The sequence below is a fragment of the Bradyrhizobium sp. Kon37 genome (assembly GCF_055807535.1).
In genome coordinates this window covers 54,427-108,134 of the sequence record NZ_JBVVOY010000010.1, presented here as the reverse complement: position 1 = coordinate 108,134, position 53,708 = coordinate 54,427, and the positions used below count along the sequence as shown (strand labels likewise).

65 protein-coding genes, 2 tRNA genes and 1 pseudogene (2 of these 68 only partly in view) are annotated in these 53,708 nt (G+C 62.2%); 43 read left to right on the top strand and 25 right to left on the bottom strand.

Features of this window, described 5'->3' with window-relative positions; genetic code table 11:
- The 28 genes and pseudogenes from AC0L3J_RS20170 to AC0L3J_RS20035 form a co-directional block, all read left to right on the top strand.
- Positions 1–82, top strand: the final stretch of a protein-coding gene (locus AC0L3J_RS20170) for a transketolase (protein ID WP_473348166.1). The gene continues 767 nt to the left of window position 1, outside the view; the window shows 82 of its 849 coding nt (coding positions 768–849); its start codon lies beyond the left edge, outside the window; its stop codon occupies positions 80–82.
- A 10-nt stretch (positions 83–92) separates the two neighbouring features.
- Positions 93–1,052 carry a transketolase family protein gene (locus AC0L3J_RS20165; protein WP_473348165.1) on the top strand — a complete coding sequence of 320 codons (960 nt, stop codon included), beginning with the start codon at positions 93–95 and terminating at the stop codon, positions 1,050–1,052.
- A gap of 8 nt (positions 1,053–1,060) precedes the next feature.
- A complete protein-coding gene (locus AC0L3J_RS20160; RefSeq protein ID WP_473348164.1) occupies positions 1,061–2,167 on the top strand; it encodes a DegT/DnrJ/EryC1/StrS family aminotransferase in 1,107 nt (368 codons plus the stop codon).
- Positions 2,157–3,275: a DegT/DnrJ/EryC1/StrS family aminotransferase gene (locus AC0L3J_RS20155; RefSeq protein ID WP_473348163.1), complete on the top strand. Its 1,119-nt coding sequence runs from the start codon at positions 2,157–2,159 to the stop codon at positions 3,273–3,275. The genes AC0L3J_RS20160 and AC0L3J_RS20155 overlap by 11 nt, the downstream gene beginning before the upstream one ends.
- Positions 3,272–4,078 carry a sporadic carbohydrate cluster 2OG-Fe(II) oxygenase gene (locus AC0L3J_RS20150; protein WP_473348162.1) on the top strand — a complete coding sequence of 269 codons (807 nt, stop codon included), beginning with the start codon at positions 3,272–3,274 and terminating at the stop codon, positions 4,076–4,078. Before AC0L3J_RS20155 ends, AC0L3J_RS20150 begins: the two co-directional genes overlap by 4 nt.
- Entirely contained in the window at positions 4,071–4,463 is a 393-nt protein-coding gene (locus tag AC0L3J_RS20145; protein ID WP_247396583.1) for an LIC12192 family sporadic carbohydrate cluster protein, read from the top strand. The genes AC0L3J_RS20150 and AC0L3J_RS20145 overlap by 8 nt, the downstream gene beginning before the upstream one ends.
- 25 nt (positions 4,464–4,488) lie before the next feature.
- The gene (locus AC0L3J_RS20140; RefSeq protein ID WP_473348161.1) at positions 4,489–5,154 is read left to right on the top strand and encodes a class I SAM-dependent methyltransferase; all 666 of its coding nucleotides are present in this window, start codon (positions 4,489–4,491) and stop codon (positions 5,152–5,154) included.
- Complete coding sequence (locus AC0L3J_RS20135; RefSeq protein WP_473348160.1) at positions 5,132–5,749, top strand: WbuC family cupin fold metalloprotein; 618 nt, start codon at positions 5,132–5,134, stop codon at positions 5,747–5,749. The genes AC0L3J_RS20140 and AC0L3J_RS20135 overlap by 23 nt, the downstream gene beginning before the upstream one ends.
- Positions 5,746–6,963 (top strand): class I SAM-dependent methyltransferase, encoded by a 1,218-nt coding sequence (locus AC0L3J_RS20130; protein ID WP_473348159.1) that lies wholly within the window; start codon positions 5,746–5,748, stop codon positions 6,961–6,963. The genes AC0L3J_RS20135 and AC0L3J_RS20130 overlap by 4 nt, the downstream gene beginning before the upstream one ends.
- On the top strand, positions 6,956–8,161 hold the full coding sequence (locus AC0L3J_RS20125; protein ID WP_473348158.1) for a class I SAM-dependent methyltransferase: 1,206 nt from the start codon (positions 6,956–6,958) through the stop codon (positions 8,159–8,161). The genes AC0L3J_RS20130 and AC0L3J_RS20125 overlap by 8 nt, the downstream gene beginning before the upstream one ends.
- Positions 8,162–8,164: 3 nt before the next feature.
- Positions 8,165–9,199 carry a Gfo/Idh/MocA family protein gene (locus tag AC0L3J_RS20120; RefSeq protein ID WP_473348157.1) on the top strand — a complete coding sequence of 345 codons (1,035 nt, stop codon included), beginning with the start codon at positions 8,165–8,167 and terminating at the stop codon, positions 9,197–9,199.
- Between the two features lie 268 nt (positions 9,200–9,467).
- Complete coding sequence (locus AC0L3J_RS20115) at positions 9,468–10,691, top strand: tyrosine-type recombinase/integrase (RefSeq protein WP_473348156.1); 1,224 nt, start codon at positions 9,468–9,470, stop codon at positions 10,689–10,691.
- A 2-nt stretch (positions 10,692–10,693) separates the two neighbouring features.
- A complete protein-coding gene (locus AC0L3J_RS20110) occupies positions 10,694–11,050 on the top strand; it encodes a PIN domain-containing protein (protein ID WP_473348155.1) in 357 nt (118 codons plus the stop codon).
- A gap of 113 nt (positions 11,051–11,163) precedes the next feature.
- Entirely contained in the window at positions 11,164–11,394 is a 231-nt protein-coding gene (locus AC0L3J_RS20105) for a helix-turn-helix domain-containing protein (RefSeq protein WP_473348154.1), read from the top strand.
- Positions 11,395–11,526: 132 nt separating this feature from the next.
- Entirely contained in the window at positions 11,527–13,005 is a 1,479-nt protein-coding gene (locus tag AC0L3J_RS20100) for a DEAD/DEAH box helicase (RefSeq protein WP_473348153.1), read from the top strand.
- Complete coding sequence (locus AC0L3J_RS20095) at positions 12,996–13,415, top strand: primase-helicase zinc-binding domain-containing protein (RefSeq protein ID WP_473348152.1); 420 nt, start codon at positions 12,996–12,998, stop codon at positions 13,413–13,415. Before AC0L3J_RS20100 ends, AC0L3J_RS20095 begins: the two co-directional genes overlap by 10 nt.
- Before the next feature lie 18 nt (positions 13,416–13,433).
- Positions 13,434–13,619 (top strand): annotated as a pseudogene (locus AC0L3J_RS20090) (DUF7146 domain-containing protein); the annotation flags it as partial.
- Between the two features lie 30 nt (positions 13,620–13,649).
- The gene (locus AC0L3J_RS20085; RefSeq protein WP_473348225.1) at positions 13,650–13,919 is read left to right on the top strand and encodes a toprim domain-containing protein; all 270 of its coding nucleotides are present in this window, start codon (positions 13,650–13,652) and stop codon (positions 13,917–13,919) included.
- Complete coding sequence (locus AC0L3J_RS20080; protein ID WP_473348151.1) at positions 13,916–14,521, top strand: hypothetical protein; 606 nt, start codon at positions 13,916–13,918, stop codon at positions 14,519–14,521. Before AC0L3J_RS20085 ends, AC0L3J_RS20080 begins: the two co-directional genes overlap by 4 nt.
- A gap of 1,090 nt (positions 14,522–15,611) precedes the next feature.
- The gene (locus AC0L3J_RS20075; protein ID WP_473348150.1) at positions 15,612–15,779 is read left to right on the top strand and encodes a hypothetical protein; all 168 of its coding nucleotides are present in this window, start codon (positions 15,612–15,614) and stop codon (positions 15,777–15,779) included.
- A gap of 166 nt (positions 15,780–15,945) precedes the next feature.
- Positions 15,946–16,359 carry a hypothetical protein gene (locus AC0L3J_RS20070; RefSeq protein ID WP_473348149.1) on the top strand — a complete coding sequence of 138 codons (414 nt, stop codon included), beginning with the start codon at positions 15,946–15,948 and terminating at the stop codon, positions 16,357–16,359.
- Entirely contained in the window at positions 16,356–16,838 is a 483-nt protein-coding gene (locus tag AC0L3J_RS20065; RefSeq protein ID WP_473348148.1) for a hypothetical protein, read from the top strand. Before AC0L3J_RS20070 ends, AC0L3J_RS20065 begins: the two co-directional genes overlap by 4 nt.
- On the top strand, positions 16,835–17,038 hold the full coding sequence (locus AC0L3J_RS20060; RefSeq protein ID WP_473348147.1) for a hypothetical protein: 204 nt from the start codon (positions 16,835–16,837) through the stop codon (positions 17,036–17,038). Before AC0L3J_RS20065 ends, AC0L3J_RS20060 begins: the two co-directional genes overlap by 4 nt.
- A gap of 34 nt (positions 17,039–17,072) precedes the next feature.
- The gene (locus AC0L3J_RS20055) at positions 17,073–17,321 is read left to right on the top strand and encodes a hypothetical protein (protein ID WP_473348146.1); all 249 of its coding nucleotides are present in this window, start codon (positions 17,073–17,075) and stop codon (positions 17,319–17,321) included.
- Complete coding sequence (locus AC0L3J_RS20050) at positions 17,318–17,560, top strand: hypothetical protein (RefSeq protein WP_473348145.1); 243 nt, start codon at positions 17,318–17,320, stop codon at positions 17,558–17,560. Before AC0L3J_RS20055 ends, AC0L3J_RS20050 begins: the two co-directional genes overlap by 4 nt.
- 167 nt (positions 17,561–17,727) lie before the next feature.
- A complete protein-coding gene (locus AC0L3J_RS20045; RefSeq protein ID WP_473348144.1) occupies positions 17,728–19,305 on the top strand; it encodes a right-handed parallel beta-helix repeat-containing protein in 1,578 nt (525 codons plus the stop codon).
- A gap of 152 nt (positions 19,306–19,457) precedes the next feature.
- Positions 19,458–19,889, top strand: coding sequence for a hypothetical protein (locus AC0L3J_RS20040; protein ID WP_473348143.1), 432 nt, complete (start codon positions 19,458–19,460; stop codon positions 19,887–19,889).
- A 2-nt stretch (positions 19,890–19,891) separates the two neighbouring features.
- Complete coding sequence (locus AC0L3J_RS20035; protein WP_473348142.1) at positions 19,892–20,647, top strand: Ntn hydrolase family protein; 756 nt, start codon at positions 19,892–19,894, stop codon at positions 20,645–20,647.
- Positions 20,648–20,687: 40 nt separating this feature from the next.
- Here AC0L3J_RS20035 and AC0L3J_RS20030 read toward each other — a convergent pair whose 3' ends face one another.
- Positions 20,688–21,080, bottom strand: coding sequence for a hypothetical protein (locus tag AC0L3J_RS20030; protein ID WP_473348141.1), 393 nt, complete (start codon positions 21,078–21,080; stop codon positions 20,688–20,690).
- A gap of 166 nt (positions 21,081–21,246) precedes the next feature.
- Here AC0L3J_RS20030 and AC0L3J_RS20025 point away from each other — a divergent pair, with 166 nt between their 5' ends.
- The 3 genes from AC0L3J_RS20025 to AC0L3J_RS20015 all read left to right on the top strand — a co-directional run bounded on the left by AC0L3J_RS20025 (position 21,247) and on the right by AC0L3J_RS20015 (position 23,537).
- Entirely contained in the window at positions 21,247–22,254 is a 1,008-nt protein-coding gene (locus AC0L3J_RS20025) for a hypothetical protein (protein WP_473348140.1), read from the top strand.
- 362 nt (positions 22,255–22,616) lie between these two features.
- A complete protein-coding gene (locus AC0L3J_RS20020; protein WP_473348139.1) occupies positions 22,617–23,114 on the top strand; it encodes a hypothetical protein in 498 nt (165 codons plus the stop codon).
- Between the two features lie 3 nt (positions 23,115–23,117).
- Positions 23,118–23,537: a hypothetical protein gene (locus AC0L3J_RS20015; RefSeq protein WP_473348138.1), complete on the top strand. Its 420-nt coding sequence runs from the start codon at positions 23,118–23,120 to the stop codon at positions 23,535–23,537.
- A 186-nt stretch (positions 23,538–23,723) separates the two neighbouring features.
- On the opposite strand, the gene AC0L3J_RS20010 is transcribed toward AC0L3J_RS20015, so the two are convergent.
- A complete protein-coding gene (locus tag AC0L3J_RS20010) occupies positions 23,724–23,921 on the bottom strand; it encodes a hypothetical protein (protein ID WP_473348137.1) in 198 nt (65 codons plus the stop codon).
- Positions 23,922–24,185: 264 nt separating this feature from the next.
- On the opposite strand from AC0L3J_RS20010, the gene AC0L3J_RS20005 reads away from it, so the two are divergent.
- On the top strand, positions 24,186–24,449 hold the full coding sequence (locus AC0L3J_RS20005; protein ID WP_473348136.1) for a hypothetical protein: 264 nt from the start codon (positions 24,186–24,188) through the stop codon (positions 24,447–24,449).
- 15 nt (positions 24,450–24,464) lie between these two features.
- Here the strand turns inward: AC0L3J_RS20005 and AC0L3J_RS20000 are convergent, their stop codons facing one another.
- From AC0L3J_RS20000 to AC0L3J_RS19990, 3 genes are all read right to left on the bottom strand, one after another.
- On the bottom strand, positions 24,465–24,713 hold the full coding sequence (locus AC0L3J_RS20000) for a hypothetical protein (protein WP_473348135.1): 249 nt from the start codon (positions 24,711–24,713) through the stop codon (positions 24,465–24,467).
- A 418-nt stretch (positions 24,714–25,131) separates the two neighbouring features.
- On the bottom strand, positions 25,132–26,001 hold the full coding sequence (locus tag AC0L3J_RS19995; protein ID WP_473348134.1) for a hypothetical protein: 870 nt from the start codon (positions 25,999–26,001) through the stop codon (positions 25,132–25,134).
- A gap of 93 nt (positions 26,002–26,094) precedes the next feature.
- A tRNA-Trp gene (locus AC0L3J_RS19990) sits at positions 26,095–26,170 on the bottom strand.
- 162 nt (positions 26,171–26,332) lie between these two features.
- Here AC0L3J_RS19990 and AC0L3J_RS19985 point away from each other — a divergent pair.
- On the top strand, positions 26,333–27,565 hold the full coding sequence (locus tag AC0L3J_RS19985) for a serine hydrolase domain-containing protein (RefSeq protein ID WP_473348133.1): 1,233 nt from the start codon (positions 26,333–26,335) through the stop codon (positions 27,563–27,565).
- A gap of 164 nt (positions 27,566–27,729) precedes the next feature.
- Here AC0L3J_RS19985 and AC0L3J_RS19980 read toward each other — a convergent pair whose 3' ends face one another.
- The gene (locus AC0L3J_RS19980) at positions 27,730–28,497 is read right to left on the bottom strand and encodes an SDR family NAD(P)-dependent oxidoreductase (protein ID WP_219683752.1); all 768 of its coding nucleotides are present in this window, start codon (positions 28,495–28,497) and stop codon (positions 27,730–27,732) included.
- A 67-nt stretch (positions 28,498–28,564) separates the two neighbouring features.
- A complete protein-coding gene (locus AC0L3J_RS19975) occupies positions 28,565–29,263 on the bottom strand; it encodes a histidine phosphatase family protein (protein WP_473348132.1) in 699 nt (232 codons plus the stop codon).
- A gap of 134 nt (positions 29,264–29,397) precedes the next feature.
- Here AC0L3J_RS19975 and AC0L3J_RS19970 point away from each other — a divergent pair, with 134 nt between their 5' ends.
- Together AC0L3J_RS19970 and argE are read left to right on the top strand one after the other, a co-directional pair.
- A complete protein-coding gene (locus AC0L3J_RS19970) occupies positions 29,398–30,183 on the top strand; it encodes an SDR family NAD(P)-dependent oxidoreductase (protein WP_456769410.1) in 786 nt (261 codons plus the stop codon).
- 642 nt (positions 30,184–30,825) lie between these two features.
- Complete coding sequence (gene argE, locus AC0L3J_RS19965; RefSeq protein ID WP_473348131.1) at positions 30,826–31,998, top strand: acetylornithine deacetylase; 1,173 nt, start codon at positions 30,826–30,828, stop codon at positions 31,996–31,998.
- A gap of 178 nt (positions 31,999–32,176) precedes the next feature.
- Here the strand turns inward: argE and AC0L3J_RS19960 are convergent, their stop codons facing one another.
- The 3 genes from AC0L3J_RS19960 to AC0L3J_RS19950 form a co-directional block, all read right to left on the bottom strand.
- Positions 32,177–32,464, bottom strand: coding sequence for a tetratricopeptide repeat protein (locus AC0L3J_RS19960; RefSeq protein ID WP_473348130.1), 288 nt, complete (start codon positions 32,462–32,464; stop codon positions 32,177–32,179).
- Between the two features lie 66 nt (positions 32,465–32,530).
- Positions 32,531–33,589 carry a phosphotransferase family protein gene (locus tag AC0L3J_RS19955; protein ID WP_473348129.1) on the bottom strand — a complete coding sequence of 353 codons (1,059 nt, stop codon included), beginning with the start codon at positions 33,587–33,589 and terminating at the stop codon, positions 32,531–32,533.
- Positions 33,590–33,721: 132 nt separating this feature from the next.
- On the bottom strand, positions 33,722–34,957 hold the full coding sequence (locus AC0L3J_RS19950) for an acyl-CoA dehydrogenase family protein (RefSeq protein ID WP_018460217.1): 1,236 nt from the start codon (positions 34,955–34,957) through the stop codon (positions 33,722–33,724).
- Between the two features lie 215 nt (positions 34,958–35,172).
- Between AC0L3J_RS19950 and AC0L3J_RS19945 the strand changes: the two genes are divergently transcribed.
- Entirely contained in the window at positions 35,173–35,835 is a 663-nt protein-coding gene (locus AC0L3J_RS19945) for a TetR/AcrR family transcriptional regulator (protein ID WP_473348128.1), read from the top strand.
- Between the two features lie 197 nt (positions 35,836–36,032).
- Here AC0L3J_RS19945 and AC0L3J_RS19940 read toward each other — a convergent pair whose 3' ends face one another.
- From AC0L3J_RS19940 to AC0L3J_RS19910, 7 genes are all read right to left on the bottom strand, one after another.
- The gene (locus AC0L3J_RS19940; protein ID WP_473348127.1) at positions 36,033–36,425 is read right to left on the bottom strand and encodes a RidA family protein; all 393 of its coding nucleotides are present in this window, start codon (positions 36,423–36,425) and stop codon (positions 36,033–36,035) included.
- A 109-nt stretch (positions 36,426–36,534) separates the two neighbouring features.
- Positions 36,535–36,750: a hypothetical protein gene (locus AC0L3J_RS19935; RefSeq protein WP_007602925.1), complete on the bottom strand. Its 216-nt coding sequence runs from the start codon at positions 36,748–36,750 to the stop codon at positions 36,535–36,537.
- A 103-nt stretch (positions 36,751–36,853) separates the two neighbouring features.
- Positions 36,854–37,732 (bottom strand): beta-keto acid cleavage family enzyme, encoded by an 879-nt coding sequence (locus tag AC0L3J_RS19930; RefSeq protein ID WP_473348126.1) that lies wholly within the window; start codon positions 37,730–37,732, stop codon positions 36,854–36,856.
- Between the two features lie 202 nt (positions 37,733–37,934).
- Positions 37,935–39,164: a CaiB/BaiF CoA transferase family protein gene (locus tag AC0L3J_RS19925; protein WP_027518626.1), complete on the bottom strand. Its 1,230-nt coding sequence runs from the start codon at positions 39,162–39,164 to the stop codon at positions 37,935–37,937.
- Between the two features lie 170 nt (positions 39,165–39,334).
- Positions 39,335–40,540: an MFS transporter gene (locus tag AC0L3J_RS19920; protein ID WP_473348125.1), complete on the bottom strand. Its 1,206-nt coding sequence runs from the start codon at positions 40,538–40,540 to the stop codon at positions 39,335–39,337.
- A 114-nt stretch (positions 40,541–40,654) separates the two neighbouring features.
- Positions 40,655–41,503: a 3-oxoadipate:acetyl-CoA acetyltransferase gene (locus tag AC0L3J_RS19915; RefSeq protein WP_473348124.1), complete on the bottom strand. Its 849-nt coding sequence runs from the start codon at positions 41,501–41,503 to the stop codon at positions 40,655–40,657.
- Positions 41,504–41,628: 125 nt separating this feature from the next.
- A complete protein-coding gene (locus AC0L3J_RS19910; protein ID WP_473348123.1) occupies positions 41,629–43,020 on the bottom strand; it encodes an MFS transporter in 1,392 nt (463 codons plus the stop codon).
- 348 nt (positions 43,021–43,368) lie between these two features.
- On the opposite strand from AC0L3J_RS19910, the gene AC0L3J_RS19905 reads away from it, so the two are divergent.
- Both AC0L3J_RS19905 and AC0L3J_RS19900 read left to right on the top strand, forming a co-directional pair.
- A complete protein-coding gene (locus AC0L3J_RS19905) occupies positions 43,369–43,626 on the top strand; it encodes a type II toxin-antitoxin system Phd/YefM family antitoxin (protein WP_007611675.1) in 258 nt (85 codons plus the stop codon).
- Positions 43,623–44,006, top strand: a complete 384-nt coding sequence (locus AC0L3J_RS19900) for a type II toxin-antitoxin system VapC family toxin (RefSeq protein ID WP_456769397.1) — start codon at positions 43,623–43,625, stop codon at positions 44,004–44,006. Before AC0L3J_RS19905 ends, AC0L3J_RS19900 begins: the two co-directional genes overlap by 4 nt.
- Before the next feature lie 55 nt (positions 44,007–44,061).
- On the opposite strand, the gene AC0L3J_RS19895 is transcribed toward AC0L3J_RS19900, so the two are convergent.
- From AC0L3J_RS19895 to AC0L3J_RS19880, 4 genes are read right to left on the bottom strand one after another with little or no spacing between them, the layout of a single operon-like run.
- Positions 44,062–44,232, bottom strand: coding sequence for a hypothetical protein (locus AC0L3J_RS19895; RefSeq protein WP_473348122.1), 171 nt, complete (start codon positions 44,230–44,232; stop codon positions 44,062–44,064).
- A gap of 36 nt (positions 44,233–44,268) precedes the next feature.
- On the bottom strand, positions 44,269–44,472 hold the full coding sequence (locus AC0L3J_RS19890; protein WP_007611681.1) for a hypothetical protein: 204 nt from the start codon (positions 44,470–44,472) through the stop codon (positions 44,269–44,271).
- An 18-nt stretch (positions 44,473–44,490) separates the two neighbouring features.
- On the bottom strand, positions 44,491–45,825 hold the full coding sequence (locus tag AC0L3J_RS19885; RefSeq protein ID WP_473348121.1) for a PQQ-dependent sugar dehydrogenase: 1,335 nt from the start codon (positions 45,823–45,825) through the stop codon (positions 44,491–44,493).
- Complete coding sequence (locus AC0L3J_RS19880) at positions 45,822–46,274, bottom strand: DUF2231 domain-containing protein (RefSeq protein ID WP_473348120.1); 453 nt, start codon at positions 46,272–46,274, stop codon at positions 45,822–45,824. Before AC0L3J_RS19880 ends, AC0L3J_RS19885 begins: the two co-directional genes overlap by 4 nt.
- Before the next feature lie 209 nt (positions 46,275–46,483).
- Between AC0L3J_RS19880 and AC0L3J_RS19875 the strand changes: the two genes are divergently transcribed.
- The 5 genes from AC0L3J_RS19875 to AC0L3J_RS19855 all read left to right on the top strand — a co-directional run bounded on the left by AC0L3J_RS19875 (position 46,484) and on the right by AC0L3J_RS19855 (position 49,019).
- Entirely contained in the window at positions 46,484–47,347 is an 864-nt protein-coding gene (locus tag AC0L3J_RS19875) for a formate/nitrite transporter family protein (RefSeq protein ID WP_473348119.1), read from the top strand.
- Positions 47,348–47,442: 95 nt separating this feature from the next.
- The gene (locus AC0L3J_RS19870; RefSeq protein WP_473348118.1) at positions 47,443–47,649 is read left to right on the top strand and encodes a hypothetical protein; all 207 of its coding nucleotides are present in this window, start codon (positions 47,443–47,445) and stop codon (positions 47,647–47,649) included.
- Positions 47,650–47,877: 228 nt separating this feature from the next.
- Positions 47,878–48,333 carry a YidB family protein gene (locus tag AC0L3J_RS19865; protein WP_473348117.1) on the top strand — a complete coding sequence of 152 codons (456 nt, stop codon included), beginning with the start codon at positions 47,878–47,880 and terminating at the stop codon, positions 48,331–48,333.
- A 25-nt stretch (positions 48,334–48,358) separates the two neighbouring features.
- Complete coding sequence (locus AC0L3J_RS19860; RefSeq protein WP_018459399.1) at positions 48,359–48,622, top strand: GlsB/YeaQ/YmgE family stress response membrane protein; 264 nt, start codon at positions 48,359–48,361, stop codon at positions 48,620–48,622.
- Between the two features lie 64 nt (positions 48,623–48,686).
- Positions 48,687–49,019, top strand: a complete 333-nt coding sequence (locus AC0L3J_RS19855; RefSeq protein WP_473348116.1) for a hypothetical protein — start codon at positions 48,687–48,689, stop codon at positions 49,017–49,019.
- Positions 49,020–49,610: 591 nt separating this feature from the next.
- Here AC0L3J_RS19855 and AC0L3J_RS19850 read toward each other — a convergent pair.
- The 4 genes from AC0L3J_RS19850 to AC0L3J_RS19835 all read right to left on the bottom strand — a co-directional run.
- Complete coding sequence (locus AC0L3J_RS19850) at positions 49,611–49,826, bottom strand: DUF2934 domain-containing protein (RefSeq protein WP_473348115.1); 216 nt, start codon at positions 49,824–49,826, stop codon at positions 49,611–49,613.
- 123 nt (positions 49,827–49,949) lie between these two features.
- Positions 49,950–50,585 (bottom strand): hypothetical protein, encoded by a 636-nt coding sequence (locus tag AC0L3J_RS19845; protein ID WP_473348114.1) that lies wholly within the window; start codon positions 50,583–50,585, stop codon positions 49,950–49,952.
- A 617-nt stretch (positions 50,586–51,202) separates the two neighbouring features.
- Positions 51,203–51,276: transfer RNA gene (locus AC0L3J_RS19840), tRNA-Gly, on the bottom strand.
- Positions 51,277–51,608: 332 nt separating this feature from the next.
- Positions 51,609–53,708, bottom strand: partial view of an ATP-binding protein gene (locus tag AC0L3J_RS19835; protein ID WP_473348113.1) — the 3' portion only. The gene runs 327 nt beyond the window's last position; only the last 2,100 of its 2,427 coding nucleotides appear in the window; its start codon lies beyond the right edge, outside the window; it ends in the stop codon at positions 51,609–51,611.

The following is a 53,708-nucleotide window of genomic DNA, read 5'->3' as shown; positions in this document are numbered from 1 at the left end:
ATCCAACGCCGATTGGCATCACAAGAACAAGCTCACCGACAGCGAGCTCGACGCCATCCGCGTCGCCGTCGGGGATTTTTGATCGGGTCCTCATGCGCAACACCGCGATGAACATGGTCCACAAGCTCGCCGCGCGCGACGAGCGTGTGCTCTACATCGGCTCCGACCCGGGCGCGGGCACCTTGCGCGCGATGAGCAAGGAGTTTCCCAAGCGCCACCTGATCGAAGGCATTTCGGAAGCGCACATCATCGGCATGTCGGCCGGTCTCGCGATGGAAGGCTTCGTGCCCTATGTCAACACCATCGCCACATTCCTCACCCGCCGCTGCTACGAGCAGGTCGCGGTCGATCTGTGCCTGCACAATCTGCCGGTGCGGCTGATCGCCAATGGCGGCGGGCTGGTTTACGCGCCGCTCGGCCCCACCCACCAGGCGATCGAGGACATCGCCATCATGCGGGCGCTGCCGAACATGACGGTGGTCTGCCCGTGCGATGCCGACGAGGCGGCGCGGCTGATGGAGCAAACCCTCGACTGGACCGGGCCGATCTACATCCGGCTCGGCAAAGGTGGCGACGCCGTGGTCTCGAAGGCCGAGCACGGCTTTGAGATCGGCAAGGCCATCCTGATGCGGCCGCCCGGCGACGTCGTCATGGTCACGACAGGCATCATGCTCCAGCGCGCACTCGCTGCGGCCGACCTGCTGGCAGCGCAAGGCATTCGCGCCGGCATCCTGCATATGCACACGGTCAAGCCGCTCGACACCGAGGCGCTGCTGCAAGCGATCCGGGGCACCGGGCTGGTAGCGACGCTGGAGGAGCACGTGCCCTCGGGCGGCCTTGGCAGCGCGGTCGCGGAGGCGCTGATCGACAAGCTCGGCTCTGGCCTGCCCGCCATGCTGCGGTTGTCGCTGCCGGACCGGTTCATGCACAATTACGGATCGCAGGACTCGTTGCTCAAGAAGCACGGACTTTCCGCCGACGCCATTGCGACCTCGATCGCGCGCGCGCTCACCGCCTCGCACACCTCCTCTCCGCAACTTCATTCCACCTGACGGGCCCCATGCACGACGTTCGATATTCCTATCTGCTCGAGCAATTCTCCGACCCGGCACCGATCCTGGCCGAGATCGGCCGACTGGTGGCGACCGGTGACTTCACCCTGGGCAAGCCGGTCGCGGAATTCGAACGGCGCTTTGCCGAGCTGATCGGCGTGCGTCACGCCATCGGCGTCGGATCGGGCACCGATGCGCTCAAGCTGCCGCTCAAAGCGCTCGGCATCGGCCATGGCGACGAGGTCGTCACGGCCGCCAACACCTTCATCGCCACCGTCGGCGCCATCGCGGAGACCGGCGCGACGCCGGTGCTGGTCGACTGCGACGACTCCTTCTGCATGAACGTCGACTACGTCGAAGCCGCGATCACCGAGAAGACCAAGGCGATCATGCCGGTTCAGTTGACCGGCGAGGTCACCGACATGGGCAAGCTGATGGCGATCGCCCAGCGTCACAACATCCCCGTGGTCGAGGATTCCTGCCAGGGCATCCTGTCGGAGTTCGCGGGAAAACGGTCCGGCACCCACGGTATCGCGGCCGGCTTCTCGCTGCATCCGCTCAAGAACCTCAACGTCTGGGGCGATGCCGGTGTCGTCGTCACCAATGACGACGGGATGAACGAGCGGCTTCGCCTGATCCGCAACCACGGCATGAAGAATCGCGACGAGATCGCGATCCTCGGCTGCAATTCGCGGCTCGATTCCCTCCAGGCGGTGGTCGGCAACTGGCTGATCGGCCAGACCAGCGAGATCACGCGCCGCCGGATCGAGAACGCGGCCTATTACGATTCGGGCCTTGCCGACCTGCCCGGCCTGCGGATTCCGCCGCGCCGGCCCAACGTGAAGCACGTCTACCATCTCTACATGGTGTTCGCCGAGCGTCGCGACGAGCTCTACAAATACTGCCTGGACAACGGCATCGAAGCGAAGATCCACTATCCCATCCCGCTGTACCAGCAGGAAGGCCTCAAACACCTCGGCTACGCGCCGGGCACCTTCCCGGTCACCGACCGCCACGCCCAGGAAGTCATCAGCTTCCCCGTCGACCAGCATCTGACGCGCGCGCAGCAGGACCGCGTCATCGAGATCGTTCGGAAGTTCTGCCATGGACGCTGACACCGGCCGCCGGCGCATCGGTTACGTCAATCTTCCCGCGCAATTCGAGGAAGAGCGCGTTGAGATCATGCAGGCGGTCGAGGGCGTGTTCCGGCGCGGCGATTTCATCGGCGGCGCGGCCGTTGCGAAGCTCGAAGAGGAGCTCGCCACCTATCTCGGCTCGCCGCATGTGGTGACGCTGAATTCCGGCACCGATGCGCTGATCCTGTCGTTGCGGGCGCTCAACATCGGTCCCGGGGACGAGGTGATCACCCCGCCGAATTCGTTCGTGGCATCAACCGCCGCTATCCTCGCGGTCGGTGCCACACCTGTGTTTGCGGACGTGCTGCCGGATCAGAATATCGATCCGGCCGCGGTCGAGGCCGCCGTCACCCCGCGGACCAGGGCGATCATGCCGGTGCACCTGACCGGGCGCATGGCCGACATGAACCCGCTGATGGCGATCGCCGCCAAGCATGCTCTTGCCGTGATCGAGGACAGCGCACAGGCTGTCGGCTCGACCTATGACGGGCGGATGAGCGGGACCATCGGAACGTTCGGCTGCTTCTCCGCCCACCCGCTGAAGAACCTCAATGCCGCGGGCGACGCCGGCTTCGTCGTCACCGCCGACGCCGAGCTTGCCGCGAGAATTCGCCGCCTGCGCAATCACGGCCTGATCAATCGCAGTGACGTTCAGGAATGGGGCATCGTGTCACGCCTCGACACGGTCCAGGCCGAGGTGCTCCGGATTCGCTTGCGTCACCTGCCCTCTGTCATCGAACGCCGGCGCCGCAACGCCGCGCAATACCGCGCCGAGCTCGCCGGCCTTCCCCTGTTCATCCCGGTTTGCCGCAACATCGAGTTCAACACCTTCCACACCTTCGTGGTGCAGACGGACCGCCGCGACGACCTCCAGAAATATCTTGCCGACAAGGGCATCGAGACCGCGATCCACTATCCGGTACCGATCCATCTCCAGGAGGCGGCGGCGCATCTGGGTCACGGTCGCGGCGCGTTCCCGGTGACCGAGCGGCAGGCGGATCAGATCCTCACGCTTCCCATCAACCAGTTCCTCTCGACCTCGGACATCAGCTATATTTGCGCGACCGCCCGGGAGTATTTTGCATGACGGACACGGCTTTCCTCGAGGCCGATGAGCAGGCACTGGCGCAACGCTTCATCGACGACGGCTTCGTCACCACGCCGGCCGACGATCGCGCCGGGCTCGATCGGATCCAACGGCGCGCCGCCGAGCTCGCGGCGGATTATCTGAAGCTGCCACGCGGCAACGACCCCTACGCGATACTTGACACCATCCACACGCGGGTGAGCGTAGATGATCTCAACGGCCTGCGGCTGCACGTCTTCAACGGCCTCAACGCCGAGCCGTGGTTCCGGCCGACCTATTTCCGTCTGGCTCGCTCGACCATCGAGACCATCGTCGGCAACGAGCTCTGCATGCAGCGCCGCGTCAATCTCAGCATCCAGCTGCCGGGAGACGATTCGTCGCTGCTCGCCACCCATTCCGACGTCTGGTCGGGCGACTCGCCGTTCGAGGTCGTGGTGTGGGTACCGCTGGTCGACGTCCACCGCACCAAATCGATGTATCTGCTGCCGCCATCCCTGAACGGGGACATGCAGGACCGCATGGCCAGCCTGCGCAGCGCCGAGGAACTCTACCAGAGCATCAAGCCGCACGCGACGTTCATCGAGATTCCCTACGGTCACGTGATGCTGTTCAACCAGACCCTGATGCACGGCAATCGCGTCAACGAGGAAGCCGGCTCGCGCTGGAGCATGAACTGCCGCTTCAAGAGCATCATGTCGCCCTACGCGGACAAGCGATTCGGCGAATTCTTCGAACCGATCCTGCTGCGTCCGGCGACACGCGTCGGCATGCAATACAAGCTCCCGGGAGGCTTCCATGGCTGAGCGAGCCGGCCATCGCGGCTATATCGGCGCCCGGCCGCTGAACGGCAGCCGCACCCCGCAGCACGTCCAGAACATCGTGATCCGCGACTATGCGCGGCGGAAGAATCTGCATTATCTGCTCAGCGCCGCCGAGCACACCATGCCCGGCAGCTACATGGTGCTCGAGGACATCCTGGACGAGCTGCCGCGGTTGCGCGGCCTGATTCTCTACAGCATCTTCATGCTGCCGCCCGACGAGGCACGGCGGCGGGAGATCTATGACCGCGTGCTGAGCGAGGGCTGCGACCTGCACGCGGCCGTCGAGGAGATCACGCTGTCCTCGCGCGACAACATCCAGGCCGTCGAGGACATCCTGCTCGTCAACAAATTCGCGACCATCCTGTGACGATGCCGCGGACCGGTTCAGGACAATGACCGAGATCAACCTGCTCCAGCCGATGCACGCATCGACCAAGCGGAACTACGTTCAGCGGGTCGTCGAGCACGACAAGGCGGAATCCGCCACTGTCGCGCGGCAATGGGGACACGACTATTGGGACGGCGATCGCCGCTATGGCTACGGCGGTTACCGCTACGACGGACGATGGCGCCCGCTCGCGCAGACCCTGATCGACCGCTATGGCGTCAAATCAGGGATGAGCGTGCTCGATGTCGGCTGCGGCAAGGGCTATCTGCTCTACGAATTCACCCAGCTCGTACCCGGCCTCACCATCGCCGGCATCGACATCTCGGATTATAGCATCGCCAACGCCAAGGAGGAGGTGCGACCGCAATTGAAGGTCGGCAGCGCCGTCGAGCTCCCCTACCCCGACCACAGCTTCGATCTCGTGGTGTCGCTCGGCGTGCTCCACAATCTTCCGCTCGAGGACGTCTTCCGCGCCGTGTCGGAGATCGAGCGCGTGGGACGCGGCGCCTCGAAATATCTGATGGTGGAATCGTTCCGCGACGAGCGCGAGAAGGCGAACCTGCTCTACTGGCAGCTCACCTGCCTGAGTTTCCATGGTCCGGAGACGTGGGCCTGGATCTACGACAAATGCGGCTACCGGGGCGACCATGGGTTCATCTTCTTCGAATGAAGCAACGGGCCTGCGCCGGCCGGCCTCGCTACGTGCGCAAAATCCCGAAGTGTATTATTCGGACGACGCCATCGTCACGGCGGACGATGCCACGATCGCGGAGCTGAAGCGCATCGCCGCAGGCAATCCGCGTCTGCGCAGCCGGCTGTGCACGCACCCCGATCCTTCGTCCGGCCTGCACGAGATGCTGATCGTGCATCACCGCGAGGCCTATGTGCGGCCTCACAAGCATTTTGGCAAACCTGAATCGTTTCACCTGATCGAAGGCACTGCGCAGGTCGTGATCTTCGAGGACGACGGCCGCATTCGCGACGTGCTCGAGATGGCGCCGTACGGCCGGGGCGCGCTTTGCTATTACCGGATGCCCGAGCAGGTTTTTCACTCGATCCTGATCACCTCGGAGTGGCTGGTGTTTCACGAAACCACCGCCGGTCCGTTCGATCCCTCCCGCACGGCGTTTCCCGACTGGGCACCGGATGGCGGCGATGCCGGGGAAGTGCAGGTCTATGTCACTAGGACCGCTACGCTCGCCGCGGAGCATCTGGCCCATCGCCATGCTTCACGAGCCATTCCAGCAGAGGTTCCTATTCGATGACTGATCATTGCCGCCTCTGCCATTCGACCAATTTGCGCCCGGTCATCGACCTCGGACAGATGCCGATTGCGCATCGGCTTCGGCACAGCCGCGACGAACAGGACGAACGGTATCCGTTCGAGGTGTTCGCCTGCGGCGAATGCGGCCTGCCCCAGATCGTCAAGCCGATCGATCCCGACATTTTGTACCGGCAGTTCAACTACAATTTCAGCAGCTGGAAGCCGGAGCCGCACCAGGTCGACGAGCTCGATACCATCGCCAAATTCTCGGCCCACCAATCCGTGTTCGAGATCGGATGCAACGACGGCTTGTTCATGGACAGGCTTCGTGAACGCGGTGCGAAGGTTTTGGTGGGCGTCGAGCCCAACCCGGTGTCGGGCAAGATCGCCCGCGAACGCGGCATCAAAGTCTATGCCGACATGATCAGCCCGGCGCTGTGTCACGACGCGGTCGCGGAGGCCGGCAAGTTCGACCTCGTCGTCTCGCGCCAGGTGCTGGAGCACATCGTCGATTTCGAGAACTTTTTCGATTGCGTGAAAATCGCGCTACGCGATGACGGCCTGCTGTTCATCGACGTGCCTGATTTCGCACCCGGCTCGACGGCGGGTGACCTCTCGGTCCTGTGGGAGGAGCACGTCAGCTACTTCACTGAGCCGACGCTGCTCGCGTTGCTGGCGCGCCACGGCTTCGAGGCGGTCTCGGTGAAGAAATACAATTTCAGCGGCGGCAGCCTCGCGATCGCAGCGCGACGCGTAGCGCGCGACGTGACGGCCCCGTCCGCGCCGTCCGGCGTCGGCGAGAAATTCGGTCGGCGCGCCAGGGAGTACGGCGCGCGGCTCCGCCCGATCCTCGCCAAGGCCCGCGCCAACGGCGCCGAGATCGCCATCTACGGCGCCGGCTGCCGCGCCTGCACCTTCACCAATGCCCATGAACTCGCGGATCTCGTCGACCTCTCGGTCGACGACCAGAAGGAGCGCCAGGGCTTGTTCCTGCCCGGCACCGGCGTTCCGATCCGCCCGCCGGAGGACCTTGCCGGCAAGTCGGAGCCGCTCGTCTGTCTTCTGGCGGTGAACCAGGAGAACGAAGACAAGGTCGGCAGCCGGCTGCGCGAAAACGTGAAGCGTCCGCTCCACATCGTTTCGATCTTCGCGCCCTCCGACATCTGGAGCGAGCTCGATCGCCTCGAGGCCGCCGCAGGGTCGCGGCATGGCTGAGGACAAGCTCTTCAACTATTACGAACGTCAGGACGTCTTGCCGACGTTCGGGAATTTCAAATCCGCCGCCGAACTCGAGGCTTATGCCGGCCTGCGGCGCGAGTTGTTTTCCGACAAGCTGGTGCTGCCGCCGCGGTTGTTCCGCGACGCAGACGTGCTCGAATTCGGCCCCGATTCCGGCGAGAACGCGCTGGTGTTCGCCGGCTGGGGCGCGAACATGACGCTTGCCGAGCCGAACCGGCATGCGCACGCAAAAATCCAGGCTTACTTCGCGCATTTCAGCCAGACCCAACGTCTCCGCGAACTCGTGTCATCCGATGTCGAAGGCTTTCGCGGCGATCGTCGTTTCGACATCATCGATGCCGAAGGATTCATCTACACGGTGCAGCCGACTGAAAATTGGCTCGGCATCTTTCACCGGCTGCTCAATCCGGACGGTTACGCCGTCGTTTCCTACTACGAGCGCTACGGCGGCTTCTTCGAGCTCGCGCTCAAGGCGATTCATGCGGCCGGCAAGGCACTGACCGGCCGTCCCGGACTCGAAACGGCGAAGCTGCTGTTCGACGCGAAATGGAACAGCATTCCGCACACGCGCAGCTTCGAATCCTGGCTGATGGACGTGCTCGAAAATCCTTTCGTCCGGCACCGCTACTTCCTCGACGCGGGAGCCTTATGCACGGCGGCGCACGAGCAGGGATTCGATATCCATTCGGCGTGGCCCGCTTATCGCGACAGCCTGGACGTCTACTGGCACAAGAAGGTCCTGTCCGATGACGAGAAGCTGAGGCGCACGACGCGCCACCTCGGCCGCAGCCGTCTGAGCTTTCTCGGCGGACGGAAGCTCTATCTGGCCGGCAAGACCGAAGCGGTCGAGGCGATCTCGGCTTCGATCGAGACACTGGTTCTCGATGTCGATGCGATGATCGACGATCCCTTCGGCGACAGCCTGCCCCGTGCGATCGCGAGCCTTGCGTCGCTGCGCGAGACGATACCGGCGACAAACATTCTCGCCGACGATGCGTCCGACATCGACGCCATCATGGCGACCCTCGATAGTTTCCATCGCATCTTTGGCGCGATCGGGCGACGGGACGTGTCCACAGTCACCGCCCTCACCCAATCCGATCAGGCGTTCATCAACACCTGGGGACAGCCGGCGCATTTCCTCGTTCTCCGGAAACGCTTCGAGGGGTCCTAGCAAGTGAGGCCAGGCATTGGCATCATCGGAACGGGCATGGTCGGCCAGATGTGCCACCTCGCCAATTTCGCCGCCAACCCCGCCTGCCGCGTTGTCGCGATCGCGGATCTCAGGCCTGATCTCGCCGCCGCAGCGGCGCAAAAATTCGACATCGCTCGGGTCTACGGTACGCACCGGGAATTGCTGGCGGATAGCGAAGTGTCGGCCGTCGTCGTCGTGACGAAGCGGCGCGCCACCGGCCCGATCGTGCTGGATGCGTTGAACAGCGGTCGCCATGTGCTCTCGGAAAAGCCGATGGCCTACACCACGGCTCAGGCCGTTTCACTGACCGAGGCGGCGCGGCGGCACAACCTCGTCTACAGCATCGGCTACATGAAGCGGCACGATGCCGGAGTGGCGCGCGCGATGGCCGAGTTGGCGCGCCTGCGAGCGGATCAGTCGCTTGGACGCATTGTCGGCGCGCGCGGCTGGTGCTTCGGCGGCAACACTGGCCAGGCACAGGACAATTTCGTCATGACCGGCGAAGTGCGGCCGGACGGGCTCGAGCTCTGGCAGGACGGCCCCGACTGGATGCCGGGCGCGATGCGACCCGGCTACGACAATTTTCTGAACGTGTTCAGCCATATCATCAACCTCGCGCGCTACGTGCTCGGATCGTCACCGACAGTCGCGGAAAGCACCATCGAGACCTCGGGCGCGGCGACCGTGACACTCGACTTCGACGGCGTCGCCTGCGCGCTGCAACTCGCGAGTGGATCCGAAGGCGTCTGGCGCGAGGGGCTGAGCATCGAATTCGAGCGGGGCGCGCTGACCATCGAATTGCCCCCGCCTTTTGCCGAGCAGGAGGCGGAGGTCATCCTCGATCAGCAAGGACAACGCACGCGATTGTCGCGCGACACGAGCTGGGCCTTTCGGCGTCAAGCCGATGCATTCGTCGCCGATATCGCGGAACAGAAGACGCCGCTGGCGTCCGGCGAGGATTCCGTGGCCGACATCGCCCTTGCGGAGGCGATCTGGCAACGGCAGGTCAGCGGCTAGGGCTCACGCCAGCAATATCCGGGCGATGGCTGATCGCCCACGTTCTAGCTAAGTGTTTGATTTCGCTGGCAGGAGTGGCAGGGCTCGAACCTGCGACCCCCGGTTTTGGAGTTTGATGGTCCTAGTGACGATCGGTACTTATCGGTATCTATACTGTGCATAATAGCTGATTTTCGTAGACTACCATCAGTTTTCGGTGATCATAGGTAGCGATTTTTGATGCTCCCTGATGATGTCGGCGCTACCTGTGCGCTACCGAAAGCAGCCTATGAATCTCACCGACAATGCTGTGAAGAAACTGGCTCTCGCTACCGATGAGCCGGACGGGAAGATCTTTTTCGATGACTCGATCGAAAACTTCGGCGTCAGGGTCTATCGCAGCGGCAGGAAAAAGTGGGTCTACCAGTATCGGATGACCAAAGGCGGCCGCACCTACAAGTTCGAAATCGGCGACGTTGCCAAATTCCATCGCGAGCAAGCCAAGACTGAGGCTAAAATCGCAGCGGGACATGTGGCGAAGGGTGAGAACCCTATCGATCTGCGGCGGCAGGCTCAGGCCAAGCACAAAGACCACTTCGGCGAGCTTGTCGCCGAATACCTCGACGAGAAGCTGCACCCAATTAAGCAAAACAAGAAGCCGATGCGCCCTCGCTCCTATGCTGAGGTGAAGCGTCATCTGGAAGACCACTGCAGGCCACTCTCATCTAGGCCAATTCGCACTATCACCCAGGACGATGTCGCTAGCTTGTATAAGAAGATCTCGCGGAGCGCCGGCCCAGGCGCTGCCAGCCATGTCTGGTCGACCGGTCGCGCATTCATGCACTGGTGCATGGGCCGTGGGATACTCGAGAAGAACGTCTTTGCGCTCTATGACGGCGCGGCGGAAAAGGATGACAAGCCCAAGCGCACCCTCCTCGATTCAGAACTTGCCATTGCTTGGAAGGCGTGTCGCGACGATCAATTCGGTAAAATTGTTAAGCTACTCCTCCTCACCGGCGGTCGTCGCGATGAGGTTGGCCACGCAGCTACCTCAGAGATTGACCTCGCAAAAGCTGAATGGATATTGCCCGCCGCTCGATCAAAGAACGGCTGCGAACACATGGTTCCGCTCTCAGATCTGGCAGTAGAGCTTTTGGCCGCCGCGATGGAAGCGCGCGAAGATTTCGTTTTCGGTCACGGCACAACGCGCGGTTTTTCGGGATGGTCAAAAGCAAAGGCGGCGCTCGACACGCGCATCGCCGAGGCCGGGCACAAGCTCACGCCCTGGACAATTCACGATCTGAGACGCTCATTTGCAAACGGACTGCAGCGAATAGGAACTGAACCGCACATCGTCGAAGCTTGCCTGAATCATCTGCCACCGAAACTTGAGCGAACCTATCAGACCTACCTCTACGCCGACGAGAAGCGTACAGCACTCGACCGTTGGGCGAAGCATCTGGACAGGATCGTCTCCGAGCAGCAGGCGATAGCTGCCGCAGCGGAGGCATGACGATGGCCGAGGATGACTTCTCCTACGAGAAAACAACCGACCCGTACGGGTGGGCTAAGCGCAAAGCCTTGAGCCTATTCTTGGAGATCCGCGAATTGCTGGGTGACGAGAAAGCGCGCCACCTATTCAGCCTTTGGGGAACGCCGCCGACGCAAGAGCGTCTCAACGAAATCGAGAACATGGGCGAGATCGACCGCCTGGACATAGAGTTTAAGGGCAATGTCAAAGCGTTCGCGCGGGCCCTTGCTGCCGAGAAGTTTTCCAATCCGACTTTCCAACAAACGGAAGTTATTCTGCGACAGATCCAGCGCTTAAATGCGAAGAGAAAGAAGAATCCGTTCTGGCCACAAAGGGGGTGACATCTTCGCGTGAGGTTTGTCACCTGACTGTTCAACGAAAAATTTGACAGCTTATTTGGGCGACGCAGCCGAGATCAAATTCGTCATCGATAACCGCAAATCGGTGACATACAATGCAGGTTTCTACGCACGACAACATCGCAGTTCGCGACCCTTATCTCGGGACTGCAGACGCCGCCAGTTATTACCGCTACTCGGAAAGCCATTTCCGGGTTCTGGTGCGCACCGGCAAGGTGCCTCGCCCCACTCGCATCAACGGCAAGCTCTTGTGGCGCCAGTCGGTGCTTGATGCCCACATGCGCCAGCTCGAGATCGCGCAGGGCGTCGTTTCCGCAACTTCCTAACGACACGACCCGCGCGCGAGGTCTTCGCACACGGGCCGCGGGAACGCTTCAGCTTGCCGACCGCCAAATCGACGCTGCTGTCCTAATCGTTCCCTGAGCCGTTCGCAAGGCCCGCCCGCCGAAAGGCAACCGATGGGCGCGACCCTTCATCCCCACCAGGAAAGAGCTCTTGGCTCCGTCCGCCTTGCCATCAGGGAAGGCGAACGCCGCATTATGCTCATGGCACCGACCGGGGCAGGCAAAACCAAAACCGCGAGCGAATTGATCATTGAAGCGCTCGCCGCGCGCTGGCGCATTATCTTCGTCGTTCCCGCAATCTCGCTGATCGACCAGACCATCGAGCGCTTTTACGCCGACGGCATCCGCGACATCGGCGTGATCCAGGCAGATCACCACCTTACGAACTATGCGCGGCCCGTGCAGGTCGCGAGCGTGCAAACTTTGACGCGCCGCAAGCACGTTGGGGATTTCGATCTCGTCGTCATTGACGAGGCTCATCTGCAGTTCGACTTCATTCGGGACTGGCTGGCGAGCCCCGAGATGGCGAACATTCCGGTGATCGGCCTTTCGGCCACCCCGTGGTCGAGGGGGTTGGGCAAGATCTACACCAAGCTGATCATTGCAGCGACGACCAGCGAATTGATCGAAGCCGGCTACCTTTCGCGCTTCCGTGTGTTCGCGCCCTCCTCTCCCGACCTGACGGACGTGCGCACCCTTGCCGGCGACTACCATGAAGGCGACTTGTCGAAGGCGATGGATAAGTCCGGCCTGGTCGCCGACGTCGTCGACACGTTCAAGGAACGTGGTCGTGGCCGCCCCACTCTGTGTTTTGCCGTCGATCGCGCGCACGCGAAAAACTTGCAGCAGAAGTTCATCGCGGCCGGCGTTGTTGCCGAGTACATCGACGCCTACACGCCAGCCAGTCAGCGCGCCGCGATCGCCAAGCGCTTCCATGCGGGCGAAGTCGAGATCGTCTGCAACGTCGGTTGCCTGACCACCGGCATTGATTGGGACGTTCGCGCCATCATCCTGGCCCGGCCGACTAAGTCCGAGATGTTGTTCGTACAGATGATCGGTCGCGGCCTGCGTACGGCCGACGGAAAAGATGACTGCCTGATCCTCGACCACAGCGACAACCACCTCCGCCTCGGCTTCGTCACCGACATCTGCCACGATAAGCTCGACGATGGCCGCGAACGTCAGAAGGCGGAGCCGAAGGCGAAGGAGGCGCTGCCGAAGAAATGTCCGAAGTGCACCTTCCTGAAACCGCCGAAGACGCCGAATTGCCCGGCGTGCGGATTCAAGCCGGAGCCGAAGTGCGATGTCGTCAGCAAGGACGGCGAGCTCGTCGAGTTTAAGTCACGGAGCGCTTTGAAACCGGCCGAGCAGCAAGAGCAGATCAGGTTTTTCAGCGAGCTCAGGTCGATCGCGCAGGAGCGCGGTTACAAGGGCGGATGGGCCGCTCAGCAGCACCGGGTGAAGTTCGGCCACTTCCCGCCATGGAACTGGAACGACCTTCCGACTATGGCCCCGTCGGCTACAACCCGTGCCTGGGTTAAATCCAGGCAGATCGCTTTTGCGAAGGCGAAGGGGTCGTCGTCATGGCGGTGACCTACAACACGCCGCTGCACGAACGCGCGCGCGGTCGCTGGACCTCTATCCTGCCGGCGCTCGGCATCGATAAGAGATTTCTGACCAAGAAAAACGGCCCCTGCCCTATGTGCGGAGGGAAGGATCGTTGGCGCTTTACCGACCTCAACGGCAAGGGTACTTGGTTTTGCAATCAATGCCAGGGCGGCAACGGCGTCGCGCTTGCGCTCAAGTATACCAAGCTGCCCTTCCGCGATGTCGCCGAGCGCATTGAACGTGTTCTAGGTGAAGCCCCGCTCGAGCAAATCCGCACGCAACGCTCCGACCAGGACAACCGCGCTGCCCTGAACAAGCTGTGGGACAGCGGCGCGCCGGTGCAGGTTGATGATCCCGCCGATCGCTGGCTTCGTGGTCGCGGCATCGCTATGTAGAATTATCCTAAGTGCCTCCGAACCGGCATGCGCGTGCGACATAGCGGGCCGCCGGTCTCATGGCATCCGGCCATGCTCGCAAGGGTGTCGGATGCCGACGGCAAGCCCGCAACGATCCACAAGACCTACATCACCATCGACGGCAAGAAGGCAGACGTCGACAAGGTGCGCATGTTCTGCCCGGGCACGGTCCCCGCCGGCGGCGCGGTGCGGCTGGTAGCGCCCGCCGACGAGATGGGCGTAGCCGAGGGCATCGAGACCGCCTTCGCCGCCATGCAGTTGTTCTCGGTGCCGACGTGGGCGGCGCTGAGCGATGGGGGCGTCGAGAAGTTCGAACCGCCCGCCCAGGTGCAGCGCCTAGTCATCTTCGGCGACAACGACATCAACGGCGCCGGTCAGAAAGCCGCCTATGCCTTGGCTGCCCGGCTCGCCGGTCGACTTGTTGTAGATGTCCGCATTCCCGAGCACGTCGGCACCGACTGGAACGACGTGCTCCGCGGATGACCAGACCAGCGCCCCACATCGTCAAGGCGAAGAAGCGCGAGATCCAGGTCCGCCACCGGAACGGCCGCAAATTCTCCATGGCCCCGGTCAGGCTGGCCGAACTCGATCGCCTGTTCGACCATCGTTATGGACAAGCCGAGCTCCCAGACGATGACGCCGGCCGGGACGACGCAAAGATCGCGGTCCACCACCTTGTGCAGATCGGCGGCGAGAAGGCGCCAGGTGTCCGAGCTGCCGCATGGCTGGCGCGTCGCGCCCCGTGGATGTCGCGCGACGAAGCGGAGGCACTCATCGCCGCCGCGCTGGCCAAGCCCATCAGGTGGGGCGCGGACACCTTGGGGAAGCGTGTCCGTCTGACATGGGTTGAGCGCAAGATGTTGAAGATCGGCACCATCTGGGCGATCGACATCACGAGGGCAGAAGCGGCGGCCGAACAAGCGGTGACCAGACAGGCCGCACGCCATGCCAAGCGCCGCCTGAGGGGCGTCAAGCCGCGGCACGAGTACGAGGCCGGCGCGATCGGCCATGGCAAGCCCTGGATCGCGGAGGGCGTGTCGATGGCAACGTGGTATCGCCGGCAGAAGCAGCCGCCATTGCAGTGAGCGGACAGTTTTCGCCCGCGCTTTCCCTGATACCTCCCCAGAAACCAGAAGATCCGCGAGCGCGGCAGTGCGCACACACGCGCGCGAGGCGACCTATATGCTCGGGCCAGACTTTCTCATTCGGCGTGAGAAAGTGTGGTCAGAGCATATTCTGTCCATTGCTCGGACCCTACTTTCTCACCCAACTGCTTCCGCGGTGAAGTCTTGGCCGAGGTGGAGGTGAAGGCTCTAGAACACCTCAATCTCACCCACACGCAAGTAACTGAGAGAGCCGGCTTCGCCCTCCGCGCTTTTGCCCCAACCCACGGCAAAGACTCGCGTTTCAACGGCACGCCAAAGCTAACGACGTTAGCGCAGTTACTATACCATCAGTCTTGTGGACAGGTGCTGTCTTGCAGCTAACTGCAATGCATCTCAATTGCTTCAAAGACTTACTCTGGTGTAAGCTGAGCCAGAACTGATTTGCACACCACTCGGTAGCGCACAGGTAGCACCGGAAGCCATGGGAAGATTGCAGGCACGCGCGCGAGGCCGTCGACCGATCGGCGGTCAGATCCCCATGGTTTGCCCTGAGAAGACCCCTACCCCACCCGGCTACCCCAGACTTCCAGCGCTCGCGCCCGAGTTCATCTGCTCGTTCTCTTACGCGGTCCCCTTGGAAAAAACCTGTTGCCGAAGCGTCACTAAAAGTTGGCGGCGACTTCCGAAAAAAAATCGGCGTCCAGCCAACGGTTCGCGGGCGCTGACATGACTGCGCGGCTGATTACGGATTACCCCGCTCTGATCCAGGCCCTTCGCGATCGCCTGAATGAACTTGATTTGTCGCACGAGCTCATTGGGGAGATTGGCGGGCTTCAATCCGGCTACACGAGCAAGTTGCTCGCGCCCACCCCGATGAAAAACCTTGGACCGATGTCTTTCGGGGCTCTGCTTGGCGCGCTGGGGGTAGCGTTGGTCATGGTCGAGGATTCGGAAGCGGTCGCCCGTGTGAAAGAGCGCTGGACCAAGCGGAAACGCCCGCCATCGAGCCGGTGCGTTGCTGGGGACTACATTGCGTCCCCATGTACAGCGGCGAGATTGGAGAAGCGTGATGAAGAACCTCGACGAGCAGATCGTTTTGCGGATGCAGGCCGACGACCGGCGGGCGCTGGAGCGGCTTGCGGAAGCTCAGCACCGGACACTGGCCAATTACGTGCGCTGCTTGGTCAAGGATCACCTCGAGCTGGCAAAGCAGCAGCCCGATGCGATGGTGGCGTAGCATGATTTTGTCGCGCCAGCCGCCGTCCTCTCCGCCGGCCCCGCCCACCATGGCCAGTTCTGCCCAAGGGATTGCTGCTGGCCCGCCGCCAATTCCCACAGCGGTCCATCCACCCGCCTCCCGTGCGCCCCCTGTACTCGGACAGCGTCCCGCCCTGGAACGCGAATTGGCTGGCCTCAAGTTGCAGGTCGCTGAACGGGCGCTGGCGGCATATGAGGGCATGCCGAAAGGCCGCGAGGATCTGGCGGCGCTCGTCACCGAGATCCGGACCATTGAATTTCAGATCGAATGCAACGGGCTCGCCCATGAACTGGCGCAGCGTCTCGATCGTGAAGCGGCGGCGGGTTGGCGGCGCCAGGTCGAGGCTGACCCGGAAGCGGCGACCGAGGGCATCACGGCAAAGCAATGCTGCGGAATGTGCCGCGAGGCGACCGGATGCGTGATCACCGGCGCTGGCTGCGCGCATCCGATACTGGTTGGCGGGGTTGGGCCCCGGCTCCAGGGCAATCCCGCGGTGCGCGCGCTGTTTGAGGCCGCGGCCGTACGGCTAAAAATTCCCGGATATGAGGCCACAGCATGACCGATCAACCAACCCCGCCGACGCCAGCGGCGCCGACGCCCGATCAGGCGGCTGCCAAGCTAGCTGAGTTGCGTGCGGACAAATTGTGGACGGCCGATTTCCTGAAAGGCAACGGTCCTCAGGTCGCCGAATTCCGCTCGTTGTCTGAGATCGCCATCAAGAGCGGCGACCGGATCGAGAAAGCGCTCGCGGGCGTTTTGGACGATGCGCCGATACAGGAGTCCGGCCACATCCTGAACATCGGCGCCGCCGCGTGGCTCCGCGACGCAGGAGTTGAAACCGGCGTTATCAGGCAAGTGTTGGCCGGTGACGAGGTCACTTTAAAGGAGCATGCGGCCGCCACTGCGACCAAGGCGCGCCTGCTGAAAGATCACGACTTCACCAAACGGTATATGGCCTCCGACGGAGAAGCGGTGCGGCAGATGACCCTGCTCAACGTGATTTTAAGCAGCAGCGTGAAAGCGGAGAAGCAGTCGTGATCGCCTCGACCCCGGCTGGCGTAGCGCTCAACCTTCTGAACAACAGCTATGGCGGCGGCGATCTTATGCAGCGCACGGCTGACGAGACCGAGGAAGTAAGACGCAAGCGCATGCAAGGTGCCAAGAACGCAGGCTACAGCCCGGCGGGTCAGGCGCTCGCGATCGACTTCGGATCAATGAGCGTGCCAGGCGCGGTTTAGATCAGGCGAAATCCCGCAAATAGGAACATGACAAATGATGATTCAATCGACACACAAAGCGCACGCCACCACTTGCAGTGACGCGGAAGTGGTAAGGCAGGCAGCCATCGGCAGCGCCAAGCTTACCTATGATAGTGGCGGTTCGCTCGCTACCTACAACGCTGCGATCAAGACGGCAGAAATTGCATTCTATCGGTCGGTCATCGCTTCCTGTGTAGCTAACGGCCTGCCCTCTTCGAACTTCGTCCCCGCGCTGCTCGCCCTCGGCACCGGTGGAGCATGAGCGTCCGCCTAGCGATAGCCGTATGGCTTGTTGCCGCCACGGCGGCTCATGCCGGCGAGGCGACTAACATCACGCTCAAGCTCACACCGGCGGAGGTGATCGCCTTGCAGCAGTCACTCGATCGCCAGCCCATCTCGCAGAGGCCGCCGCCTGCATATTGGTCGTTGCTGGTCAAGCTCACCCAGGCGGTCGAAGCAAATCCGGAAGCAAAGCGCTCCGTAGAGGCGACGTCGAAGTAACGCATCAGACCGAGAGTTCAGCCCCGCAAGGACAAGCTGATCGGAAGTAACCCGCCCCCCGAAAGGGACAAGGCAGAAAGGAGAAGACGGCCCCCCGACGAGGATAAGGCCGAAGCGGAGACACGATGCCAGCAAGAGGCGTCTGTCGAAATTTCGGCACACATTCTATGTCCCGTCGTTCGTTCAAAGCAGCCATTGCCGGCATCCTCGCCCTGTTCACGGCCACTGCGGCGGTCGCACAGACGTTCCCCACGATCCCAGCTAACTCCGTGATCGGAAGGCTGGGCAACGGCCCAGGCCCCGCGCAGGCCATCCCCAACTCGACGCTGTTCTCGGCCAACCTGTTCGACACGGTGCTTGGCTCGACGCGGGGCAGCATCCCTTATCGCGGCTCGGGCGGCTGGACCGGCCTTCCACCGGGCGCAGCCGGGAGCCTGCTGCAATCTGGCGGCACCGGCGCAGACCCGAGTTGGCTGGCGCTGCCGCTGTCAGTCGCGAAGGGTGGCACTGGCCAGATCACGGCGCCGCTCGCACGCGGATCGTCCGGGCTCAATATCGACCAATATACCGGCCACGGCGACAGCATCTACACCATCCTGTCGACCGACCGCACAGTCGGCACCACAGCAACATTCACTGCAGCGCGGACGTGGACGCTACCGGCCGCGAGTGCGGTCAATGCGGGCCAGACCATCATGGTGGCCGATTACTTCGGCGGCGTCTCGTCGACCAACAGCCTGACGATTCAGCGCTCGGGGTCGGATACGATCAATGGCTCGACCAGCACGACGATCACCACGGCTTACGGCCGGGTCGAGCTTCGCAGCGACGGCGTGTCGAAGTGGTCATCGGCCGCAGCCAGCGCGTTGCCGTGGCGATCCCCGACCGACTATGGCGCTGTGTGCGATGGCTCGACGAACGATTTCACTGCCTTGCAGGCATGGCTGACCGCGGTCTCCGGTAACGCATTTATCGGCTACATTCCGCCGGGGAAGACCTGCGCATATAGCGGGACATTGCTTGTTTCGAGCAACACGACGTTGTGGCTCTATGGGGCCACGCTCAAGACCCGGAATTCGGCCGCCAATAACACGACCCTCCTCATTGGTAACGCCGACTTCCTCAGCGCCGGTCCTTCAAACGTCGTCATCCAAGGGGGCACCTTCGACGCCAACAAAACCGGTTTAACGGGCGGGAATCAATCGATCCCCGTTTGGATCATATCGGCATCGAACGTCACCATCACCGACGCGACTTTTATAAACGGTGGTGGCACTGGCGGTGATTGTCTCTACATCGGAGGAGATAATACGCATGGCGGTCAATCCGTCCGCGTGAAAATCGATCGGTTTCGCATTTCGACGTGCCAGCGCAATGGCATCTCGCTTGTTGGCGCGATCTACACGACCATCACCAACGGCTATATCGCCGGTGCGATCACTGCCCCAGGTCACGGCATCGATATCGAGCCCGACAGCATCAACACACGCGATGACTACATCACCATCGAGAACGTCCAAGTGACGTCGAACGGCGGCTGGGGCATCTCCGTGAACCCGTCAAACCAAACAGGGGCGGTAACTTTTGGCGTTGCGATCAATGTCGCCGGTGTAGGCAACACGGCCGGCGATTTCTCGCAGTACAACACTGCATCGACCAAGGCCGGATTCAGGTTCATCAATGCTCGAGCAGCTAGTGGAACCACATTTGGCGGAACGACACCGGCTGTGGACGCGCTGCCGTGAGGGCCTGCGGATGAGCGGCACCGCCTGAGGCAAACCGTGATTCGTGCCGCGAAATCAACCTGTTTTACTTAGCCTTAACCGAGTGTTAACCTGCTAGCAGGTGTCGTGAGGAACAGAATGAACAGCGATTCGACCACCAAGCGAGTGCGCAGATGAACCGTCGCGAATTGGTCTTAGCGATTTTGGCAGCGTCCGATGGGCGAGCCTATTCGCCAGTACAGTTGCAAAAGGCTGTGTTCCTGATCACGCGAAATGTTCCAGGGCTGGTCGAGGGCGGCAACTTTAATTTTGTACCTTATGACTACGGCCCGTTCGATTCCGCCGTGTACGATGAAGCAACCGCGCTTAGCCGAGATGGCGAAGCGATCATTGCCCCATCCGGGACCGGCCGGTGGAACACGTATGCCGCAACAGAGGCGGGTGTGGCGCGAGCGCAGACCATACTGCGCCAGCTGACACCTACAGCGCAGCAGTACATTCGCGATGTTTCTACTTGGGTTCGGGCTCAGTCATTTAGTAGCCTCGTGAAGTCGATCTATGACACGTACCCAGAAATGAGAGCGAACAGCATTTTTAGGGGCTAGCTTTGACTGTTCTCGTTGGGGTTCGTTGCAGTGATGGTGTTGTGATCGGTTGCGACAGCATCGCGACCTCGTCGATGGGCCAATTTCCTCTCATCCACATTCCATTCGATGGAAAGATAAGAATATTTTCGAACAGCATCATCGTTGCCTGTACGGGGTCGATAGGGTACGCCCAGCGTCTGCATGAGCACGTTGAAGCGGCAATTAAGGGAAATGTCTTTACGAACTTCATTGCGCGAGAGTGTACAGCCAATATTGCGAAGCGCTTCCTCACTGAGTTGGCTGGAAGCATGGCGCCTAATCATCCTCAAAACGGCGTCGGGTTCGGAGCCTTGGTCGCGGCGAATCTGAAGGATGGCCCGATGCTAGTTGAATTCGCATCAAACGATTTCCAACCAGAGATGAAGACAGAGAAGCTTTTCTTTGTTTCGATGGGCTCAGGGCAGATGTTGGCTGACCCGTTTTTGGCATTCGTCAGCAAGGTGCTTTGGAAAGGCAAGATGCCCACGGTCGACGAAGCCAAGCTCGGCGTGTATTGGGTGCTTGATCACACCATCAAATTGGCGCCCGGTAAGGTGGGACCCCCGCTGCGGCTAGCGACACTCCGACAGATCGATGGCAAGTGGGTTGCTGCCGAGCAAGATACCCAAGAGTTTGCTCAGTACGTCGAAGAGCTCGAGGACCATATCGGTAAGTTCATCCGCGCTTCCGTCGAGGAGGCACCGAGCAGTCCGCCGCCTTCCGCGCCAGGAACATAGGCGAACGCCGGAGGGCCACCGCAAGGAAGCCCGAAACCGACTAAGTTGGTTTCATGCCGAGACGTTGAGCGCAGATGCTGCCGTACATGCCGGTTGCGCGCGGAATGATCCCAATGCCAGCGTTCGAGTCTTCCGTGTCGAGCTTGTCCACGATGCCACGCTGATTTGCGATAACCGACACCTTGCAGGCGCGCGTCCTTGCCTGTGCATACCCGTCACCGCCAGACATCTCAGTGATGCTGGTGAGCTGCCATACCATCGAGGTCTCGCCAGACTGCATCCGAAAGGTCGAGGCCGGCGGCCCGAACTCGCGAACGAGCGCGTCCGAGCTCTGCCCGATGTAGCGAGCACCAAGCCGTTCCGCGACTTCTTGAGACGACGCCGCGCAGCCGCCTAAAGCAAGGCAAAGCGCTCCTAGACCAGCAAAACGCATTTTGGTCCCCCAGACCTAAAGGCCCATCCAATCGCAACCGGAGGGCGAGCGCAAGAGCGGGCCTCCCCCTGATTCCTGGATATTCGATGGCGACCACCGACATTCCGCCGCCGCGACTCAGGAGCCGGCTCCGCACGCGCAATCGCGCGCTCAATGGAGCCTGTGCATGTCCGCCTCAGCGTCGACGAATTGTGCCGCCTGCCCGCATCAGACTGATTGTCGAAACAAGGGTTCTTGCCTCGATGAGATCAACGCCGCGCAACTCGCGAGCAGGAGAAGCTGCCCGTACCCGACCCTAATGACACCAGCCCAGGTTAGCGACTGCATGGGCGCTCTTCGAAAAGAGCAGACGCTTCGTCGGATATGTGGAGGGGGAAAATACGGCAGGCCGATCGTGTCGTCCTTAAAGTTCAGACGGCATTGCGCGGCTTATCCCGAATTTGGCGCCGAGGCGATGCGACTGGCTAGGGCAAACGAGCAGGCTGCGAACATTCGCCGTACCCAGGTCAATCTGGAGATCGCGCGCGAACGATCGGCGGTCAGTCGTCGCACTGCGGAGAAATGCAAAAACGGCCACATTCGAACGATGAACAATACCTTCTATGTTGAGTATGGCGGCTGCCTCGTCAGGCGCTGCAAAGATTGCAACAAGAGCGCTCGTGAGGCTCGCATGCCGGCACCGGAGCGGGTCAGAGCGTCCGTCGCGTTGCTTCACGAAGGACAGACGTTGAGTTCTGCGGGTGGCTACAGCTTGTCCTTGATGAAAAACTTCATACGGGAAAACCCTAGGATAGGCAGCCGTCTCAGGACGCTTTCCGAGAGGAATGCATCCGTACATCGGAGTGCTGCCCAGAAAAGAGCGAGGCGACTGATGGCGGCTTCATCTTTGACGCGCAACAATGGCGAAGACGCCTATGAGGCGGTCAAGCAAGCTACTGCGCGTGTACCCGAAGACGAGCGCGACGACGTGATGTCCCGAATGTTTGTTGCTATAGCCGAAGGCAGCTTGAAATTGCACGATGCTCGGTCTCGCGTGGGGGAGTTCTTAGCGGATCACCGGCGGCGCCCCCGGGTGTACGGCGAGGCCCGGTTCAGCTTGGATAGCCCGGTGGGCGAGGATGGGGACATGACGTGGCTCGACACCAAAACGGATGCTGACCGGCTCTGGGCCTAGGCGCGCCGAGGCGCCCCACGAGGGGAATTGCTTTTTTAACCAAATCAGCGGAGCATGTCCGTGGGCGTGAGAACCCGGACCAGAGCTATAGCCGCACATCCTTGGTCAGGATGCTCCCGATTGGCGTCGGGGGTGACGGCTGAATGAGCTTTCCATTTGGAAGGCTCGACGGACGCACTTGGCGGTGCGGCTCCGAACCCTGCCTTTATGGCCGGGGTCGGGCGTGCTGTCCAGAGGGAGGTTAGCCCCCAGGCCTCTCCCTTAAAAGCGCTCGGCTCGTCGCTCTGGCGAGTTCTCACCCCCCGGCTGCCGGTCCGTCACCGGCGTGGGCCGTGAGAAGCCCTTACCCAGAGCAAACCCACATGACCATCGAAAGACCCATGTTTCCGCAGCGAGCGGAGTCCGTGGATTCGTTTTCCGTCCAACCCGCCACCGGACAGCCTGAAGCGGGAGAACGCACCAGCGACTCTCCTAGGCCAGCCACGGGGCAGCCCAACGTCATCAACTTTCCGGGTAGCCGTCCGGCGTCCAACATCCGCGAGGTGCACAACGTATCGTTTTACGATGGCAGCGGGACGCCGGGCTGGCGGTCACCCAACTATAAATCGTCAGGCCGCCGGAACATGCACAGCTTCGTCTTCCGCAGCTACGACCTCATCGTGACGTCGTCAGAGGCCGACCTGGTCCGCGATGTCCGCCTTGATGTCGCCAAGGCACGGACGAAGCTCAAATGCATCCAAAGGCAGCTGCAGCGCGACCAGGAGCATGCTGCCGCCCGGGCCGACCTCTTGACTAGGGCAGAGACCAAGCTGCGCGCCGCGCTCGCCGCGGTGCACCCCATCCAATCGGGGGAGCTCTGAGCCATGACAAAAGCAAAGCAGAAGCTCAGTCGGCAGCGTGCCGTCATCACCCGCCGACGCAACGCAGCCAAGCGGAGGGAAACGGCCATGGGTCGATTGGGCGAGGATGGCGCCAGTTCGCCCGAGCACATCAACGCCCGCCTCCTGTGGCTCGCGATCGACTGGATGCTTGAGACACCGCCAAAGGTCGGCCGGACACCTTCCGAAGATGTGGCCGACTATTGTCTCCGCCACCGCATTAGCTTCGATTGGATGCTCTACGGCTGCCTTAAGGGGCTAAGAAAGATGGTCGAACAGCGCCGCAGCCGAACCGCAGCGGCCTCGCCCTCAAGCCTAAGGGACAAGCTTGCACAGCTGTCCGACTCCGAGCGCGAGCTCGTTCTCAGGACGGTCGAGGGGATGTTGCCGGAGGGCCGCCAATGAAGCGCCGCCGGCGGCTCAGGCGGTAACCCGGCGTCAATAGTCCCGCCTTACCATCCAGCATCGCGGATTGGTGACGAGTACCGCGTTACGCATGGGCATTGAGAACCCGTCGGCTGTCGTGGCCGGCGGGTTTCTTTTGGAGTAGCCGCCTTGGCAACGAAATGTCGACCGCAACGGGCTGCGGTCTTACTTGAGCAGTCCTAAGGCCGCCAGTTTGTTCGTAATGCGCACCCCGTAGCCGGAAGCAAGCACGATCGTTAGTGAAATTGCGAAGCAGATAAGTCCGAGCCGGAGCCAGATCTGGCGGCGTCCGTGAGTGGTATTCTCAGCGAGCGCAAAGCTAATCATCATGACAAGCGAGCTCGGGAAGAACAGATAGACCACCGGCGGTTCCTCGTTGATTTTGATTTGCTCAAATCACTGACCACCAACCCCGCGTGGGCGCTAACCGTTCCTCGCGCCACCAGATCATCCAATGGTCGATGATACGGCCCGCTCCACACGCAGCCAGTAGCCATCATAATTGACCTCTGGATCCAGTCGGGGCCGGTAGGAACGGTCCTGGCGGCAATGGCTTGCAATACTCGAAGTTACGCATTCGGCCGACATAGATGCCGATGAGCCGAATTGCGAATCCCGAGGAATGCAATGCGGCAAATTTCGGTAAACCGACTCTCGGTGTATGAGGGCGACCCAGGCTATTCGGCTTTTGAAAACCTGGGGGAAAGCCGACATGGCCTGCGCATCCTGCTGGACGGCGTCGAACAAGATGGCGTCCTCACCGCCGATCGCGCGCAAGGCTGGTTGCGCCGCTTCGTGATGGTCGACGGCCATCCCGTCATCGAGCGCGGTGTGCACAAAACAGAGATCGTGAAGGGCCGGGTTGAATTCGTCATCGACGACGCCGGCTAAACCGATCGCAGTGGCCTAGCCCGAGGTCAGCAGCCGCAAATAGGTGCCGCTCTCATGCAGCTCCAGCCAGCCCTTCTCGACAGCGCACCTGATGCCGGCGCCGAACTCCGAGCCGGTTCCCTTGAGCGTGTAGAGGAAGGGATAGTTGATTTTCTCGATGTGGATTCGGCCGTCCTGAACCGGCTCGATGCCGGCGGCGAGCTCGAGCAGCTTGCGGGCTGCGGCTTGTGGATCGGCAAAAGGGCGTTCGGTGACGTGCTTCATCGCTGGAATCAAAACCTCAAGCCCATGCTTGGCCTGAGTTGCCCGCGGCTGTCATGCCAGTTCGGGACGATATGCACAGATCCTGCGGCGCCGCATCCCGAACAGACCAGGCGCAACCCGACGCGCGACCACGGCTGATCTTGCGGGAGTGTGTCTAGCCGCACGTCGACCCTGCGATCGCAGCGGCCGTTCAGGCATTGGATGCTGCAGGTCACATGCCCGTCAGCCAACCATTCCGCGGGGCTGCGGGGCGGATAGTGGCCGGCCCATTTTGTGTATCGACGGGGAGCGCGCATGCCGCCATCAAAGCGGCATCGTAAGTCCCTCGCAAGTTATCGATTCCTGGTAGGTGCAGGCGCTCGTGAGCTACTGCGTGTCGTGGGTGTGGAGAACTATCGGCCGCCTGCTATTCGGCGGCCTATTCTGCCGCCTGATCATCAGCCTTGGCAGATTTGGGCGCCTCCGCCGGAAGGGCATTGGGCGCAGGCAGGAGTTTCTGGTCCGGCGGCGTAGGCGTCGGCAAAGATAAAACTATCTTCGGCACCCAATTCTTGTACCGATCGGTTGCCGTCGTGACTTGGTCCGCCTGCGCATAAAGTCCCAAAAGCGTATTCAGAACCGTGAGCACAAAAAACATCTTCTGCAGACGCGTGGAGTTTTGGGGCTCCTTCGGCTCCTGCTCATAAATCGCACGGACCTCAAGGTCGACCGCGAGAAGCTCCTTGAAGGCAGCATCGTGTCCGAAAAACGGGAAATATTTCAGCACCCGCTGAATCTTTTCCAAACCTTCGATCAGGGCCGTCCTTTGCCACCCATAGTCCTCGCTCGCCCGGAGTTCTTCTAATTCCGCATTGATCCTTTCAAGCGTATCTTTCCGCATATCCGTGGGCACGACCACCAAAGGGCAATGTTTTCGCATCACCATTTTACCAAACCAGCGAAGAGTGCGTACGTGCGCTTCTCCGACTGCATGTTGCGCTGGATCCCAAACAGTCACCAATCGGTCAGCCGATAGCATTTGTGCGCAGGCGCGCGTCGCACTTAGCGCTTCGTTTGCCAACTCAACATCGAGTTCAGTAAAGGTAGGAATGGCCTGTTCGACAAAAGTCATGCGCTGTCGGATGACGGCGAGCAAATCCAAAAACAAAGGATCGTTCGGATCGATGTCGATGAGCTTGGCAAACGCAGTAAGTCCGTAGTTCTGCCGCTTTGCCGATTTGAAATATTCAGCTAGCTCCGCAAGTTCGCTCGCCGGATCGGTCAGATCGACGGCCAAAGACTCCGACATTCGCCCTGTCCCCAAGTGCTACCCACGCGCTACCGGACTTAGATTTTCCGGTATCAATCTATTAAGTGTTCGCTGCTAAGTGTTTGATTTCGCTGGCAGGAGTGGCAGGGCTCGAACCTGCGACCCCCGGTTTTGGAGACCGGTGCTCTACCAATTGAGCTACACTCCTACGGACCCTGCGTTGCCGCCCGGATCAGGCCGCTTTGAAGCACAGGGGGCGGCCGGATTGCAAGGCCGGATTGCAAGGGTGAAGCGCGCTGGCTTCGCTTGTTAGTGCCGCGCCTTCTGGGCCACAGTCCGCTCCGAACAATAATAAGCACCGGGAGTACCCATGACTGCCCAAGCGTCCGCGACAGCCCCTCGCCCCTCGACTGCGCCGAAAACCCCGCCTCTGCCGGAATCCCGCCCCGAGACGCTGGGGCTGTCGCGCCCTCGCCTCCAGGCCATGTCGGACGCCTTCAAGCGCGAGATCGACAAGGGAACCGTCCCGGGCGTCACCGTGCTGGTGGCACGGCACGGTCAGGTCGGCTGGTTCGAGGCGCTCGGCAGACAGAGCCCGACGGGCGCAGCGCCGATGGCGCATGATTCGATCTTCCGCATCTTCTCGATGACCAAGCCGATCGTGTCGGTCGGCATCATGACGCTGGTCGAGGACGGCCACCTGATTCTTGGCGACGCGGTCGCGAAATTCATTCCGGAGTTCGCCGACCAAAAGGTCGGCGTGGTCAGCGGCGGCAAGCTGGAACTGGTTCCGCCAAAACGCCCGATGACGGTGCAAGACCTGCTCCGCCATACCTCTGGCCTGACCTACGAGCACCAGGGCGACGGCCCCGTGCACAAGATCTACCAGGACTCGCGGGTGCGCAGCCGCAAGATCACCAATGCCGAGCACGCCGCCCTGGTGGCGAGCTTCCCGCTGGTCTGCCATCCCGGCGACGAGTTCAACTACAGCCGCTCCACCGACATCCTCGGTCGCATCATCGAGGTGGTCAGCGGCAAGTCGCTCGGCACGTACCTCTCTGAGCGCATTCTAACGCCCTTGCAGATGGCCGAGACTGGCTTTGCGACAGCCGAGGCCAATGTCGGCCGGCTCGCCGAGCCGTTCGCGGCCGATCCCTGGACCGGCGACAAGGTCGCGCTGTTCAACATGCTCGAGCAGCCAATCATGGAGTCCGGCGGCGGTGGCCTTGTCTCCACCACCATGGACTATGCCCGTTTCGCGCTGATGCTGCGCAATGGCGGCACGCTCGACGGCAACAGGATCATCGGCCGTAAGACGCTGGAGCTGATGGCCTCCGATCATCTCGGACCTCACGTCGTGACCAACGGCACTCTGCTGTCACCCGGCCATGGTTTCGGCCTCGGCTTCGCGGTGCGCCGCGAGGCCGGCATCGCGCCCTTCCCCGGCAGCGTCGGCCAGTTTTTCTGGAGCGGCATCGCGGGGACGTTCTTCTGGATCGATCCGAAGGAGGATCTGTTCGTCGTGTTCATGAGCCAGGGCCCGGGGCAGCGCGATTTTACGCGAACGCTGGTGCGGGATCTGGTGTACGCGGCGGTCGATTAAGGGCTTCGCCTGGTCGCAGCGTCGCACCTCCACACTTGCTGTCATGCCCCGGCTTGCCGGGGCATCCAGTACTCCGTGGCGGATGTGGTGAGAGCGAGCTCTCCAACGAAGGCCGCGGAGTACTGGATCGTCCGCCTTCGCGGACGATGACACCTACTGGGGCGTCAACTAATCGTCGCGCCGCCGTCGATCACCATGGTCTGGCCGGTCATGAAGTCGCCGGCCTTCGAGCCCAGGAACACCGCGGCGCCCGCGATCTCGTCGGGGATGCCGATGCGCAGCAGCGGCGAACGCGCGGTCGAGGCTTTCAAATTCTCCGGATTGTCCCACAATGCTTTCGCGAAATCGGTCTTGATCAGGCCGGGCGCGATGCAGTTCACGCGGATGTTGTGTGGGCCGTATTCGCAGGCCAGGTTGCGCGCGAGCTGCATGTCTGCGGCTTTCGAGATCGCGTAGGCGCCGAGGATGGTCGAGCCTTTCAGCCCGCCGATCGAGGAGACGATGATGATCGAACCGTCCTTGCGCTCGATCATTTGCGGCACCACCATCGAGATCAGCCAGTTGTTGGCGACGATGTTGTTGTCCAGAATTTTCCTGAACTGATCGTCGGAGATGCCGGCGAGCGGGCCGTAATACGGGTTCGACGCGGCGTTGCAGACCAGCACGTCGATCTTGCCGAAGGCGCGGTTGCTCTCGTCGATGAGGTTTTGCAGGTTTTCCTTCGAAGAGATGTTGGCGGCGATCGCGACCGCGGTGCCCTTGCCGAACTTATCGTTGATGCCCTTCGCGACCTGGTCGCAAACGTCGGCCTTGCGCGAGGAGATCACCACCTTGGCGCCGTGCTCGGCCATGCGCTCGGCGATCGCAAGCCCGATGCCGCGCGTCGAGCCGGTGATGACGGCGACTTTCCCCTTCATGTCGAACAAGGTCATGTTTCTCTCCCAGAGTACGTTTTGATTGCTTGAAACTTACGCCGCATCCGCGCGACCGGGCAATTGCTCAGGCGAGCTTCTTGACTTCCGGTCCCGCGGGTTGATGCATCGCCGCATGCGCATCGTCCGCGATCCACGGCTGCTGGTTCACCATCGGCAGCCGCCAGACACTGCGTTCTGGGCTTGCGAAATAGTCGAGCCGCGTCACCGAACAATTGTCGATATCGAACGCGAGCCCCCGCTCCGGCTGATTGTCGAGTGCCAGCCCCAGCGCCGCCTTGATGGTGCCGCCATGTGCGACTGCGATCACGTCCTGCCCGGATGCCTCGACATTGATCCGCTCGATGACGCGGCGGGCGCGATTGTAGAGATCCATGAAGCTTTCGCCGCCCGGCGCGGGTTCGTTGATGTCGGCAAACCAGCTTGAGCCGACGGGACGGCTGGCGATGAACTCGGCGCGGTTCATGCCCTGCCAGCGACCGAGATTTTGTTCGGCGAGGTCGGATTCCCATTTCATCGATGCAGGCCTCGGGAAGCCCGCCGCCCAGATCGCTTCGGCGGTCTGATGCGTGCGCATCAGATTGCTCGAATACCAGACCGCCTTGCGTGGTAGTACTTTGGCAACAGCATTGAAGACGTAGGTATCGCTGGTGTCGCAGGCGAGATCGGACTGACCGTAGATGTTGCCGCCGTCATTGCGCACCGGCGCGTGACGGACCCACCACCAGCGTGTCGTGACCACTTTGGGCTTGTCTGCACCTGCCATCGAAACCCTTCCATACCGTCTGATGTCGCTGTACGTCAGTAGCGAACGTGTCTCAAGACACTTTACCGTTTGAAATCTTGTTTGAAATTCCGTCGCGCGGCAAGCGTCGCGTGCGAACCAAAGGGAGAAACCGCATGGGCCGTCTGCAAGGCAAATCCGTCATCATCACCGGTGCCGGCAGCGGCATCGGCCGCGCGGCCGCGCTGCTGTTCACCAAAGAAGGCGCCAAGCTGATCGCGGTCGATCGCACCGAGGCAGTGAAGGAGACAGTCGAGGAAGTGAAGAAGGCCGGCGGTGTCGCGGAAGCCATGATGGCGGACGCCGGCTCCGAACAGGACGTCATCGCCGTGATCGACAAGGCGGTGAAGACGCACGGCCGGCTCGACGTGATCTGGGCCAATGCCGGCGTCTCCGGCGGACTCGTTCCGCTCGGCGAGCAGACCGTCGAGCAATGGCAGGAGGTTTTGCGCATCAATCTGATCGGGCCCTTTCTCGCGGTGAAGCATGCGATGCCGCACATGGTGAAGCAGCAGTCCGGCGCGATCGTGCTGACCGCGTCCGTCGCGGGCCTCAAGGCCGGCGCCAGCGGACATCCCTATGCCGCGAGCAAGGCCGGCGTCATCTCCCTGGTGCAGACCACCGCGTATTCGCTCACCGGCACCGGTGTACGCATCAACGCAGTGTGCCCGGGCCTGATCGAGACCGGCATGACCAAGCCGATCTTCGATCGCGCCAAGGAGCGCGGCACCGCCGACAAGATCGGCCAGCTCAATCCGCTCAAGCGCCCCGGCCAGCCGCACGAGCTCGCCGCGATGGGATTGTTCTTGGCCAGCGACGAGGCGTCGTATGTCAACGGTCAGGCCTTCCCGGTGGACGGCGGACTGACGGCGTCGATGCCGTATACGGGGAAACCGGTTTAGCAGGCGGGTTCTCGCCTCTGTCTTGCACGGCACCGCCAGATTCTCAGCGTCGTCCCGGCGAAGGCCGGGACCCATACCGCGAGGTCTATCGGCTTGCGCACGGTGCCGATCCCGGACAACTGGTCTTCGCAAAACTGCTCCCTGTGGTTATGGGTCCCGGCCTTCGCCGGGACGACGTTGGGGAGATAGTGCGCGCCTCCTTCAGCACCGTCATTGCGAACGTAGCGAAGCAATCCAGAGTCTTTCCGACGGCGGCAGACTGGATTGCTTCGCTGCGCTCGCAATGACGGAGCCTGTGGGTGCAGCGTCGCGCTTCAATTCGCAATCCCATTTGCAGACACACCTTTGCCCTCTCGCGGCTCATTGCGCCCGAGCTTAGCTTCGTCGTCTTACGCTCAACGAACGAGGGCGCAGGGTTGCGCCCAGCGTTGACCGATAATTGGGGTGTTTTGCCCGACGGACAACGCAAGGTCTTGTAGCCCGGATGAGCGAAGCGACATCCGGGATTCCTACCACGAGCTGTCCCGGGTATCGCTTCGCTCACCCGGGCTACCGGTCTGCGTTGATTTGCTCTACCAGAGGCGGCGTTGGTATGGTTCGTGCAAGCACCTCAGCTTCCATCCCCCTGACAAGAACGTGACAATGCAGAGATCAAGACCCGACCGTATTCGCAAGCTGCTCGCCGACCTCGTCGGCTTCGACACGATCAGCGACCGCTCCAACCTGCCCCTGATCGCGCATATCGAGAGCTATCTCGCCGCGCTCGGCGTCAAGGGCGAGCGCATCACCGACGAGACCGGGCAGAAGGCCTCGCTGTGGGTTACGATCGGGCCCGAGGACCGCCCCGGCTTTGTGCTGTCAGGACATACCGACGTCGTGCCTGTGGTCGGCCAGGACTGGAGCCACGATCCGTTCAAGCTGATCGAGCGCGACGGCAAGCTCTACGGCCGCGGCACCACCGACATGAAGGGATTCGTCGCGGTGTGTCTCGCCATGGTGCCGGAGATGCTGGAAGCGAAGCTCGCAACACCGATCCATCTCGCGATCTCCTATGACGAAGAGATCGGCTGCGTCGGCGTGCGGCCGATGCTGCGCGAGGTCGCGAAGAAACGGATCAAACCGCTCGGCGCCTTCATCGGCGAGCCGACCGAGATGAAAGTCATCATCGGACACAAGGGCAAGCATGGCGTGCGCGCGACGTTCAAGGGGCTCGCCCGCCACTCCTCGATCGCGCCTAACGGAGTCAACGCGATCGAATATGCGGCCGAGCTGATCGTCGAGATTCGACAGCGCGCCGTGGCGCTCGCAGCCGTGCGAGCGGCCGACAGCCTCTACGACGTCCCGCACTCGACGCTGCTCACCAGCATCGTGCATGGTGGCGCCGCGCTGAACATCGTGCCGGATACTTGTACGGTGGATTTCGAATGCCGTGGCATCGGCATCACCGAATCGCGCGAGGTCACGGATGCGATCGTCGCCTGGGCCAAGGCCGAGATCGAGCCGGCGATGAAGAAGCAGCATCGGGAGTGCGGAATCGATTTCGAGGAGATCCTCGACTATCCCGCGCTCGACACCGCCGCCGACGCGGCCATTGTCACGCTGGCCAAGAGCCTCGCAGGGCGCAACGACCACGCCAAGGTCGCGTTCGGCACGGAGGCAAGCCTGTTCGCTAGCATGGCCGATATCCCGTCGGTGGTGATCGGCCCTGGCTCGATCGCACAGGCGCACACGCCGGACGAATTCGTGGAAATGGCGGAGCTGGAGAAATGCGCAGGCTTTGTGGAGAAGCTGATCGCGCATTGCGTGAAGGGGTGAGGTGTTTCCGCGTCATTGCGAGGAGCTCTTGCGACGAAGCAATCCAGACGGCCACCGTGCGAAGATTCTGGATTGCTTCGCTTCGCTCGCAATGACGAGCGTCTGGAGACACCCGTAGCCCGCATGAGCGTAGCGACATGCGGGGCTGCTGTCCCGGATATCGCTGCGCTCATCCGGGCTACGACTTGCCACCGTGCAGATGCAGGAACGAGGCAAGACCGCCGATGAAAATCAAGTTTGCCGGCTCATAGCTCAATGCTCTGCGGTAGCACTCCTCGGCAAGGGTAAGCTCGCCTAAATCTTCGTAACAGCAAGCAAGACCGTACAATGCCGTTCCGTGCTCCCAGTCCGGATTCTGCGCTACGATCTCAGCGTAAAGGACGGCGGCTTCCTTCAGGTGCCCCGCATTCATGGCACCGAGCGCGCGTCGTTCTAGCTCCAGCAGCTCGATAGCTGTACGGGCCAAATGTGATCCTGGGTCGGAAACTTACATCGCAACTAGGCGCGGCCGCCGGCCGCGCCTTCGGATTCCTTAAACGGCGCCCGCCTTCTGCGCGTATTCCCACGATGCCTTCGACAGCGGTACCGTGCGCTTGGCTGACTCCAGCGCCTTGGCATTCGCCGCGGTGCCATCGCGGACGCGGCCAGCGATGCCTTGCGTGATGCCGGCGAGGCGGAACAGGTTGTAGGCAAAATACCAGTTGAGGTCAGGCACCGTCATCTTGGTGACGTTGCAATAGATCTGCGCGGCCTCTTCCACGCTCGGGATGTTGAGCGCCTTGAGGTCGGCACCGTCCAGGCCAGGCATCACCCACTGCATCAGCAGATAGGTGAAGTCGGCCATGGGATCGCCGAGTGTCGACAATTCCCAATCGAGCACGGCCTGCACGCGCGGTTCCGTCGCATGGAAAATCATGTTGTCGAGGCGATAGTCGCCGTGGACGATCGAGACGCGCGCCTGCTCCGGCACGGTCTTCGGCAACCATTCCGCGACCTTCTCGAACTCCGGAATGGTCTGGGTCTCGGACGCGCGGTACTGCTTGGTCCAGCGGTCGATCTGGCGCGCGAAATAATTGCCGGGCTTGCCGAAGTCGCCAAGACCGATCGCGACGGGATCGAACATATGGAGCTTGGCCAGCGTCTCGATTTTGCTGGTGAAGATCTTTTTACGATCATCCGGCGTCTGGCTCGGCAGCGTCGGATCCCAGAACACCCGGCCGTCTTCCATCGACATGATGTAAAACGCTGAACCGATGATGCTGTCGTCCTGGCACAGCGCATAGGCCTTCGCGACCGGAAAGCCCTGCTTTCCCAGCGCCGCGATCACCCGATATTCGCGATCGACCGCATGCGCCGACGGCAACAATTTGCCGAACGGCTTTCGGCGCATCACATAGGAACGGTTCGGCGTATCGAGCCGGTAGGTCGGGTTGGACTGGCCACCCCTAAACTGAAGGACGACCAGCGGTCCCTGATAGCCTTCGACGTTATCGCGCATCCAGGCTTCGAGCCGCATCTCGTCGATGCGATGACGCTCCTCCACCGGTTTGGTGCCCGAGAATTCTTCGTCTTTCCTGACGCCGTCAGCCACGATGACGCTCCCTCTTCAGTCCGAACATGATCCTAATCGGTAACCCCCAGCGCACTTGCGTCAAGCGGTCATCCGATCACGGATCATGCCCTGTCGTTTCTTCAAATCGGGAGCGCCAGCATGCTCTCCCGCTTAATGACTGGAAGAGTTTGCATACTTCCGAACCTCGAGCCTGGCAATGGCGCGGTTGTGCACCTCGTCCGGGCCGTCGGCGAGACGGAGCGTGCGGATGTGGGCGTAGTCCTTGGCAAGGCCGGCTTCGTCCGAGACGCCTGCACCGCCGAAAGCCTGGATCGCCTCGTCGATGATCTTCAGCGCCATGTTGGGGGCTGCGACCTTGATCATGGCGATCTCGGCCTGCGCGGTCTTGTTGCCGACCTTGTCCATCATGTCGGCGGCCTTGAGGCACAACAGCCGCGTCATCTCGATATTGGTGCGGGCTTCGCCGATGCGCTGCTCCCACACCGAATGCTCGACGATCCGCTTGCCGAAGGCCGTGCGCGAGGTGAGCCGCTTCACCATCTTCTCCAGCGCCTCCTCGGCCTTGCCGATGGTGCGCATGCAGTGATGAATACGGCCCGGACCGAGGCGGCCCTGCGCGATCTCGAAGCCGCGGCCTTCGCCGAGCAGGATGTTCTCCTTCGGCACCCGCACGTTCTCGAGCAGCACCTGGGCATGGCCATGCGGCGCGTCGTCGAAGCCGAACACGGGCAGCATCTTCTCGACCTTGATGCCGGGGGTGTCGAGCGGAACCAGGATCTGCGACTGCTGCTGGTGCTTGGCCGCCTTGAAATCGGTCTTGCCCATCAGGATCGCGATCTTGCAGCGGGGATCGCCGACGCCGGACGACCACCATTTGCGGCCGTTGATGACGTAATGGTCGCCATCCTTCACGATGCTGGTCTCGATGTTGGTGGCATCGGACGAGGCCACCGCCGGCTCCGTCATCAGGAAGGCGGAGCGGATCTCGCCGTCCATCAGCGGACGCAGCCATTTGCGCTTCTGCTCCTTGGAGCCGTAGCGCATGAACACTTCCATGTTGCCGGTGTCGGGCGCGGAACAGTTGAAGACTTCCGAAGCCCAGGAGATGTGGCCCATCTGCTCGGAAAGCAGCGCGTATTCGAGATTGGTCAGTCCCGCGCCGCGGAATTCGTCGTCCTCATGCTCGTTGGGCGGCATGAACATGTTCCAGAGGCCTTCGGCCTTCGCCTTCTTCTTGAGGTCCTCGAGCACCGGGATCACCTTCCAGCGTTCGCCGCTGCGATCCTGCTCATCATAGACCGGCACCGCCGGGCGCACGTGCTTGGCCATGAAGGACTGCACGCGGTCGAGCCATTCCTTCTGCTTCGGCGACAGATCGAAATCCATGGGACGCTCCTCGTTGTCTCTTTGCGAACTTGTTTTGCGCCGGACTGTCCACCCGCATTGTGCGACCCGCAAGTGCGAATGCACGACTTGCGGACGCTCCGGAACCGGTTCGCGCGTTTGCGAACGAGTCCCGATTGCGGATTGACTTTTCCCGGCCTTCAAACGATAGTTTCATACAACTGTTTGAATTGCAACTCCCTCCCCGAGGGGCTCCCATGGCCAGCGATCATACCCGGACCGCCATTCTCGCCGCCGCCGAACGGCTCTATGCTGATCGCGGGTTCGGCGACGTGACGCTGCGCGACATCGTCGCGGAGGCCAATGTCAATCTCGCGGCGGTGAACTACCATTTCGGCTCGAAGGACGAGTTGATCGCGGAGCTGTTCGTGACACGCTCGATCGCCACCAACCGCGAGCGTCTGCGCGAATTGAAGGCGGCGGAAGAACAAGGCGGCGGCCGCGCGCCGATCGAAGTGATCCTGCATGCCCTGGTCGGCCCGACGCTGCGCGGCTGCCTCGGCCCGGAGAACCAGCGCTCGAGCGCGGCGCGCTTCATGATCCGCGCCTCGATCGAATCCGTGCCGCCGATCCGCCGCATCAAGAACCGCGAGATCGACCATTTGCGGAAATTCGCCGGCGCGATGCGCCGCGCCCTGCCCGACCGCAGCGACGTCGATATCTACTGGGGCCTGAATTTCGCGCTCGCCATGGCGCACCACACTATCCGCGAGAGCGAGCGGCTGACGAAATTATCGGAAGGCAAATGCGATCTCGACGATGTCGAGGACGTGGTCGAGCGTGTCGTCAGCGTGGCGACGATGGCGCTGACGGCGGGACGGACGGAGGCGAAGGCGCCGTCAAAGGTGGCGGCGCGCTAGCACAACTCGTTGCCGCACTGACGGTGCGCTCCCTCGCCCCGTTCTTACGGGGAGAGGGTTGGGGTGAGGGGCCTCTCTCCGCGTATGAGATCGTCGAGGGACCTGTACCCCCTCACCCGGATCGCACCGGACGATGCTTCGCATCGCCGAGGCGATCCGACCTCTCCCCGCAAGCGGGGCGAGGTCAGTAAGTGCGCTCACATCATCGCGATGCAGTCGATCTCGACGTCGAAGGGGCCGAACCATTCCGGCGTGCAGACGAAGATCCGCGCCGGCGGGTCGTGCGGGAAATAGCGCGCATAGACGGCGTTGAACGCGGCGAAATGTTTGGTCGAGGTGCAATAGACGTTGCATTTCATGACGTTGTCGAGGCTCGCGCCCGCCGTCTGAAGGCACAGCTTCATCTGCTCCATGATCAGTTCGCTCTGCCGTTCGATCGGTACATCCGCGATCTCGCCCGTCTCGGGGTCGAACGGCGGCAGGCCGGCGACGAAGATCATGTTGCCGGCGCGCGTGACCGGCGAGACCGGCGCCTGCCGGCGGTCAAGGAATGTCGAGATCGGTTCGACGCGGAGCGCTTCGCGTTTCATTCCGGGTTTCATGGGCGGCCACCTTCGATTCAAGCGAGATGACGGCTTGCTACATCATAGCGCAGCCGTCATGCTTCGCTTTCGACCGAAGTGTGATCGCCGAACCCGCCTAGGCGTGCTGCGGCATCTCCTCGGCCTCTTCCTTGGCAAGCAGCAGCAGCATCTCGATGCCCATGTCGCCTTCCTGCGGCGAGCGGATGAACTTTATTTCGTCGGCGCTTTGCCGCAACGCGGCAACGATCGCGACGGCCTGATTGGCCGTTGCCGCCTCGGTCGCCAGAATTGCCTTCTGGTTCTTGGCCTGAAACCCGATCGTGTAGGACATGCGTTCCCTCCCGGACTGAGTGGACCGATCGAATCTGAGTCGCGCGCGGAGCGGAAGCCTGTGTGAGTACGGACCGGGATTATCTGGGGATGGCCCGCAAGGCTCAGGCAAGCCCGAGCATCGCGCGCGCCTCGTTGGCGGTCGCGACGCTCGCACCCAGGCTCTTGACGATGCCAGCGGCATGCGTGACCAGTTCCGCATTGGTCTTCGCCAGCACGCCCTTGGACATATAGAGATTGTCCTCCATCCCGACGCGGACGTGGCCGCCGAGCAAATAGGCTTGCGCAACCATCGGGAATTCAGCGCGGCCGATACCGAAGCCCGACCAGATCGCGCCCGGCGGCAACAGGCTGCGGGCATAGAACATCGTCTCGGGCGTGGCGGAGAAGCCGTATTTGACGCCGAGCACGAGCGAAAACAGGCCCGGTCCCTTCAGCGTGCCGTCGGCAAGGAGATCGCGGGCCAGATGGCAGTCGCCGGAATCGAACAGCTCGATCTCCGGCAGCACGCCGGCCGCCTTCATCCGCTCGGCCATGATGCGGACGTTGCGCGGGGTGTTGATCACGACCTCGCCACCCGAGTTCATGGTATTGAGATCGAGCGTGCAGATGTCGGGCTTGAGCAGCTCGATATGCTCGACGCGCTTTTCGGGTTGCAGCAGCGTGGTACCTGCAGCGGCGACGCGAGGGTCTTCGACCGAAGGCACAAAGCGCCCGCCGGGACCGGTCGTGAGGTTGATGACGAGAGACGTGTTGCGGGCGCGAATGCGATCCACCACATCGCGATAGAGATCGATCTCCATCGAAGGCCGCCCCGTTGCGGGATCGCGGACATGGATATGGGCAATCGCGGCGCCGGCTTCGGCCGCTTCCAGCGCCGATGTCGCGATCTGCTCGGGTGTGATCGGCAGATGCGGCGATTGCTCGGGCTTTGTCAGGTTGCCGGTGATGGCGCAGGTGATGATGGTTTTGGTGGCGGTCATGCGTGCTGTCCCTTTTCGTAAAACGCGCCACGAGCACCGGACCTCTTCCTTCTCCCCTTGCGGGAGAAGGTGGCGCGAAGCGCCGGATGAGGGGTTCTCTCCACGCGCTCAACTCACAACGGCGCGCGCGGAGAGAACCCCTCACCCGTCTCGCCGCTATGCGGCGAGCCACCCTCTCCCGCAAGGGGCGAGGGCAGGAAAGTCAGATAATGCCCTGCTGCTTCAGCGCCTCGATCTTGCCGGCATCATAGCCGAGCTTGCCGGCGAGCACCTCCTGGGTGTGCTCACCGAGCAACGGCGGGGCGCGGTAATCCTTGATCGGGGTTTCCGAGAGCGTCAGCGCGTTGCGGATCAGCGAGAGATCGGGCTGGAAGGGATGGTCGACCTTCACCCGCATGCCGCGCGACTGGACGTGGGGATCGGAAAACACCTGCTCGAAATTGTTGATCGGGCCCGACGGCACGCCGGCCTCCTCCAGTCTGTCCAGCCAATAGGCCACCGGCTGCTTCAGGAACAGGCCGGCGAAGATCGCCATGATCTCCTTGCCATGCACGACGCGGTCGTTGTTCTTGACGAACCGCTTGTCGCTCGCGAGCTCGGGCGCGCCGAGTACGGCGCAGGTGCGCTGGAACTGGCCGTCATTGCCGACCACCAGCATCAATTCGCCGTCGGTGCAGCGGAACACGCCGGCCGGCATGCCGCCATTGCCCCAGGTGCCGCGGCGCGGCGGCGTCTTGCCGTTGACGAGGTAGATCTGCAGCCAGTGCGACAACGATGCGATCACGGTGTCGAACAGGCAGACGTCGATATGCTGTCCCACGCCATCATTGGCGTCGCGATGGTAGAGTGCCGAGAGAATCCCGATCGAGGTGTTCATGCCGGTCATGTAGTCGACGATCGACGGGCCGACCTTCATCGGGCCCTCGCCGGGCTCGCCGTCGATATGGCCGGTGACGCTCATCAGGCCGCCCATCGCCTGCAGGATGGCGTCATAGCCGGCGCGCGGCGCATAGGGGCCGGTCTGGCCGAAGCCGGTCACCGAGCAATAGATAATGCCGGGATTGATCGCCTTGATGGTCTCGTAGTCGAGGCCATAGCGCTTGAGATCGCCGACCTTGTAGTTCTCCATGAAGACGTCGACGTCCTTGGCGAGCTCGCGGATGATCGCCTGCCCCTCGGGCTTGGCGATGTTGACCGTGACCGACTTCTTGTTGCGGTTGGCACAGAGGTAAAACGAGTTGTTGTTGTTGGCCTTGCCATCAGGGTCGGTCAGATAGGGCGGGCCGAAGGCGCGCGCGTCGTCACCGGTGCCCGGCCGCTCGATCTTGATCACCTCCGCGCCCAAATCGCCCAGCATCTGGGCCGACAAGGGCCCGGCAAGCACGCGGGTGAGGTCAAGGATCTTGATGCCTGAGAGCGGCAGGGCCGACATGTCGAATTCCTCCGGGAACTGGATATTGGCGCGGCGGCGAAATCGCGGGCCGCGCTCCCTGCGGATACACTATTTTGGCGGTCCGAGCACTGCACTGGGGGCATACGGCTATCCCCCCGCCCGCCCGGCGCAGGTCATCCGCGCGGTGAATTTCCGCAGCGCGAATATTCTCAGGTCACGGCCGCTGCAGCCACTTGCGGCCGCCGTCGGCCGAGCAGGACCAGGATCAGCACCGTGGCGCAGGAGCAGACGAAGGTGAGACCGAGCGCGCCGCGGCTGCCGAACTGGGTGAGCAGGCCGACAAGGAGCGGGGGCGAAACCGCGGAGGCGAGATTGAGCGGCAGCGCGATCATCGACATCGCCTTGGCGAACTCGGTCTGATCGTAGAACACGAGCGGGATCGTCGCCCGCGCCACCGCCATCGCGCCGCTGCCGGCGCCGTAGAGCAGGATGAAGGCCGCAACCGCCCAAGTCGCGCCCTCGCTCGTCATCAGCAGCAGCATGGCGATCGGCAGCGCCGTGCCGGCGACGAGCCCGGTCGTGATTCCGTCCCACCGCCCCCCGCCGAGAAAATCGAGCCCGCGCGCGCTGACCTGGATCACGCCCAGCATCGAGCCGAACGCAAGCGCCTGCGCTGGGGGAAGCCCCTCCGCCCGGAGCAACTCGATCATGATGGCGCCGATGCCGAAATTGACGAAGGCATTGAGCGTGATCGCGGCGACGACGAGGCTGAAGGTGCTCCTGGGAATCGCGGGCGGCGGCGAAGACTTTACCGGCTCACCGCCACGATCACCGACAATTTTCCGGCGCGGTGCAAAGAATGCATAGAGCGGAAGATTGATGACGATCATCATCGCCGCATAGACGAGGCACGTCCCGCGCCAGCCGAGCAGACCGCTGAGGAACGACGTCGTCGGCCAGAAGATGCTGCTCGACAGGCCCGTCACCAGCATCAGCGCGCCGATCGCGTTCTTGGCCTGCCGCCCGGCGACCTCGTTCAGCATGATATAGGCGCCGGTCGACAGCGTGGCGCTGCCGGCGATGCCGAGGACGATCCAGGCGGCGAAATACAGCAGCGGCTCGCGCGCGAGGGACAGCAGGATGAAGCCCGGCACGGTGAGGACCGTGCCTGAGATCATCACCTTTCGTGCGCCGTGCCGCGCAAAAGACTTGGCGAGCCAGGGCGCGCACAGCCCCATCGACACATAGAGCACGGACGTCCCGGCGAACACCGCCGGCAAGCTCATGCCGAGATCGGCCGCGAGATCGCGTCCGACGATGGCGGGAAGACCTATCGTACCCCACCCGACAAGCTGGGAGACCGCGAGCACCAGCAGGACCCCGATGAGCCTGCTGTCAGATTTCAGAAACCGCATTCCAACCGTCGCCTGCCCGCCAGGCGCAGATCACGCCTGTGACGGCAGTCTTACCCGGAGACTCGGCGCACGGAAACGCCGGCTGTCGAATGGCAGCAGGCGGCCGGGAGCATGTCAGGAGGCGGCAGGAGCTCCCTGCCCCGCGATCCCGAGCAGGGATCGCGCCTCGGCCGCAGTCGCCACGCGCCGGCCGTGGCGCGCGACAGCCTCACCGGCGATGGTCACGAGCTCGGCGTTGCTGGCCGCGAGGCGCGCCTTGTCGATCCTGATATTGTCCTCGAGTCCGGTGCGGACCGCATCGGCGCCCCGCGCGAGCGCCCAGCCCATGACCTCGGCCTGGTGGCGTCCGATCCCGGCGGCCGTCCACGTCGCCTTCGGGATCAGCCGCCTGAGTTCGCCCAGCAGAATGTCGAGGACATGCTCGTCCGCGGGCATGGCGTTCTTGACGCCCATGACGAACTGCACGTGCGGACGCGCGTCGATCAGCCCAGCCTCGATCAAGCGGCGGGCCCCGTGCAGATGCGACAGATCGAAGATCTCGATTTCCGGCCGGATGCCATTCGCCTTCATCCCGGTGGCGAGGGTCTCGACCAGGGCGGCGCTGTTCTCGTAGACGATGGTCGGAAAGTTCACCGATCCCGTGGACAGCGAGGCCATGTCCGGCTTCAGATAGAGCGACGATCCGCGCGCCGAGGGATCGCGGCCCCGCCCGCCGGTCGAGAACTGAACGATCATGTCAGGACAGTGCTTCTTGATCCCCGCCTGCACCAGGGCGAAACGCTCGGGATCGGAGGACGGCGTCTCGTCGTCGTTTCGAACATGGATGTGGGCGAGCGTGGCACCGGCTTCGAAGGCCTGGTGCGTCGACTCGATCTGTTCGGACGGCAGGATCGGGACCGCGGGATTGTCCTTCTTGCGCGGAACGGAGCCGGTGATGGCGACAGCGACGACGACGGGGTTCATCTTGCAACAACCTCATATTGATTGCGCTCACGCGCACCAAACTCGAATCGGCAGCCTGACTCTGCAGTGAGGCCCTGCCGCCGCGAACATCATCGATCGCGGCGGCAGTTGCCTCTACCATACCGTCAGGTCCGAACCGTGGCAGCCCCGCTCACTGCATCGCCGGCACGCTGGCGGTCATAATCTGCCCGCGGCATCGGAACGGCATTGGGATTGCCGAGATCGTCGATCCTGATCCGATAGGTTTCCCGCGCGGTCAGGGCCGCCAACGCGGCGATGACAGTGATGCCGAAAGCAATCGCCCCCACCGTCAAGGGAATGTTGGTCGAGCCGGGAGGCGCGACGGTCGCAAACAGGGCGGGAAGCAATGCGGTGATGGTGGTTCCGATGTTCTGCGATATCGCCATCGCCGAGACGCGGGTGCGGGTCGGAAACAGCTCCGGGTAAAAGCTCGGGAAGATCGCGTTGTAGCCCTGATAGACGACGCCCCACATCAGCAGCGACACCAATATTGCCAGCGGCACATTCCTGATGCTGATGGCATAGAGATAGCAAAAGGCGAGCAAGCCGGAGAGAAGCGCGCCTACGACGATCGGAGGCTTGCGGCCGACCTTGTCGGAGAGATTGCCGACGAAGGGAATGACGAACACCGCCAGCATGTTTCCGAGCACGGGGATCCAGAGATAGACGTCCTTGGCAAAACCAATCCCGTAGGCCGGCTGCACCGCATAGGCCGCGCCGAAGATGGTCGCAACGACAGGAATGACATTCATCAGCGCCATGCAGATGACCCTGAGCATGTCGCGCCAGCTCAGCTTGATGGCCTGGACGATGGGCGCGCGCGGCGTTTCTCCCCGTTCGCCCTCGCGGGCAAAGGCAGGGGTCTCGTCGACTTCGCGACGGATGATGTAGCCCGCGACGATGACGAAGAAGCTGAGCAGGAAGGGAATCCGCCAGCCCCAGCTGTTGAAGGCCTCGGTCGGCATATAGGCCGCCAAGGGCAGGAAGATTGCTGCGGCGAGGATCTGTCCGGCCTGCACGCCCTGAAGGGCGAAGCTGGCATAGAAGCCCCGCCGACCGAACGGCGCGTGCTCCAAGATCATCGAGCTTGCGCCTGAGATTTCGCCGGCAACGGCAAATCCCTGCACGAGGCGCAGAATGACGAGCAGAATTGGCGCCAGGATGCCGACCTGCTGGTAGGTCGGCAGGATACCCACGGCCATCGTCGAGATGCCCATCAGGAACATGCAGATGATGAGAACCGTCTTGCGGCCGTGGGTGTCGCCCCAGTGCCCGAGGACGAACGCGCCAATCGGCCGGGCTACATACCCGACGCCATAGGTCGCCAGCGAGGCGACGATTGCGACGGTGGGATTCTCCGACGGGAAGAAGATTTGCGGGAAGATCAGTGACGCGGCGGTCGCGTAGATGAAGAAGTCATAATATTCGAGAGCCGACCCGATCCAGCCGCTGGCAGCGGCTTTCCTGGACTGACTCATCTGATTGATCGCGGTCATCTCAAGATTCCTCCCTTGGGTTTTTTACTGACGTCCCGTTGACGGGCTTCGCTCAAAATTGGGCAGCACTCTCCGGCCGCTCTGCGGAGTTTCGCGAGCGCTTGTCACTGCCGATGGGTGTCTGCTTGGTGGCGACGATAGGCTATCGCCCGGCTAACACAATTACCCAGTTATTCGACAAACCTAACACGATGTTATTTGTGCGAGAGCCCACGTCCCGGCGAACACCGCCGGCAGGTTCATGCCGAGATCGGCCGCGAGATCGCGTCCGGCGATGGTGGGGTGGGAGGCGGTTGACATTGGACCATTGCATGGTCCACTTTATGAAAATTGAGGAAGGACAATGAGATGCGGGTCTCCGTTACCGACGCAAAAGGACAATTGACCGATCTTGTCCGCCGCGCAGAGGCCGGCGACGAGGTGATCCTGACGCGGCATGGACATCCCGCGGTGCGGCTCGTCCCGGTCAAGCTTGCGCCGGACCGCGCCGCCCGCCGGACCGTGCTCGAGGCGGCGCGAAGGACTGGCGGGGCCAAAGCTATCCCCGGACCGACCGCTGCGCGCAGTCAGGACTTTCTTTTCGGCGATGACGGACTGCCGGAATGATCGCAGTCGACACTTCCGCGCTGATGGCGATCGTGCTCGACGAACCGCAAGCCGATGCTTGCATCACCGCGCTGGAGACCGCCGACGAAATCCTGATCTCGGCGGCCTCCGTTGCAGAAAGCCTGATCGTCGCGGCACGGCGGGGCGTCGACGAAGAGATGAACAAGCTGATTAGCGATCTCGGTTTGAACGTGATCTCGGTGACCCAAGCTTCGGCCGAACGCGTGGCGCAGATCTACTCGCGTTGGGGCAAAGGCATTCGTCCCGCCGGTCTCAACTTTGGTGACTGCTTCGCCTACGATGTCGCCAAGGAGCATGGCTGCGCACTTCTTTACGTCGGCGACGACTTTGCCAAGACGGATATCGTTGCAGCGGCGTAAGTCGACCGCCGGTGCGGCGACTTGACGGCCGAACAGAAAAGTCGCGGGGCAGCCGTCAGGCTGTATGGCCGGAATCGACGTGCTTCGGCGTTTTCTTGTCGCGTTGAGGTGTCATCCTGGCTGGATCCGGCGCGTTCGGCACGCCGCGCGGCCCGAGCTGGTCGCGCTGAATGTCATCTTCGGAGCGGGAGGGTTCAACGCCGTTCGGCTCACGGGGCTTGGTCATCGCAGCCTCCTGAAGTGTTCTGCTCGGAGTGTCCCGTCAAATTCCCAGGGCGTTCTCGCCGGCTTCGCGGCCGGGCACGCTGACATGGACTTCGTGTCCCTCGCGAAGCGCCAGTGATGCTGCGGCAACCGCCGACTCGAAGGCCGCTTCCTTGGTGGAGTATCGGTTCTTGACGTCGCCGTCGTGCAGCACGCCCCATTCGTCCTGCACCGGCACGATCGTGTATTGAGCAAGGCCCATGGTGTAACTCCTCGAGATCTATCGCTGCGTGAGCTGCGGGTGCGCCGCCGTCACGCGCCACACCGTGTTGCCGCTGTCATCGGCGACCAGCAGCGCGCCGGTCTTGTCGATGGCGACGCCGACGGGCCGCCCGCGCGCGTGATTGTCGCTGTTGAGGAAGCCAGTGACGACATCCTGCGGCGGGCCGCTGGGCTTGCCGTCCGTGAACGGCACGAACACCACCTTGTAGCCGTTCAAGACCTGCCTGTTCCAACTGCCGTGCTCGCCGACGAACGCGCCGCTGCGATAGGCCGCCGGCAAACTCGCGCTGGTGTTGAAGGCCATTCCGAGCGGCGCGACATGCGAGCTCAGCGCGTAGTCAGGCACGATCGCCTTGGCGACGAGGTCGGGCCGCTGCGGCTTGACGCGAGGATCGACATGCTGGCCGTAATAGCTGTAGGGCCAGCCATAGAAGCCGCCGTCCTTCACTGATGTCATGTAGTCGGGCACGAGATCGGGGCCGAGTTCGTCGCGCTCGTTCACCACCGTCCACAGCGCGCCGGTCTGCGGCTCGAAACTGAGACCGTTGGGATTGCGCAAGCCGCTTGCGAAGATGCGCCAGCGGCCGCTGGCACGGTCGATCTCGAGGATGGCGGCGCGATTGTGCTCGGCCTCCATGCCGTTCTCGGTGATGTTGCTGTTGGAGCCGACGCCTGCATAGAGCTTCGAGCCGTCGGGGCTTGCGACCAGGCTCTTGGTCCAGTGATGGTCGATCGGCCCGCCCGGCAGCGGCGTCAGCACCGTGCCCGGCGCGGTGATCTTGGTATCGCCTTCGGTATAGGGATATTTGACGATCGCATCGGTGTTGGCGACATAGAGATCGTTGCCGACCAGCGCGACGCCGAACGGCGAGTTGAGATGGTCGAGGAAGACGCTTTGCGTGTCCGGGACGCCGTCGCCGTTGCTGTCGCGCAGCAGCGTGATGCGGTTGCTCTCGCCGGTGTCGCCGCCTGATGTCGCCCAGGATTCGATGTACCCCATCACGATTTCCTTGGGCCGCTTGATTGGAGCGCCCTTCGGCGCCTTGGATTCCACCACCAGCACGTCGCCGTTGGGCAGCACGTAGAGGAATCGGGGATGCTGCAAGCCGGTCGCAAAGGCCTTGGCCTGCAAGCCCTGCGCAACGGCCGGCGTCTCGTCCTTTTTCCAGCCGACGATGCGGGCGATGTGCATCGGCGGCAGCAGATATTGCTGGATGTCGGGAAGCGTCGGGTTGGCGCCGGTTTGCGCCTTCGGATCGCCACTGCCGTCATTGCATCCGGCCAGACACAGCAGCGAAGCGCACAACAGCACCCGAGCGATTGCGGAGTTCATCGCGCAACTCCTACGCCGTGGCGATACACCATGGCCCAGCCGAGCCAGCCGGTGACCGGCAGGATCAATACGGTGATGGCTGAAAGAAGGAGCCCGGTCGGCCACACGGAGGTCCAGGCATCGCGCGTGTGAATCAACGCATTGACGATCGCCAGGACCAGCGCCAGCGCATTGCCGATCAGATGCGGCCAAGCCGGCGACTGCGCCCGCACCAGGCGGTTGCCGAGGAAATCGGTCAGGCCGGCGATGGCGGCCAGCACGCCGAAGATCACGCCGACGACCAGAAGCCAGGCGGAAAAATCCGCCCACATGATCTCGGCACTGACGACATAGGCGATGTCGGTCAGCAGCGCTCCAATGAAGCAAGCGATCGGGATCGGCACCAGCATCGGATGAATCGGATGGCCCGCGATTTGTGCGGTCGCGCGCACGCGCACGTTATCTTGCACGGTTGGCATCTTGCACGGTTGGCCTCTTGTCAGATCGCCACCCCTCCCCGTTGGAAAACACCCGCTTCCAGCGAAGGTTCCTGATCGTCGGCCTCAGCGCCGCCGTGCCTCAACAGCGCTGCGGCGTCCAAGCGCTCACGAGGAACCCCTTGCCGGTGCGGGCCTTGACCCGGGCATTGAGATGAACCTGCCCTTCAGGAGACTGCGGAGTGGACCAGCCTGGCGACGGCGCCTCCTTCAATCCAGCCTCGAAGCTCGACGGCGTTTCGCGGCGCCAGACCGAGCAGATCGAATCCCAAAGCCGGCCGAACGCCGCGCTCATCCACGAGACGATCCGCGCCGAGGGTGAGCAGGAACTGGAGCGGCGATGGTGGGCTATCGTGCTGTCCGGCCTCGCCGCCGGTCTTTCGATGGGATTGTCCCTGATCGTCCAGGGCGAGTTTCACGCGCTGATCTCCGACGAGGCCACCCGGCGCCTGGTGGCTCCGCTCGGCTACACGGTCGGCTTCCTGGTCGTGGTGCTGGGACGGCAGCAGCTCTTCACCGAGAACACACTGACACCGATCCTGCCGCTGTTGCACAACAGGGATCTCGCCACGCTGTGGAGCGTGATCAAGCTGTGGGGCCTGGTGCTCGCCTCCAACATCGCGGGAACCTGGGCGGTCGGATCTGTGCTCGCGCACACCAGCATCTTCGAACCACGCATCGTGGACGCCTTCGTGGATCTCAGCCGCCACACCATCGAGGGCACGTTCACGACGACCCTTGTCCGGGCGATCTTTGCCGGCTGGTTGATCGCCTTGATGGCGTGGCTTCTTCCGGCGACCAAGGGATCGCGCGCACACATCATCGTCGTGATGACCTATGTGGTCGCGCTCGGCCAGTTCGCGCACATCATCGCGGGCTCGGTCGAGTGCGCCTTCCTGGTCCAGAGCGGCCTGGCGTCGCTCTCACAATATGCCTCGGACTTCTTCGTACCGACACTCCTCGGCAATATTCTTGGCGGAACGACACTGGTGGCCCTGCTGAACTACGGACAGGTCGCCCCCGAAATCGACGACCACAGGGAATAAAGAGGCTGCACAAAAGCTGCCGCCTCGACAGGAACGATGGGCGCGAGCCGAGCTTGCCTCAGCAAATCAACGCGCGGCGACGAGCAGGATCAGTCATGAGCACCAACATCAAGAGCCCGTTCGACAAGGAACCGGCAGAAGGATCACGCGACATCATCGATCGTGAATTGCAGCGTGCCGAAGATGCCGCCAACAATAAGGTCGATCATCTCCCCGGCGTGAAGGTCAGCGGGCAGCCCCAGGGCGGCGCAGTCGATCGTGCCCGGAAGCAGCGCGAGGAGAAGGATAGCGAACAGGAATAGAGTCGCTCTGCCGACCCGAAACGCCAAGTCGGTCAAGCGAGACGCATTCAATTCGTTCGGGACTGGCAATGACTGACAGCCCATCGTTCTGAGGAAACGTGGTTCTGGGGAAACGTGGAACTTCCCAGCCCCGCGTATGTTGTGGGCGATGAGTGATGCGGCGGCCAGCACAAGGCGGGGCGCCATTTCTTGCACAGGATTGCCCATCATCGAACTCAGGAGCCCGAAATGAGCCGCGGAATGCCATCGATGACCGCCCTCTTGGGTATGCTCGCAATCGCCGGCTATCAAAATCGGGACAAGCTCGCCGACATGTTTCGCAATGCTACCTCCGGTCAGCCGTCGGGTACCAAGGATTCCCTGAGCGGCATGCTCGGCAATCTTGGCGGCCTTGTGGGAGGCGGCGGTGTCGGTTCGCTGCTGAACCGCGGGATCGGCGAGTTGCTCGAACACTTCAGGCAGAACGGGCAAGGCGATGCGGCTCAATCCTGGATCAATCAGGGGCCAAACCGCGAAGTCACCCCGCCCGAACTCCAACAGGCGATCGGTCCGGACGTTCTTCAAAAACTGGAGCAGCAGACCGGCCTGTCTCAGCAGGAGATCCTGAACCGATTGTCGCGCGAGCTCCCGGCAGCGGTGGACAAATACACGCCGGACGGACGCCTTCCGGCGCAATCCGGATAACACTCCTCACGACTCGAGAAAAGATATGAGCATCATCTGGACGATCATCATCGGTTTCATCGCAGGCGTCATCGCGAAGTTCATCATGCCCGGCGACAACGAGCCCTCGGGTTTCATCCTGACCACGATCCTGGGAATAGTAGGCGCGTTCGTTGCGACCTATCTGGGCCAATCCCTCGGCTGGTACCGGCCAGGAGAAGGCGCAGGACTCGTGGGGGCAGTGGTAGGCGCCATCATCGTGCTTTTTGTCTACGGTTTTGTAGCCGGTCGCAGCCGTCGGGCCATCTAACCACAGTGGACGGAATTCCGCGCGTTAGCGGAGAATTCGCCCGGCGCGAAAGGCGATCGGCAAGATGAAATGGATGCTCGTTGTCCTGGTAGGAGGCATGACCCCGGTCAACACCGACCTGGTTTTCGACAAGTTTGCCGATTGCCTTGCCGCCGAGGAGCAGATGCGAAAGCACTATACGGACGCTTTCGAGGCTTGGGACCGATGGGCCGCGGCCAATATCGAGCGACGACGCGAATACTCAAAGGTGCGCGAGCTCCAGGCCAAACGGCTGCTCAGCAACATCGGTACGTGCGTTCCTCACGCAGGCGGCGAAGCCGCAGCGCCTCAGCAATTGAGCAATCCGGCACCTTCTCCGCAAGCCATACCTGCGCCGCAGCCAAGTCCGAAAACGTGACGTTTGAGCCCCTAAAAGCCCCCTGGCACGCCACTAACCTGAGACTTTTTGAGGAGATCAGCATTGAGCGACAGGACCGGCAATGAACCTGCACCCTTGGTGCTTTTCGGCGTGGCAACTATCCCGATCGTTGCGGTGTTGGCGTGGTTCGCTTTCTAGCTTTGAACTTTTTCCGCGATCGCGCGTGATACAGTTGAAGCGTCCCTAAGCTTCACCAGAAAGCCCCGCTTCCCCCAGGCGGGGTTTTTGCTGTCGGCGCTGCATCAACGCACCGATCTTTTCAAGCGCCCTTTTGGCTTGACCACTTTTTCCCGATGCAGCAGCCTAGATATGGGCAGGGTTTTGAGGAGGCACAATTGCCGAAAACCCTAGTGGAATTCAGAGCGCAGAACCTTCGTTTACTTGAGCAGCTTTGTCCGGACGATCCGGGCTACATTCAATCGTGGATCAGGAAGTTCGACCAGCAGAATGGGATCGAACCTGAAGCTCCTGCGAAGTCCCGCCGGGAGCGAGGTGTTGCTTCACCCAAGAAGGCAAGGTCCGGCGACCGAACCAATTGAGCGCGTGGTTTCCTTCGCTCGGCGCCGGACGCTACGGCCAAGAGGCGTTGGGCCAGGCAGCTCGCCGCTTTTTCCGGGGAGCGCTCGCCTTGGCCTTCAACTCACCGCTCGCGGTATTCGGCACACGAGCCACACCTCCGAGCGCAGCTGCAAGGACATCGCGCTGAGCATTTAGCCAATGCATCTCGGCCTTACCGTGCTCACAGCCGTTTTCAACCCACAGCACCCATGTCTTCGGGCCGGACATTGAAATCGTTGGAGCGGGTGAAGGGATCGAACCCTCGTATTCAGCTTGGAAGGCTTACGATTTAGGATAGATTCGCAAATGAAATCAGTGCACCGCGAAATACATGTGCCATTCGTGTGCCGGTCAGTGGTCCGGACCAGTCATGGCTTCCGAATAGAACGCGAACGCATCGGCGATGTCGGCCTGTTTTTCTCGCAATAAGCCGGGTGAGTTGATCCGGGTTTCCACAATGGTGCGGAAGAATTGATATGGCGTCTGCCCTTTGAAGTTCCGCAACATGGCTCGCAGTTCCTCGACCTTAGCATCTTCACTGACGTGGAACCAATTCGGTTTCCAAAGCCGAGCGAAGAGGCGAACCACGCTCATATGTTCAGTGACGGCTCCAAACACCGCAGCGTAATTTTCAACCACCATTATAAGCTCGGCAGCGTTAGTTTCAGCGATCTTACGCACCCCAAGTTCGCCAGAAGGATCGCGATCAGCATGCTTGAGGAAATTGTAAGTCTCTCGATGGATACCAAACCACTGCTTGCGATACTCAGGCTTGATAAATTCCTCAAAGTCGAATGCCAATGCGCGTCCACTTTTCTTGGCCACGTCAGTCAGAATTTTGTCCGCCGATTGTATCAAAACGTGCGTTGCGAAGGGATCTTCTGCCATCGCAACCATTCTAACTGCGGTATGTATCAGATGCCGAACTGCTTCCGCACGATCCATGTTTCTGAGCGGCGGCTCGCGATCGTCGTCCTCAATGCTCATCTAAACCTCTGCTGCGACTTTCCACAGTCTCACGTAAACAACCCCTTCGCGATCGCGTCCATCGTTTCGAGTAATGCTCGCTCAACACGCTGATAGTGATTCAAGGCAATGCCGACAACAAGACCATCGCACTGATGCAGCGAGAGCTGGCAAAACGTGACGCGGAATTCAATTCGAAGGTGGTGTAGACCGTCAATTGGCCAAGACGCAGAGCCGCTCCGGCATACATCTCTTGGGGCGAGATTGACGACGAGCAGGAAACGGCCGGGACAATTTTTTTCGGCCACTTGCATAGATTCGAAACCGCGTCGTCTGGGCCAACCTGCATCATAAAGGGGATGCCGGCGCCGAGTAATGCGGGCAGAAGCCCTAACAAGGATCTGCGATCAACTGCCATCTACGGCCATTCGGCAACGGCGAACGAATCTGGAACGATCATGTGCCTGCCGTCTCACACGGAGTAAATAGGAGCGCATAACAAGGGACGCCGGAACGGTTGGCAACGCTTGAAAAGTTTACGCAATTTCCGGCCGGCTCCGGCAAGGCCGTGACACACGCAATCGGTCGAAAACTGAGTTCAAAAAGTAAGAAAACCCTTGTCTCGCAAGGACTTTTATTGGAGCGGGTGAAGGGAATCGAACCCTCGTATTCAGCTTGGAAGGCTGCTGCTCTACCATTGAGCTACACCCGCGACAGGGGCTCCCTAACACGGCCGGGCGGCGGTCTCAACTGCCCATCAACTGCCCAATCGACGGCTTTCAGCTTCTTCCCGGCCTTGCGAACAGCCGCTGGTTCCTCCCGACCCGCCTCCCCTTAACAACACCGGAATTGCCGCCTATATTGATGTCTTCCGCAACCAACGAAAGGAGGTGATCCAGTGTCTCTTACCAAGCGCTGTCACCTCGCTGGGATCGCCCGCTAAGCTTTGAATAAAGGCTTGGCATCGGGGCGCTCTCAGCCCTGGACCAGCGAGCAAGAAATCGGGCGCGACGGGGGCCTCCCCCGCCGCGCCTTTTTCGTGGGTCACGCGCCTGCTGCTCCGTCGGGCGGCTCGCCGGCGAGCACCTCGCGGATCCTCAGTGACAGGTCCGCCTTCCGGTACGGCTTCCTCAGCAGCGCGACGCCGGGACCGAGGTGGTCCTCGTGGTCGAGGGCGTTGTCGGTATAGCCGGACGTGTAGAGCACCCTCATTCCCGGGCGGAGGCGCCGCACGGCCTCAGCCAGTTCCTGCCCGTTCATGCCGCCGGGCATGATGATGTCCGTGAACAGCAGATCGAATTGGGCGCCCTGCTGCACCAGTGCAAGCGCGGTTGCGCCGTCGCCGGCTGCGAGGGTGCGATAGCCGAGGCTGCCGAGCTGGGCGATGACATAGCCCTGCACCAGCGGATCGTCCTCGACGACGAGAATCGTCTCGTGCCCGCGCGCCGCCGCGGGCGCCTGCAGCGCTCCGGTCCTCGCCTGCGCTCCGCCCGCAGATCGCGGCAGAAACAGCCGAATCACGGTGCCGCGGCCTTCCTCACTCTCGATCGCAACGCTGCCGCCGCTCTGCTTGGCGAAGCCGTAGACCATGCTGAGGCCGAGCCCGGTGCCGCGGCCGACCCCTTTGGTGGTGAAGAACGGCTCGAACACGCGGTCGCGGATGTCGGCGGGGATGCCATGGCCGGTGTCCGCCACCGCGACCATGATGAAGGCGCCGCGCGTGGCGTCGCCGTCACCAGCACCATTCGCGCCATCGAATTCGCGGTTCGCGGTCTCGAGCGTCAGCGTGCCGCCGCCAGGCATCGCATCGCGCGCATTGACCGCGAGATTGATGATCGCCGACGACAGCTGCGACGGATCGGCCATCGCCGGCCAGGCGTCGTCCGCGAGGCGGGTCACGATTTCGACGTTTCCGCCCAGGATCGGCTTCAACAGCTTCGCCGTCTCGAGCACGAGGCCGTTGACGTCGATCTCGCGCGGTTCCAGCGGCTGCCGACGCGCAAAGGTCAAGAGCTGCGAGGTGATCTCCGCGCCTCGCGCCGCCGCATCGTCGATGAGCTGGGCGATCGCGGCGAGGTCGGGCTTGTCCGCCAGCCCCTCCCGGATGATCTCGATGGTGCCGATGATGACGGTGAGCACGTTGTTGAAGTCATGCGCGACGCCGCCGGTGAGCTGACCGATCGCGTCCATCTTCTGCGATTGGCGAAGCCGCTCCTCCGTCTCGTGCTGCTCGGTCAGATCGGTGGCCGACCCACGATACCCCATGAAGCGCCCGTCGGCGTCGAACACCGGCTGGCCGTTGACGCTGAAATGGCGCGCGCGCCCAGCCGCATCGCGGCCGCGATACTCGAACTTCCGGAACGGCTCGTGGCGATCCAGCGTCGCCAGGTGACCGCGCCATTTCTGCGGCTCGGCATCGCGGTCGAAGGCGGCATCCGAACGGCGCCTCCCGATCAGCGCCGTGTGGTCCATGCCGAAAGCATCGGCCCGATCTGAAATGTAGGTGAACACGTGATCCGGGCCGGTCTCCCAGAACCAGTCGGATGCGGTCTCGGCATAGTCACGGAAACGCTGCTCGCTCGCGCGGGCGTTCTCCTCGGCATGCCGCCGGATCTTCAGGTCACGCTCGAGATTCCCATTGGCCTCGCGCAGCTCGCCATAGGTATGTTCGAGGTTGGCGCACATCGCGTTGAAGGCAACGACCACCTTGTCCAGCTCGTCGGCCTCGTAAGGCGGCCGGCGCTCCAGGCGCAGCGGCGGCGGCGGCCGTCCGAGGCTGTACTTGCCGACGTACTCGGCGATGGCGACGAGATGCCGCGTCACCAGCAGATGAAACATGTAGATGATGAACAACGAGACGAGGAACGTCTTTGCCGCCTGGCTTGCCAGAATGACGAGGGCCCTGTTCAGCAATTGCTGATAGACGTCGGTCAGCGTCGCCTCGACCCGGAGCGTGCCGATGGCACGCGAGGTCCCCTGCACCATCGTGCTCAGCGGAAATTCCCGGGTCATGATCGAACGGGTGTTTCGCTCGCCGACTTCGACCCGGATCGGATTGGGTCGATCGGCGATCTCGCGGACCTCCGCCGCACGGATGTCGGGCAGCCGCAGAATGCCATCGAGCTGGAGCTTGAGCTGGTTCTG

Coding starts and splice junctions, on each gene's coding strand:
- AC0L3J_RS20165 (WP_473348165.1), top strand. CDS start 93: ATGCGCAACACCGCGATGAACATGGTCCACAAGCTCGCCGCGCGCGAC.
- AC0L3J_RS19995 (WP_473348134.1), bottom strand. CDS start 26,001: ATGTCGGAGTCTTTGGCCGTCGATCTGACCGATCCGGCGAGCGAACTT.
- AC0L3J_RS20015 (WP_473348138.1), top strand. CDS start 23,118: ATGACAAAAGCAAAGCAGAAGCTCAGTCGGCAGCGTGCCGTCATCACC.
- AC0L3J_RS19850 (WP_473348115.1), bottom strand. CDS start 49,826: ATGTCCGGCCCGAAGACATGGGTGCTGTGGGTTGAAAACGGCTGTGAG.
- argE (WP_473348131.1), top strand. CDS start 30,826: ATGCAGAGATCAAGACCCGACCGTATTCGCAAGCTGCTCGCCGACCTC.
- AC0L3J_RS19910 (WP_473348123.1), bottom strand. CDS start 43,020: ATGACCGCGATCAATCAGATGAGTCAGTCCAGGAAAGCCGCTGCCAGC.
- AC0L3J_RS20115 (WP_473348156.1), top strand. CDS start 9,468: ATGAATCTCACCGACAATGCTGTGAAGAAACTGGCTCTCGCTACCGAT.
- AC0L3J_RS20145 (WP_247396583.1), top strand. CDS start 4,071: ATGGCTGAGCGAGCCGGCCATCGCGGCTATATCGGCGCCCGGCCGCTG.
- AC0L3J_RS20105 (WP_473348154.1), top strand. CDS start 11,164: ATGCAGGTTTCTACGCACGACAACATCGCAGTTCGCGACCCTTATCTC.
- AC0L3J_RS19950 (WP_018460217.1), bottom strand. CDS start 34,957: ATGGATTTCGATCTGTCGCCGAAGCAGAAGGAATGGCTCGACCGCGTG.
- AC0L3J_RS19945 (WP_473348128.1), top strand. CDS start 35,173: ATGGCCAGCGATCATACCCGGACCGCCATTCTCGCCGCCGCCGAACGG.
- AC0L3J_RS19890 (WP_007611681.1), bottom strand. CDS start 44,472: ATGGGCCTTGCTCAATACACGATCGTGCCGGTGCAGGACGAATGGGGC.
- AC0L3J_RS20100 (WP_473348153.1), top strand. CDS start 11,527: ATGGGCGCGACCCTTCATCCCCACCAGGAAAGAGCTCTTGGCTCCGTC.
- AC0L3J_RS20155 (WP_473348163.1), top strand. CDS start 2,157: ATGGACGCTGACACCGGCCGCCGGCGCATCGGTTACGTCAATCTTCCC.
- AC0L3J_RS20030 (WP_473348141.1), bottom strand. CDS start 21,080: ATGCGTTTTGCTGGTCTAGGAGCGCTTTGCCTTGCTTTAGGCGGCTGC.
- AC0L3J_RS20130 (WP_473348159.1), top strand. CDS start 5,746: ATGACTGATCATTGCCGCCTCTGCCATTCGACCAATTTGCGCCCGGTC.
- AC0L3J_RS20045 (WP_473348144.1), top strand. CDS start 17,728: ATGTCCCGTCGTTCGTTCAAAGCAGCCATTGCCGGCATCCTCGCCCTG.
- AC0L3J_RS19855 (WP_473348116.1), top strand. CDS start 48,687: ATGAAATGGATGCTCGTTGTCCTGGTAGGAGGCATGACCCCGGTCAAC.
- AC0L3J_RS19980 (WP_219683752.1), bottom strand. CDS start 28,497: ATGACCTTGTTCGACATGAAGGGGAAAGTCGCCGTCATCACCGGCTCG.
- AC0L3J_RS19925 (WP_027518626.1), bottom strand. CDS start 39,164: ATGTCGGCCCTGCCGCTCTCAGGCATCAAGATCCTTGACCTCACCCGC.
- AC0L3J_RS19905 (WP_007611675.1), top strand. CDS start 43,369: ATGCGGGTCTCCGTTACCGACGCAAAAGGACAATTGACCGATCTTGTC.
- AC0L3J_RS20150 (WP_473348162.1), top strand. CDS start 3,272: ATGACGGACACGGCTTTCCTCGAGGCCGATGAGCAGGCACTGGCGCAA.
- AC0L3J_RS19970 (WP_456769410.1), top strand. CDS start 29,398: ATGGGCCGTCTGCAAGGCAAATCCGTCATCATCACCGGTGCCGGCAGC.
- AC0L3J_RS19935 (WP_007602925.1), bottom strand. CDS start 36,750: ATGTCCTACACGATCGGGTTTCAGGCCAAGAACCAGAAGGCAATTCTG.
- AC0L3J_RS20040 (WP_473348143.1), top strand. CDS start 19,458: ATGAACCGTCGCGAATTGGTCTTAGCGATTTTGGCAGCGTCCGATGGG.
- AC0L3J_RS20050 (WP_473348145.1), top strand. CDS start 17,318: ATGAGCGTCCGCCTAGCGATAGCCGTATGGCTTGTTGCCGCCACGGCG.
- AC0L3J_RS20080 (WP_473348151.1), top strand. CDS start 13,916: ATGACCAGACCAGCGCCCCACATCGTCAAGGCGAAGAAGCGCGAGATC.
- AC0L3J_RS19900 (WP_456769397.1), top strand. CDS start 43,623: ATGATCGCAGTCGACACTTCCGCGCTGATGGCGATCGTGCTCGACGAA.
- AC0L3J_RS20125 (WP_473348158.1), top strand. CDS start 6,956: ATGGCTGAGGACAAGCTCTTCAACTATTACGAACGTCAGGACGTCTTG.
- AC0L3J_RS19895 (WP_473348122.1), bottom strand. CDS start 44,232: ATGACCAAGCCCCGTGAGCCGAACGGCGTTGAACCCTCCCGCTCCGAA.
- AC0L3J_RS20110 (WP_473348155.1), top strand. CDS start 10,694: ATGGCCGAGGATGACTTCTCCTACGAGAAAACAACCGACCCGTACGGG.
- AC0L3J_RS19865 (WP_473348117.1), top strand. CDS start 47,878: ATGAGCCGCGGAATGCCATCGATGACCGCCCTCTTGGGTATGCTCGCA.
- AC0L3J_RS19975 (WP_473348132.1), bottom strand. CDS start 29,263: ATGGCAGGTGCAGACAAGCCCAAAGTGGTCACGACACGCTGGTGGTGG.
- AC0L3J_RS19985 (WP_473348133.1), top strand. CDS start 26,333: ATGACTGCCCAAGCGTCCGCGACAGCCCCTCGCCCCTCGACTGCGCCG.
- AC0L3J_RS19860 (WP_018459399.1), top strand. CDS start 48,359: ATGAGCATCATCTGGACGATCATCATCGGTTTCATCGCAGGCGTCATC.
- AC0L3J_RS20000 (WP_473348135.1), bottom strand. CDS start 24,713: ATGAAGCACGTCACCGAACGCCCTTTTGCCGATCCACAAGCCGCAGCC.
- AC0L3J_RS19915 (WP_473348124.1), bottom strand. CDS start 41,503: ATGAACCCCGTCGTCGTCGCTGTCGCCATCACCGGCTCCGTTCCGCGC.
- AC0L3J_RS20135 (WP_473348160.1), top strand. CDS start 5,132: ATGGGTTCATCTTCTTCGAATGAAGCAACGGGCCTGCGCCGGCCGGCC.
- AC0L3J_RS20140 (WP_473348161.1), top strand. CDS start 4,489: ATGACCGAGATCAACCTGCTCCAGCCGATGCACGCATCGACCAAGCGG.
- AC0L3J_RS20160 (WP_473348164.1), top strand. CDS start 1,061: ATGCACGACGTTCGATATTCCTATCTGCTCGAGCAATTCTCCGACCCG.
- AC0L3J_RS20020 (WP_473348139.1), top strand. CDS start 22,617: ATGACCATCGAAAGACCCATGTTTCCGCAGCGAGCGGAGTCCGTGGAT.
- AC0L3J_RS20065 (WP_473348148.1), top strand. CDS start 16,356: ATGACCGATCAACCAACCCCGCCGACGCCAGCGGCGCCGACGCCCGAT.
- AC0L3J_RS20075 (WP_473348150.1), top strand. CDS start 15,612: ATGAAGAACCTCGACGAGCAGATCGTTTTGCGGATGCAGGCCGACGAC.
- AC0L3J_RS19920 (WP_473348125.1), bottom strand. CDS start 40,540: ATGCGGTTTCTGAAATCTGACAGCAGGCTCATCGGGGTCCTGCTGGTG.
- AC0L3J_RS19885 (WP_473348121.1), bottom strand. CDS start 45,825: ATGAACTCCGCAATCGCTCGGGTGCTGTTGTGCGCTTCGCTGCTGTGT.
- AC0L3J_RS19940 (WP_473348127.1), bottom strand. CDS start 36,425: ATGAAACGCGAAGCGCTCCGCGTCGAACCGATCTCGACATTCCTTGAC.
- AC0L3J_RS19930 (WP_473348126.1), bottom strand. CDS start 37,732: ATGACCGCCACCAAAACCATCATCACCTGCGCCATCACCGGCAACCTG.
- AC0L3J_RS20085 (WP_473348225.1), top strand. CDS start 13,650: ATGGGCGTAGCCGAGGGCATCGAGACCGCCTTCGCCGCCATGCAGTTG.
- AC0L3J_RS19870 (WP_473348118.1), top strand. CDS start 47,443: ATGAGCACCAACATCAAGAGCCCGTTCGACAAGGAACCGGCAGAAGGA.
- AC0L3J_RS20005 (WP_473348136.1), top strand. CDS start 24,186: ATGCGGCAAATTTCGGTAAACCGACTCTCGGTGTATGAGGGCGACCCA.
- AC0L3J_RS20025 (WP_473348140.1), top strand. CDS start 21,247: ATGTCCGCCTCAGCGTCGACGAATTGTGCCGCCTGCCCGCATCAGACT.
- AC0L3J_RS20095 (WP_473348152.1), top strand. CDS start 12,996: ATGGCGGTGACCTACAACACGCCGCTGCACGAACGCGCGCGCGGTCGC.
- AC0L3J_RS20055 (WP_473348146.1), top strand. CDS start 17,073: ATGATGATTCAATCGACACACAAAGCGCACGCCACCACTTGCAGTGAC.
- AC0L3J_RS19845 (WP_473348114.1), bottom strand. CDS start 50,585: ATGAGCATTGAGGACGACGATCGCGAGCCGCCGCTCAGAAACATGGAT.